General features: G+C 71.6%; 55 protein-coding genes and 1 pseudogene (2 of these 56 only partly in view). 27 read left to right on the top strand and 29 right to left on the bottom strand.

All coding sequences use genetic code 11. The features are described 5' to 3' along the window. Window positions 1-338, top strand: the 3' portion of a protein-coding gene (locus ACFW9Z_RS09140) for a hypothetical protein (protein ID WP_384636645.1). Its footprint begins 253 nt before the window's first position; only the last 338 of its 591 coding nucleotides appear in the window; the start codon falls outside the window, past its left edge; it ends in the stop codon at window positions 336-338. Window positions 339-420: 82 nt separating this feature from the next. Here the strand turns inward: ACFW9Z_RS09140 and ACFW9Z_RS09135 are convergent, their stop codons facing one another. The 3 genes from ACFW9Z_RS09135 to ACFW9Z_RS09125 are packed head-to-tail and all read right to left on the bottom strand — an operon-like array spanning window position 421 to window position 3,118. Then, entirely contained in the window at window positions 421-870 is a 450-nt protein-coding gene (locus ACFW9Z_RS09135) for an NUDIX hydrolase (protein WP_384636642.1), read from the bottom strand. Next, entirely contained in the window at window positions 867-2,129 is a 1,263-nt protein-coding gene (locus ACFW9Z_RS09130) for a DegT/DnrJ/EryC1/StrS family aminotransferase (protein ID WP_384636639.1), read from the bottom strand. The genes ACFW9Z_RS09135 and ACFW9Z_RS09130 overlap by 4 nt, the downstream gene beginning before the upstream one ends. Then, the gene (locus ACFW9Z_RS09125; protein WP_384636636.1) at window positions 2,126-3,118 is read right to left on the bottom strand and encodes a Gfo/Idh/MocA family protein; all 993 of its coding nucleotides are present in this window, start codon (window positions 3,116-3,118) and stop codon (window positions 2,126-2,128) included. The genes ACFW9Z_RS09130 and ACFW9Z_RS09125 overlap by 4 nt, the downstream gene beginning before the upstream one ends. 154 nt (window positions 3,119-3,272) lie before the next feature. Here ACFW9Z_RS09125 and ACFW9Z_RS09120 point away from each other — a divergent pair, with 154 nt between their 5' ends. Then, window positions 3,273-4,589 carry a helix-turn-helix transcriptional regulator gene (locus tag ACFW9Z_RS09120; RefSeq protein ID WP_384636633.1) on the top strand — a complete coding sequence of 439 codons (1,317 nt, stop codon included), beginning with the start codon at window positions 3,273-3,275 and terminating at the stop codon, window positions 4,587-4,589. A 56-nt stretch (window positions 4,590-4,645) separates the two neighbouring features. Here ACFW9Z_RS09120 and ACFW9Z_RS09115 read toward each other — a convergent pair whose 3' ends face one another. Continuing rightward, on the bottom strand, window positions 4,646-4,885 hold the full coding sequence (locus ACFW9Z_RS09115) for a DUF397 domain-containing protein (protein WP_384636630.1): 240 nt from the start codon (window positions 4,883-4,885) through the stop codon (window positions 4,646-4,648). Beyond that, on the bottom strand, window positions 4,882-5,709 hold the full coding sequence (locus ACFW9Z_RS09110) for a helix-turn-helix domain-containing protein (protein ID WP_384636627.1): 828 nt from the start codon (window positions 5,707-5,709) through the stop codon (window positions 4,882-4,884). Before ACFW9Z_RS09110 ends, ACFW9Z_RS09115 begins: the two co-directional genes overlap by 4 nt. Before the next feature lie 82 nt (window positions 5,710-5,791). On the opposite strand from ACFW9Z_RS09110, the gene ACFW9Z_RS09105 reads away from it, so the two are divergent. The 3 genes from ACFW9Z_RS09105 (at window position 5,792) to ACFW9Z_RS09095 (ending at window position 8,284) form a co-directional block, all read left to right on the top strand. Beyond that, a complete protein-coding gene (locus ACFW9Z_RS09105; RefSeq protein WP_384636624.1) occupies window positions 5,792-6,217 on the top strand; it encodes a hypothetical protein in 426 nt (141 codons plus the stop codon). A gap of 230 nt (window positions 6,218-6,447) precedes the next feature. Continuing rightward, window positions 6,448-7,614, top strand: a complete 1,167-nt coding sequence (locus ACFW9Z_RS09100) for a hypothetical protein (RefSeq protein WP_384636621.1) — start codon at window positions 6,448-6,450, stop codon at window positions 7,612-7,614. Window positions 7,615-7,624: 10 nt separating this feature from the next. Continuing rightward, on the top strand, window positions 7,625-8,284 hold the full coding sequence (locus ACFW9Z_RS09095) for an MSMEG_1061 family FMN-dependent PPOX-type flavoprotein (protein WP_384636618.1): 660 nt from the start codon (window positions 7,625-7,627) through the stop codon (window positions 8,282-8,284). 148 nt (window positions 8,285-8,432) lie between these two features. Here ACFW9Z_RS09095 and ACFW9Z_RS09090 read toward each other — a convergent pair whose 3' ends face one another. Next, complete coding sequence (locus tag ACFW9Z_RS09090; RefSeq protein WP_384636615.1) at window positions 8,433-10,364, bottom strand: HtaA domain-containing protein; 1,932 nt, start codon at window positions 10,362-10,364, stop codon at window positions 8,433-8,435. Window positions 10,365-10,732: 368 nt separating this feature from the next. Here ACFW9Z_RS09090 and ACFW9Z_RS09085 point away from each other — a divergent pair, with 368 nt between their 5' ends. Then, the gene (locus ACFW9Z_RS09085) at window positions 10,733-11,047 is read left to right on the top strand and encodes a hypothetical protein (protein ID WP_384636612.1); all 315 of its coding nucleotides are present in this window, start codon (window positions 10,733-10,735) and stop codon (window positions 11,045-11,047) included. An 84-nt stretch (window positions 11,048-11,131) separates the two neighbouring features. Continuing rightward, window positions 11,132-12,256 carry a CPBP family intramembrane glutamic endopeptidase gene (locus ACFW9Z_RS09080; protein ID WP_384636609.1) on the top strand — a complete coding sequence of 375 codons (1,125 nt, stop codon included), beginning with the start codon at window positions 11,132-11,134 and terminating at the stop codon, window positions 12,254-12,256. Between the two features lie 12 nt (window positions 12,257-12,268). On the opposite strand, the gene ACFW9Z_RS09075 is transcribed toward ACFW9Z_RS09080, so the two are convergent. From ACFW9Z_RS09075 to ACFW9Z_RS09060, 4 genes are all read right to left on the bottom strand, one after another. Further along, window positions 12,269-13,477 (bottom strand): ABC transporter permease, encoded by a 1,209-nt coding sequence (locus ACFW9Z_RS09075; RefSeq protein WP_384636606.1) that lies wholly within the window; start codon window positions 13,475-13,477, stop codon window positions 12,269-12,271. Continuing rightward, window positions 13,474-14,274, bottom strand: coding sequence for an ABC transporter ATP-binding protein (locus tag ACFW9Z_RS09070; protein WP_384636837.1), 801 nt, complete (start codon window positions 14,272-14,274; stop codon window positions 13,474-13,476). Before ACFW9Z_RS09070 ends, ACFW9Z_RS09075 begins: the two co-directional genes overlap by 4 nt. Before the next feature lie 80 nt (window positions 14,275-14,354). Beyond that, window positions 14,355-15,431, bottom strand: a complete 1,077-nt coding sequence (locus tag ACFW9Z_RS09065; protein WP_384636603.1) for a peptidoglycan-binding protein — start codon at window positions 15,429-15,431, stop codon at window positions 14,355-14,357. After that, window positions 15,428-16,090, bottom strand: a complete 663-nt coding sequence (locus ACFW9Z_RS09060; RefSeq protein WP_384636600.1) for a hypothetical protein — start codon at window positions 16,088-16,090, stop codon at window positions 15,428-15,430. Before ACFW9Z_RS09060 ends, ACFW9Z_RS09065 begins: the two co-directional genes overlap by 4 nt. Before the next feature lie 134 nt (window positions 16,091-16,224). Between ACFW9Z_RS09060 and ACFW9Z_RS09055 the strand changes: the two genes are divergently transcribed. From ACFW9Z_RS09055 to ACFW9Z_RS09040, 4 genes are all read left to right on the top strand, one after another. Further along, complete coding sequence (locus tag ACFW9Z_RS09055; protein ID WP_384636597.1) at window positions 16,225-16,917, top strand: response regulator transcription factor; 693 nt, start codon at window positions 16,225-16,227, stop codon at window positions 16,915-16,917. Window positions 16,918-17,042: 125 nt separating this feature from the next. Then, window positions 17,043-18,506, top strand: coding sequence for an ATP-binding protein (locus ACFW9Z_RS09050; protein ID WP_384636835.1), 1,464 nt, complete (start codon window positions 17,043-17,045; stop codon window positions 18,504-18,506). Continuing rightward, window positions 18,503-19,006: a GerMN domain-containing protein gene (locus tag ACFW9Z_RS09045; RefSeq protein ID WP_384636594.1), complete on the top strand. Its 504-nt coding sequence runs from the start codon at window positions 18,503-18,505 to the stop codon at window positions 19,004-19,006. The genes ACFW9Z_RS09050 and ACFW9Z_RS09045 overlap by 4 nt, the downstream gene beginning before the upstream one ends. Window positions 19,007-19,121: 115 nt before the next feature. After that, a complete protein-coding gene (locus ACFW9Z_RS09040) occupies window positions 19,122-19,685 on the top strand; it encodes a hypothetical protein (protein WP_384636591.1) in 564 nt (187 codons plus the stop codon). A gap of 183 nt (window positions 19,686-19,868) precedes the next feature. Here the strand turns inward: ACFW9Z_RS09040 and ACFW9Z_RS09035 are convergent, their stop codons facing one another. Beyond that, the gene (locus tag ACFW9Z_RS09035) at window positions 19,869-20,468 is read right to left on the bottom strand and encodes a TetR/AcrR family transcriptional regulator (protein ID WP_384636588.1); all 600 of its coding nucleotides are present in this window, start codon (window positions 20,466-20,468) and stop codon (window positions 19,869-19,871) included. A 127-nt stretch (window positions 20,469-20,595) separates the two neighbouring features. Here ACFW9Z_RS09035 and ACFW9Z_RS09030 point away from each other — a divergent pair, with 127 nt between their 5' ends. Further along, window positions 20,596-22,890 carry a glycoside hydrolase family 3 N-terminal domain-containing protein gene (locus ACFW9Z_RS09030; RefSeq protein WP_384636833.1) on the top strand — a complete coding sequence of 765 codons (2,295 nt, stop codon included), beginning with the start codon at window positions 20,596-20,598 and terminating at the stop codon, window positions 22,888-22,890. Here ACFW9Z_RS09030 and ACFW9Z_RS09025 read toward each other — a convergent pair. Then, entirely contained in the window at window positions 22,868-23,941 is a 1,074-nt protein-coding gene (locus tag ACFW9Z_RS09025; RefSeq protein WP_384636585.1) for a DMT family transporter, read from the bottom strand. The genes ACFW9Z_RS09030 and ACFW9Z_RS09025 overlap by 23 nt on opposite strands. Before the next feature lie 19 nt (window positions 23,942-23,960). Between ACFW9Z_RS09025 and ACFW9Z_RS09020 the strand changes: the two genes are divergently transcribed. Next, entirely contained in the window at window positions 23,961-24,515 is a 555-nt protein-coding gene (locus ACFW9Z_RS09020) for a MarR family winged helix-turn-helix transcriptional regulator (RefSeq protein WP_384636582.1), read from the top strand. 47 nt (window positions 24,516-24,562) lie between these two features. Beyond that, window positions 24,563-25,693: a VOC family protein gene (locus tag ACFW9Z_RS09015; RefSeq protein WP_384636579.1), complete on the top strand. Its 1,131-nt coding sequence runs from the start codon at window positions 24,563-24,565 to the stop codon at window positions 25,691-25,693. Between the two features lie 30 nt (window positions 25,694-25,723). Here the strand turns inward: ACFW9Z_RS09015 and ACFW9Z_RS09010 are convergent, their stop codons facing one another. Then, entirely contained in the window at window positions 25,724-26,599 is an 876-nt protein-coding gene (locus ACFW9Z_RS09010) for a hypothetical protein (RefSeq protein ID WP_384636576.1), read from the bottom strand. A gap of 294 nt (window positions 26,600-26,893) precedes the next feature. On the opposite strand from ACFW9Z_RS09010, the gene ACFW9Z_RS09005 reads away from it, so the two are divergent. Next, window positions 26,894-27,535 carry a TetR/AcrR family transcriptional regulator gene (locus ACFW9Z_RS09005; RefSeq protein ID WP_384636574.1) on the top strand — a complete coding sequence of 214 codons (642 nt, stop codon included), beginning with the start codon at window positions 26,894-26,896 and terminating at the stop codon, window positions 27,533-27,535. Between the two features lie 56 nt (window positions 27,536-27,591). Here ACFW9Z_RS09005 and ACFW9Z_RS09000 read toward each other — a convergent pair whose 3' ends face one another. Beyond that, on the bottom strand, window positions 27,592-28,452 hold the full coding sequence (locus tag ACFW9Z_RS09000; RefSeq protein ID WP_384636571.1) for a hypothetical protein: 861 nt from the start codon (window positions 28,450-28,452) through the stop codon (window positions 27,592-27,594). A gap of 125 nt (window positions 28,453-28,577) precedes the next feature. Between ACFW9Z_RS09000 and ACFW9Z_RS08995 the strand changes: the two genes are divergently transcribed. Together ACFW9Z_RS08995 and ACFW9Z_RS08990 are read left to right on the top strand one after the other, a co-directional pair. After that, entirely contained in the window at window positions 28,578-28,970 is a 393-nt protein-coding gene (locus ACFW9Z_RS08995) for a tetratricopeptide repeat protein (RefSeq protein WP_384636568.1), read from the top strand. A gap of 25 nt (window positions 28,971-28,995) precedes the next feature. After that, window positions 28,996-29,208 carry a hypothetical protein gene (locus tag ACFW9Z_RS08990; protein WP_384636564.1) on the top strand — a complete coding sequence of 71 codons (213 nt, stop codon included), beginning with the start codon at window positions 28,996-28,998 and terminating at the stop codon, window positions 29,206-29,208. A 177-nt stretch (window positions 29,209-29,385) separates the two neighbouring features. Here the strand turns inward: ACFW9Z_RS08990 and ACFW9Z_RS08985 are convergent, their stop codons facing one another. Continuing rightward, window positions 29,386-30,111 carry a GDSL-type esterase/lipase family protein gene (locus ACFW9Z_RS08985; RefSeq protein WP_384636561.1) on the bottom strand — a complete coding sequence of 242 codons (726 nt, stop codon included), beginning with the start codon at window positions 30,109-30,111 and terminating at the stop codon, window positions 29,386-29,388. A 113-nt stretch (window positions 30,112-30,224) separates the two neighbouring features. Here ACFW9Z_RS08985 and ACFW9Z_RS08980 point away from each other — a divergent pair, with 113 nt between their 5' ends. Further along, window positions 30,225-31,259, top strand: a complete 1,035-nt coding sequence (locus tag ACFW9Z_RS08980; RefSeq protein ID WP_384636558.1) for a WD40 repeat domain-containing protein — start codon at window positions 30,225-30,227, stop codon at window positions 31,257-31,259. A 64-nt stretch (window positions 31,260-31,323) separates the two neighbouring features. On the opposite strand, the gene ACFW9Z_RS08975 is transcribed toward ACFW9Z_RS08980, so the two are convergent. Both ACFW9Z_RS08975 and ACFW9Z_RS08970 read right to left on the bottom strand, forming a co-directional pair. Further along, window positions 31,324-31,725 carry a PPOX class F420-dependent oxidoreductase gene (locus ACFW9Z_RS08975; protein WP_384636555.1) on the bottom strand — a complete coding sequence of 134 codons (402 nt, stop codon included), beginning with the start codon at window positions 31,723-31,725 and terminating at the stop codon, window positions 31,324-31,326. A 40-nt stretch (window positions 31,726-31,765) separates the two neighbouring features. Next, on the bottom strand, window positions 31,766-32,602 hold the full coding sequence (locus ACFW9Z_RS08970) for a TetR/AcrR family transcriptional regulator (protein ID WP_384636552.1): 837 nt from the start codon (window positions 32,600-32,602) through the stop codon (window positions 31,766-31,768). Window positions 32,603-32,742: 140 nt separating this feature from the next. Here ACFW9Z_RS08970 and ACFW9Z_RS08965 point away from each other — a divergent pair, with 140 nt between their 5' ends. The 5 genes from ACFW9Z_RS08965 (at window position 32,743) to ACFW9Z_RS08945 (ending at window position 36,522) form a co-directional block, all read left to right on the top strand. Further along, the gene (locus ACFW9Z_RS08965; RefSeq protein ID WP_384636549.1) at window positions 32,743-33,795 is read left to right on the top strand and encodes an ATP-binding cassette domain-containing protein; all 1,053 of its coding nucleotides are present in this window, start codon (window positions 32,743-32,745) and stop codon (window positions 33,793-33,795) included. Then, window positions 33,792-34,652 (top strand): ABC transporter permease, encoded by an 861-nt coding sequence (locus tag ACFW9Z_RS08960; RefSeq protein ID WP_384636546.1) that lies wholly within the window; start codon window positions 33,792-33,794, stop codon window positions 34,650-34,652. The genes ACFW9Z_RS08965 and ACFW9Z_RS08960 overlap by 4 nt, the downstream gene beginning before the upstream one ends. Before the next feature lie 70 nt (window positions 34,653-34,722). Beyond that, window positions 34,723-35,265 (top strand): GNAT family N-acetyltransferase, encoded by a 543-nt coding sequence (locus ACFW9Z_RS08955; protein ID WP_384636542.1) that lies wholly within the window; start codon window positions 34,723-34,725, stop codon window positions 35,263-35,265. A 112-nt stretch (window positions 35,266-35,377) separates the two neighbouring features. Continuing rightward, on the top strand, window positions 35,378-36,040 hold the full coding sequence (locus ACFW9Z_RS08950; RefSeq protein ID WP_384636830.1) for a class I SAM-dependent methyltransferase: 663 nt from the start codon (window positions 35,378-35,380) through the stop codon (window positions 36,038-36,040). 68 nt (window positions 36,041-36,108) lie between these two features. Next, the gene (locus ACFW9Z_RS08945) at window positions 36,109-36,522 is read left to right on the top strand and encodes a DUF4259 domain-containing protein (protein ID WP_384636539.1); all 414 of its coding nucleotides are present in this window, start codon (window positions 36,109-36,111) and stop codon (window positions 36,520-36,522) included. Between the two features lie 14 nt (window positions 36,523-36,536). Here ACFW9Z_RS08945 and ACFW9Z_RS08940 read toward each other — a convergent pair. From ACFW9Z_RS08940 to ACFW9Z_RS08900, 9 genes and pseudogenes are all read right to left on the bottom strand, one after another. Continuing rightward, window positions 36,537-36,689: pseudogene (locus ACFW9Z_RS08940) on the bottom strand (DUF664 domain-containing protein); the annotation flags it as partial. An 87-nt stretch (window positions 36,690-36,776) separates the two neighbouring features. After that, complete coding sequence (locus ACFW9Z_RS08935; protein ID WP_384636536.1) at window positions 36,777-37,388, bottom strand: Uma2 family endonuclease; 612 nt, start codon at window positions 37,386-37,388, stop codon at window positions 36,777-36,779. Window positions 37,389-37,481: 93 nt separating this feature from the next. Continuing rightward, window positions 37,482-38,600 carry a phosphoserine transaminase gene (serC, locus tag ACFW9Z_RS08930; protein ID WP_384636533.1) on the bottom strand — a complete coding sequence of 373 codons (1,119 nt, stop codon included), beginning with the start codon at window positions 38,598-38,600 and terminating at the stop codon, window positions 37,482-37,484. Window positions 38,601-38,695: 95 nt separating this feature from the next. Next, window positions 38,696-39,925 (bottom strand): cytochrome P450, encoded by a 1,230-nt coding sequence (locus ACFW9Z_RS08925; RefSeq protein WP_384636530.1) that lies wholly within the window; start codon window positions 39,923-39,925, stop codon window positions 38,696-38,698. After that, window positions 39,922-41,223: a cytochrome P450 gene (locus tag ACFW9Z_RS08920; protein ID WP_384636827.1), complete on the bottom strand. Its 1,302-nt coding sequence runs from the start codon at window positions 41,221-41,223 to the stop codon at window positions 39,922-39,924. The genes ACFW9Z_RS08925 and ACFW9Z_RS08920 overlap by 4 nt, the downstream gene beginning before the upstream one ends. Before the next feature lie 134 nt (window positions 41,224-41,357). After that, window positions 41,358-42,002 carry an ATP/GTP-binding protein gene (locus tag ACFW9Z_RS08915; RefSeq protein WP_384636527.1) on the bottom strand — a complete coding sequence of 215 codons (645 nt, stop codon included), beginning with the start codon at window positions 42,000-42,002 and terminating at the stop codon, window positions 41,358-41,360. Further along, window positions 41,983-42,354 (bottom strand): DUF742 domain-containing protein, encoded by a 372-nt coding sequence (locus ACFW9Z_RS08910; protein ID WP_311596502.1) that lies wholly within the window; start codon window positions 42,352-42,354, stop codon window positions 41,983-41,985. The genes ACFW9Z_RS08915 and ACFW9Z_RS08910 overlap by 20 nt, the downstream gene beginning before the upstream one ends. Then, a complete protein-coding gene (locus ACFW9Z_RS08905) occupies window positions 42,351-42,773 on the bottom strand; it encodes a roadblock/LC7 domain-containing protein (protein ID WP_384636523.1) in 423 nt (140 codons plus the stop codon). The genes ACFW9Z_RS08910 and ACFW9Z_RS08905 overlap by 4 nt, the downstream gene beginning before the upstream one ends. Further along, window positions 42,770-44,434: an ATP-binding protein gene (locus tag ACFW9Z_RS08900; protein ID WP_384636520.1), complete on the bottom strand. Its 1,665-nt coding sequence runs from the start codon at window positions 44,432-44,434 to the stop codon at window positions 42,770-42,772. The genes ACFW9Z_RS08905 and ACFW9Z_RS08900 overlap by 4 nt, the downstream gene beginning before the upstream one ends. 312 nt (window positions 44,435-44,746) lie before the next feature. Between ACFW9Z_RS08900 and ACFW9Z_RS08895 the strand changes: the two genes are divergently transcribed. The 4 genes from ACFW9Z_RS08895 (at window position 44,747) to ACFW9Z_RS08880 (ending at window position 50,755) form a co-directional block, all read left to right on the top strand. Further along, window positions 44,747-47,650: an FAD-binding and (Fe-S)-binding domain-containing protein gene (locus tag ACFW9Z_RS08895; protein ID WP_384636517.1), complete on the top strand. Its 2,904-nt coding sequence runs from the start codon at window positions 44,747-44,749 to the stop codon at window positions 47,648-47,650. Window positions 47,651-47,692: 42 nt separating this feature from the next. Further along, window positions 47,693-48,226, top strand: a complete 534-nt coding sequence (cpt, locus tag ACFW9Z_RS08890) for a chloramphenicol phosphotransferase CPT (protein WP_384636514.1) — start codon at window positions 47,693-47,695, stop codon at window positions 48,224-48,226. Window positions 48,227-48,302: 76 nt separating this feature from the next. After that, the gene (locus ACFW9Z_RS08885) at window positions 48,303-49,421 is read left to right on the top strand and encodes a hypothetical protein (protein WP_384636511.1); all 1,119 of its coding nucleotides are present in this window, start codon (window positions 48,303-48,305) and stop codon (window positions 49,419-49,421) included. Then, on the top strand, window positions 49,418-50,755 hold the full coding sequence (locus ACFW9Z_RS08880) for a hypothetical protein (protein ID WP_384636508.1): 1,338 nt from the start codon (window positions 49,418-49,420) through the stop codon (window positions 50,753-50,755). Before ACFW9Z_RS08885 ends, ACFW9Z_RS08880 begins: the two co-directional genes overlap by 4 nt. 63 nt (window positions 50,756-50,818) lie before the next feature. Here the strand turns inward: ACFW9Z_RS08880 and ACFW9Z_RS08875 are convergent, their stop codons facing one another. The 3 genes in view from ACFW9Z_RS08875 to ACFW9Z_RS08865 are tightly spaced (each overlapping or abutting the next) and all read right to left on the bottom strand, a layout consistent with a single transcriptional unit that may run on beyond the window. Beyond that, a complete protein-coding gene (locus ACFW9Z_RS08875) occupies window positions 50,819-51,811 on the bottom strand; it encodes a thiopeptide-type bacteriocin biosynthesis protein (RefSeq protein ID WP_384636505.1) in 993 nt (330 codons plus the stop codon). Continuing rightward, window positions 51,793-53,025, bottom strand: coding sequence for a lanthionine synthetase C family protein (locus tag ACFW9Z_RS08870; RefSeq protein ID WP_384636502.1), 1,233 nt, complete (start codon window positions 53,023-53,025; stop codon window positions 51,793-51,795). The genes ACFW9Z_RS08875 and ACFW9Z_RS08870 overlap by 19 nt, the downstream gene beginning before the upstream one ends. Then, window positions 53,022-54,258, bottom strand: the final stretch of a protein-coding gene (locus ACFW9Z_RS08865; RefSeq protein WP_384636499.1) for a lantibiotic dehydratase. Its footprint extends 1,829 nt past the window's final position; the window shows 1,237 of its 3,066 coding nt (coding positions 1,830-3,066); its start codon lies beyond the right edge, outside the window; the stop codon is at window positions 53,022-53,024. The genes ACFW9Z_RS08870 and ACFW9Z_RS08865 overlap by 4 nt, the downstream gene beginning before the upstream one ends.

Genomic DNA, 54,258 nt, shown 5'->3' with positions numbered 1-54,258 from the left:
TGACGGTTGTCTCCGAACAGCGCCGGGGCAACTTCCTCGGCGTGGTTGAGCGTTTCTGGAAGGCGAGCGGATACCGGATCGACACGGTGAATCCGAGCAAGGACCTGCCAGCGATCTACGCTACGTCCAAGGACGGCTTTGGTATCACCGTCCTCTTCGGCTACAAGGGACAGGCGTTCTTCGAAGTCACCAGCCCCTGCGTGGACAAGTCCAAGGTGGCCGAGCCCACGAAGGTGGCGAACGGTCGGACGTACCAAAGTGAGATCCCCACTCCCAACGTCCGCTCCGACTTCTGGTCGGCCGAGACCTCGGTGCCTGGCCCCACCCCCTCGCCCTGACCTGTGGCGGGCCGACGGTGCGACGGCGGCACGTGGCCCGCAGCCGGGGTCGGAGGCGGGACCACCACCGTCGGGCGCCCGGCTATCCCTGTCCCGTCAGCAGGGCGCGTGTCTCGTCGCTTACGGCCGGCAGCTCGTTGTTCCGGTCGGCCCAGGTGAAGTCGTCGTGCTCGGTCAGGGCGACCGGCGAGGTGGCCTCCACGGTGACGGTGAAGGTGAACTGCCGGGTCCTGCGGCCGCTCCGGGAGGCGTAGTCGAAGCTGCCCGCATGCCCGGTGACGCCCGTGACGGTGAGCCCGGTCTCCTCCAGAACCTCCCGGCGCAAGGCATCCTCAAGCCGCTCACCGGGCTCGACCCCACCGCTCGGCAGCTCCCACAGGCCCCCGAGGAAGTCATCGGCCCGCCGCTTGAGCAGCAGTACCCGGCCCTTCTCATCGGTGACCAGCGCGCCGACGACGTACTTCCCGATGGCGTCCCTGCGGGCGTCGGCGAGAAGGGTCTCGGCGAGGAGGACGGGAAGGAGGGAGGTCACGTCAGCAGCTCCTTGTGGTGGGCACTCACTTTGGCGGCCGCGCGAACGTAACCAGCGGCCAGAGGAAGATCCTGCTCACGATGCCAGACCGGAAGCTTGATCGTATGGGCGTGGGCCAGCTCGGCGACAGGGAAGTCCCCTGTCTGGTAGTGGCTCCGGCCGTACGAGTTGCCAGGAAAGAGCAGGGTCGGATTCTGGTACAGGGGAAGCAGGTTCATGGGGCAGGTGGAGCCGGGCCGGTCGAACTCGGTTGCGCCTTCGGCCAGGAGCGCCTGGTGGAAGCGTTCGATGTTCAGGCCACCGAGCTCGTCCGGGCGGTAGGCGAGCGTCAATCCGTACCAGGAAGGAATCACTCCATCGGGCATCGGTATGACATCGAGGCCCGGAATGTCGGCGAACTCGGCCATCAGGTACCTGGCGATCTCGGCACGGCCCGCAAGGCGCGCGTCGAGGTGCCCGAGCTGGTCGTGGGCGAGGGCGGCGGCGAGGGGGTGAATGCGGAGTTTGAGGCCTGCGCCGGTGGTCGTGTAGAGGGCGAGCGGATGGCTCTCGGGGATCTCCGACTTCGCCCGCCTGTTGTAGTGGGCGAAAGTCAGCAGCCGGTAGTACGTGGTGTCGTCATCGGTCAGTACGAAGCCGCCCTCACCCCCGGACAGCGGCTTGGGACCGTTGAGGGAGAAGGCCCCCGCGAGACCGAACGTGCCGACTTTCCTCCCGCTGTGGGTCGCACCGTGGGCGTGGGAGCCGTCCTCCAGCAGCGCCATGCCATGTGTGTCGGTGATACGCCGCAGCGTGGGCATGGCCGCCGGTCTGCCCCACAGGTGGGTCACCATCAGGGCCCGTGTGCGCGGGGTGATCAGCTCCTCGACCCGGGCCGGGTCGATGTTGCCGTCCGGGCCCGTCTCGCAGAGCACCGGTACCGCGCCCAGGTGGAACATGGGGGAGGCGGTGGCGTGGAACGTCCAGGCGGGGACGATCACTTCATCACCGGGCACGATGCCCGCGCCGAAGTAGGCGGCATGCAGGGCCGAGGTGCCGGAGCTGAAGGTGACGGCGTGCCGAACGTGGAAGTAGTCCTGCAGGGCGTCCTCGAACTCGGCGACGATGCCCGAGCGGTCCGGGACGGAGATTGCGGTACGAAGCTGGGCGAGGACCTTCTGCTCGGTGGCGTCGTCCATCGGGGGCCACTCGAAGTGCGGTCCGTCGGCGGTGACGGTCGGCTCGCCGCCGAGCAGGGCAAGGGTGGTCGTGGTCGTCACAGCAGCTCCTTGGGGTCGATGTAGCACCCGGCCTTCTTCGACTCGTAGCAGGCGGCGACGAAGGCAGCGTGCGCGAGATGCTGGGCGGGGCCGGAAGCGTTGGTGCGCTCGCCGTCCAGGACACGGCAGAAGTGGTCGATCTGGGCGGCGGCCGCACTGACGGGTGCCTGCGAGCGGGTCAGCTCCTCCACCACGCTGCCGTCCAGGGCGATCCGCCGGACCTGCCCCCTCGTCAGCAGGACGGAGCCCTTGGTGCCGACCACGGACAGCTCTTCGGTCTTCGGCGCGATCCAGCGGGACAGAAGGACCGACCCGTAGAGGCCGGAGTCGTAGCCGATCTGGATGACTGCGGTGTCCTCCGCGTCATATCCCGCCTCGGGCAGAGCGGCGGTGGAGAACTCGGCGATGATCCGGCTGGGCATCCCGAAGTACCACAGCAGCAGGTCGACCACGTGGTAGCCCATGTCGATGATGCAACCGCCGCCGGCCTGGCTGACGTTTCCCCGCCAGCCGGCACCGGGGTCGTCGGTGTGAAACGTGTACTGGCCGTCGAGCAGGAACGGCGTGCCGATCTGGTCCAGGAACTGGCCCACAGACGTGTAGATCGGGTTGAAGCGCCGTTGGAGGGTGACCATCAGCTCCACCCGGCCCGCCGCGCAGATCGCAGCGAGTTCGCGGGCCTCGGAGAGGGAGGTGGCGAACGGCTTCTCCTTGAGGATGTGGATGCCTCTGGCCGCGCACTCCTCGACCACGGCCCGGCCCGCGTGGTGGGGGACGGCGACGATCACGAAGTCCGGAGCGATCGAGTCCAGTAGCTCTGTGGTGTCCGTGAAGCCTGGTACCCGGTGGACGTCCTGTTGGGCGCCCAGGGCGACCGGGTCGCTGTCGCAGAGCGCGACCAGCTCGGCTCGTCCGGCGGCGAGCAGGCCCGGCAGGTGGTCCTCGCGTGCTTGGTGGCCCAGGCCGATGACTGCGGCTCGTCTCTTCATGGACAGGCTCCTTCCGCTTCATGGGGGAACGCGTCGATGCATGACGAGTACAGCTCAACGAGCAGTGCGCAGACAGGTTTTGCCTGTAGTCCCGGGGTTGTCCCGCTGTCGCTCGCAGTACGCTCATGGTCACTGTCGATGATGGAATCAGTACGTGGACGACCTGATCCGGCACCTCCTCGCCTACGCCCGTGAACAGCGCGGCTGGTCACAGAGCGACCTGGTCGCGCACCTCGACCGGGCCGCCCGCAGGCACGGGCTGCGTTCCGGTGCCGACAAGTCGGCCGTCAGCCGGTGGGAGAACGGGCGCAAGCAGCCGAGCCTCGACTCCCAGATCCTGATCGCCGAGGCGTTCGACATCCCCGTCACCGAACTGGAGTCGCACGGCTGGCCCGATTGGCTGCCCGGCCGGGACCTCCCGATGCCTCTGGGGTCGGCGTACACCGTTCACGCACTCCGAGACGCACAGAAAGCCGCCATGGACCGTCGCAGCTTCATGACCTACAGCGCGTCCGCGCTGGCAGGCCTCGCCGCCCAGTGGGCCACGACCGAGCCGGACCGGCTCACCTCCGCGCTCAGCGGGCGGACAGCCGTCGACGCCGAACTCGTCGACTGGCTGGAGGAGACCAGCGCGAGACTGACGGCCCTGCCGACCGAGCAGCGCCAGCACACCATCAAGCTGATGGACGCCCACCTTGCCACGGTCACCGACCTGATCGACGGCGGTGAGCACAGCGAGCGGACCGGCAGGCGCCTGCACACTCTGGCCGCCTCACTGTCCACCACCTGCGGCTGGTACCGCTTCGATCAGGGGAGGCACTATGCGGCGGGCAAACTCTGGACCGCGGCGCTGCACTCCTCCCATGCCGCAGGTGACCGGGACTTCGGTGCCGGAGTGCTCTCCGACTTCGCGTACCAGTCGAACTGGCTCGGCAAGCCGGACGCCTCCGTGCACCAACTCGGTCACGCCATCTCGGGCACCGAACACCCCACCGCCCGATCCCTGCTGCTGCTCCGCAGGGCCAGGGCCCACGCGGCCCTCGGTGAGCGCTCCGCCTGCTACCAGGACCTGTCCGAGGCCGAAGCCGCCCTGTCGGCCCGGGCAGTCGATCCCGCGCCGAGTTGGTGCGTGTGGATGAGCCCGGCGGATCTGGCGGTGGATTCCGGGCAGTGCCTGCTCGACCTGGGCCGGGTTCGTGAGGCGCACGCCGAGATGGCCGAGGGGCTGGCCCTGTTGCCCAAGTCCAGGGACAAGACGCGCGGGATCTTCCTGACCTATCAGGCCAAGGGGTTCCTGCAGGCCAAGGACGTAGAACAGGCCGTCGCAGTCACCACCGAATCCCTGGACCTGGCCACCCGCATCGGCGCCGAGCGGTGTGTCACCCTGGTCCGTGAACTCGCCCCGGCTTTCCAGCACTATCGCGAGGTCGACGGCGTCGCTGATCTGATGGACCGCCTACGGGTGGCGTGACCACGCGGGTTCGGCGGCCTGCGGATCCGCCCGGAGAGAGTTGCCGGGCCCTCACTTCAGGAGGCGGCGAACTCCACGAAGGACGTCCAGGTGGTGGGGGAGACGGCGAGGGCGGGGGTGGTGAGGTCCTTGGAGTCGCGGATGTGGACGGTGTGGGGGCAGGTGGCGACCTCGATGCAGTCGCCGCCCTGGCTGCCGCTGTAACTGGACTTGGACCAGGTGAGCGCGACCTCTACGCAGTTGCCGCCCTGGTTGCCGCTGTAGCTGGACTTGAACCAGTGGAGGTCGGTGCTCATAGTTCCTCTGCCATCTTTTCGATCGTTTCCAGCGTCCTCTCCGGAGTGTATGCCTGGGCCCGGGTGACGCCATACTTGCCGAACAGGTTCCCCAGCTCCGGATGTTCGGTGATGAAGAAGCTGCCGCCCTGCCCCTCGATATAGGCGAGCTGCTGGCGTTTGTCGGTCTCCAGCAGGACGAAGGGGCCGTCCAGCGCCGCATGATCCTCGCGGTACGGGTCCATCAGCTGGATACGTACGTGCCGGAGTCGCGCCACCTCGGCGAGGTGGTGGAGCTGGGCCTTCATCACGCGGCTCCCACCGATAGGCCGGGTCAGCACGACCATCTCCAGCACGAAGCTGATGTCGGGCAGCGGCCTGCGGGACAGCAGCTTCTGCCGTTCGAGCCGTGCGGCGACCTTCGCCTCGATCTCGTCGTCGTCGAAGGTTGGGTACTGCCCCGTAAGGACGGCCCGTGCGTACGCCTCCGTCTGGAGTAGTCCAGGCATGACGTGGTTCTCGTACTCATGCCGAGCCCACGCCTTCTCCTCCTCGTCCGCGAACGGCGTGAACCAGTCCGGAAGCGGCCTGCGCTGCTCCGTCTGCTTCGGCGGCTTCGGTGCCGCGACGATCAGTGCACCTTGTGCACCCAGCACCTCATCCGCCCGCTGCACGAAGACGCCCTTCGGCGGTCGCGCGCCCCGTTCCACCATCGCCACTTGGGACTTGGAGTAGCCGATCCGCTTGCCCAGTTGCTCCTGCGACAGGCCCGCCCGCTCGCGGAAGTGTCTGAGCAGCAGGCCGAACATCTCGGCGGCGGTCTCGGCCTGATCACTGGAGTGCACGGGGTCACCTCGTCTGTACACCACTGTTCACAACCTGCTTGTGACCCTGGTCACGGTACGTGCGCGCCGCGACGCTTAGCGCATGGAACCCCGAAATTCACTTGATCCGGTGCCGTCCTGGATTCCCGCCTCCGGTCACGCCCTCCGGCACGTGGGCGTCCACTTCGACGCCGTACGGGCCATCGGCATGCTCGGCGAGGAAATCGCGTACGAGGTCATGCAGTTCACCGACTTCCGGGCCGGGCCCATCGTTCGTTCCGGCATCGGTGAACGCAGCATGTACTTCCTGCTGATGCCCGGAATCGCCGCCGCGTTGCACTGGCCGCCCGGGGTGGAGGTGATGAGCGGGGGTGCGCGGGGCGCCGCGTTCGTGGGGGTGCCTGCGTTGGACGGGCTGACCTGGCCGCTGGACTGGCGGTCGCGGCCGACTGCGGAGAGTCCGTTCGTGGATGCCGTGCTGCTTCAGGAGATGGCCTGGCTGCGGACGGGGTGTGCGGTGGAGGAGTGATCGGTGCGGTGCGTGCCGACGTGTGTCAGGGGGGTGCGGTAGGAGGTCGCGTCGTGCGTGGGGCGTGAGCTGTTCGGCGAAGGGCTTGCCGTCTTCTGCGGTACCGTAATCGTGACATCACGCTTCGTGTGCGCAGGTTGTACGTGTGTGCATGTGGAGCGGTCCCCGGAGGTGTTGTCGCACCGGCCCGGGGACCTTCACCACTAGTGGATACAAGGAGTCCACCTGCGATGCTTGCGCATGTTATCCCGCCCCCCTGGGGCTATACGAAGAGTGCCCATGACCTGGTGCGCCACAAGCGCCTCGACAGTGACGCGAAGATCCTGGTCATCTACATTCAAGGGCTGCCCGAAGGCGATCGCGACAAGGCTCTGAGCGAGCACGCTCGTGCTCTTCGGATCACCGGGCGCCGGTACCAGAAGGCCAAAGCCGAGTTGGTGGCGTGCGGGTACGTGCACGAGAAGCGCGAGACCATCGCCGGTGGGCGGTGGCGGACCGTACAGGTCTTCTCCAACTGCCCGCTGACGGATGATCAGGCCGCGCGGCTGCGGGCCGGGGTTCCGGCTGATGGGTACGAGGTGCTGAGCGGGCTGGGCGGGCAGAGCGGGCTGGGCGGGCTGAGTGCTGGGGCCGTTCCGAGTGTGCACTTTCCGACGGTCGGTGGTCCGAGTGGTCGGGTGGCCGGTGGTCAATTACCCGCAGACGAAGAACAGGGGGAGAACTATTCCCACCCACCCACCGAAGGCGACGGTGGTGGCGACAGCGATCTTGGCTGCGGTGGTGATGGTGATGGTGATGTGGGGGGTGAATCTGGCGGTGGGCCTGAAGTCGATCTTGCCGAGCGGGTGTTGCTCTCGTTGCGGCATGAGCGGCGTGATCTTCACCTTGGTGTGTCCGAAGCCCGCTCCATCGCCGGGCTCGCTGCCGAGTGGTTGCGGCGGGGTGTCGCCGTCGGTGATCTGCGGAAGGTTCTGAGCAGCGGGTTGCCGTCGGGCGGGGTGCGGTCTGCGGTGCACTTCCTGGGGCACCGGCTCCGGGAGAAGCTGCCCGCCTCCCTTGAGCGTGCACCGGAGCTGGAGCCGGAGCCGGAGCCCGTACCGCCGCCTCCCGCGCTGATCACCTGTGCCGGTCCGGGTGAGGAGCATGTGTTCCGGCCCAACGTTCCCTGGGCCACCACCTGTGGGCCCTGTCATCAGGAGGAGCAGCGTGCCTACTGGGCCGATGTGCAGGCCCGGGGTGAGGCGGCGCCCCCGACCCCGCCGTGGCGTGAGCGCTTCGCCGCCTTCGCGGAGGGCGTGGAGGGCGTGGAGGGCGCCGGAGGCGCGGGGGGTGGGGGAGGTTCGGGAGGTTTGGGAGACGGGGGCTTAACCGAGGTTGATTGCAGGTCGGCGCCATAGGGTCGGAGTCATGACTACATCCCTGGACAGCAGTGCCTTCGACTCGCTCCGTCTCGACGCCGTCTCCGACCTGGAGGGGCTGCGCCGCGCCTACGGGCTTCCCAGCGATGCGGCCGTGCGCAAGCAGATGACCGAACTCACCGACCGTACGCGCCAGTTGATCGGCTGCTCCTCGCTCGTCCTGATCGCCAGCGTGGACGCCGAAGGCAACTGTGACGTCTCCCCGCGCGGCGGCCCCGCCGGGTTCGTCGCTGTCCTGGACGCGCGGACGGTGGTGATACCGGACGCGACCGGTAACAAGCGGCTGGACACCTGGCAGAACGTCATCGCCACCGGACGGGCCGGGCTGCTGTTCGTCATCCCGGGGCGCACCACGACGCTCAGGGTGAACGGCCGGGCCTGCGTCTCCACCCGGCCGGAGCTGTTGTCTCAGCTGACCGCCGTGGGAAAGCCGCCTGCCAGTGCGCTGGTGGTGGGGATCGAGGAGGTCTACCCGCACTGCCCCAAGTCCCTGCTGCGCAGCTCGGCCTGGAAGCCGGAGCAGTGGCTGCCGGTGGACGCCCAGCCGACCTCGGCCGAGGTCACGCTGGCCCAGCTGCGGAGGCCGGAGCTGACGATCGCCGACATCGAGCGGCTGGAGGCCGATTCGCTGAAGTACCGGTACGAGTGACGGGGCGGAGCGGATGAACCGTCAAGCGCCGAACGGCCGGGCACCTGCGGGCGGAGTGCCTGCGGTGACCGGCCGGTCGGGGAGAGCTACGGGCTACGGGTTACCTGGCCTGGGCGGCTTCGGAGTCCGTACGGGGCAGTGTCAGCGGTCAGCGTACGTCGACGTAGTCGCCGACGCTCGTGCTGCCCAGGCGGGCCGACGTGGCCTTGAACTGGGCCTTCCAGGTGCCGTCCTTCTTGGCGGTGAAGCCCTTGGTGAAGACGCCCTTGCTGTTCGTGCGCACGGTGGCCAGCTTGGTCCACTTCTTGGAGCCCTTGGCCTGGAACAGGATGTTCACGGACTGGCCGGAGGTCTTCTTCCACTTGCCGTCCAGGCTGTTCAGCGTGCCCTTGACCGTGATGGTGCGGCCCTTGCGGACCGGCTCCGGGGAGGCGTTGAAGCCGGAGATGGAGGTCTTGAGCTTGACGTCCACGTAGTCCGTGGAGCTGGTGGCCGCGGCGCGGTCGGCGGTGCCCGCGTAACGGGCGCGCCAGGTGCCGTCCTTCTTGACCGTGATCTTGGGTGCGAAGGCGCCCTTGGCGTTGGTCTTGACCGTGGCGGCCCGGCTCCAGGTCTTGCTGCCCTTCGCCTGGAACTCGATCAGGACCGACGTCTTGGCCAGCGGGGCCCAGGTGTTGTTCGTGGCGCCTGCGGTCTGGAGCGTACCGGCCGTCTTCAGCTTGCCGCCCTTGGCGACCGGCTCGGGGGAGGCGTTGAAGGAGATGATCCGGGCGGGGACGGCGGTCACCGTGAGGGTGGCGGCCGAGGTGATCGTCGGCTCTCCGTCCGCGTTGAGGAACACCGCGCGGTAGCGGTTGGTGTTGAGCGCGGCGCTCGCCTTCACCGTCAGGGTGGTGGAGGTGGCCCCGGCGACGGGAGTCCAGTTCTTGCCGGCGTCGGTGCTGCGCTCCCAGCTGACCGACTCGTAGCCGGTCGCGGCGGCGGTGAAGACGGCGTTGGCGCCCGAGCGGGCACTGCGCGACGTGGGCTGCTGCGTCACCTCGGCGGCGGGGGCGGCCGGGCCGAACTTGAGCGGCTGGGCGACGTCCTGGGCGCGCGAGGGCATCCAGGTCGGGTCGGTGCCGTCGTGCGAGTTGAAGGTGGTGAGGAAGCAGGCGGTCGTACGGCAGTCGACGGTGGTGCCGCTGGACGTGAACGTCTCGGTGAGCTTCGCCGTCACGGTGAAGGTGCCGTCGGCGCCGACCTGGCGGATCCAGGCGGCGTTGCCGTAGACGCTGGGGTACGTGGTGCCGTTCAGGGCGACGGACTGGGCCAGGTAGACGCCGCGGCCGGGCTGGTAGCCCTTGCCCTCGACCGTGACCTGGGTCTCCTCGCCGAGTCCCTTGACCTGGCTGACGGTCAGGGTGGGGACGCTGGTGGTACCGGCGATGGCGACGGGGTCCAGCGCGGTGCCGGGCTCGTACATGGGACGGCCCTGGTAGGCGAAGACCTCCGCGCCCTTGGCGGTGAGCTTCGACGTGATCCCGGTCCAGTTGATCGCGGCACCGTTCAGGGCGCCGGCCGACGCCTGAAGCGTGGCGAGCTCCACTCCGGCCGTGGTGACCGGGGCCTTGCCCTCCTCCAGGTCCGTGGTCAGGTCCACGAAGAGCGAGCCCACGCCGTTCTTGAGGACGACCCGGGGGTTGGCGAGGGTGATGGCGGTGATGCCGTGGCTGGGTACCGCGTAGGTGACCGAGCCGCCGAAGCGGACGTCGGCGTTGCGCTTGGCGGGGTCCACCGCACCGTGCTTGACGGGGTAGGCGATCAGCCCGGCACCGCTCTTGGTGGCGCCGCCGGCCACCTGCACCGAGCCGCCCATGTTGGTCACGTAGCTGACCCAGGACGCCTTGAAGTTCCAGGACGTCGTGCCGGACACGAGGATCGGGGCGGCGGCCGTGGTGGTTCCGGAGGCGTTCTCGGCCTGTGCGGCGGCTATGGAGACCGGGGCGGCGACGGCCGGGACGGCGAGGACGCCGGCGCCCACGGAGACGACGGTCAGTGCGGCGAGTGCGGCCAGGTGGCTGCGGCGGGGCGTGGACATGCGCTGCATGTCTCCTTCGGGGAAGGGGGCATGGCACACCCGCTGGGCGGAACCGTGCCCTGGACGAACGGAGAACAGGGGGTACCGGCTTCTTGGAGTGTGGGGACCCGAAGACGACGTCGTCATATTAGGTGAGGCTTACCTAAAATGTCACCGTGGGGGGTGGATTTCTGGTACGGGGGTGCCGTCGCTCGGCTGGGGTGGGGATTTTCGGCCGTGCTCGATCTGGCCTGAAATCGCTGTGACCTGCGGGTCCAGGCAACCCGGATCGGGATTTCGCGGTCTTGACGGGGTGGGTGTGGGGGCGGATGTGGAAGCGGCCACATCTCCTTCGAACATGACCAGGTCCGAAAGGCAGGGGAACCCCCATGAACTCTTCTCAGCCCGTCCATCGCGACGCGGCGGGCGGGCCGTCACCCGGGAACCGCACCGAGACCGTGATCGGCCTGTCCCTTCTCGTGACCGTGGTCGGCCGCCTGCTTCTGCTCGTCGCGGACTTCCGTGATGACGACTCCCTGGCCGAAATCGGTCGTGTCCTGCACTGGGCGGGGGGAGTAGGCATCGCCGCCACCATCGTCATCACCCGGACTGTGCTGCGCCGCTGGGCGTCCGGCTTCGACTGGATCTTCGCGGTGATGTGGATCGGTGTCACGTTCCTGGCATCGATCAACGGGAACCTTTGACGTGGCGGGGCAGGTGTGAAGGATGAGGAGAGGCGTGACCGGACGGAACCGGCATGCTGATGTTTTCGACCGAAGGCGACCGCTGTGAATCCTGACGTGCCCCCGCCGTGGGCCCCTCCTGGCGACACGAATGAACCGGCCCGGCAGAGCGGGGAGTCGTCTCCGCCGGGGTACGGTGCGCCCCCGCCCGGTCCGTACGGGTACGCCCCTCCCTCCGATCCCTCCGGCCCTCAGGGATACGGCACCGCGCCGGGACCCCAGGGCTACGGCACCCCTCCCCCCGGCTACGGCCCCCCGCCCGGTCCCGTACGGGCCGAAGCCGGGGCCCGTTACGACGAGCAGGGGCGCAACGGGCAGGGCGGCAGGTTCGGGTGGCTCGGGGAGCTCTCGCTCGTCCTGCTCCTGATCGTGGTGAGCATCGTCGTCGTCTCCGTCATCGCGGGCATCCTCGCGGCGGTGCTGGACGCGGGGCCCGCATCGGCGGACAGCGAGGTGTTCTTCGAGAACCCGGTCGCCGACATGGCTTTCCAGCTCGCAGGCATCGCGGTCTGCATACCCGTCGTCCTGTGGGGCGCCCGCTATCTGGGCAAGCGCCCGGCAGGCACCGTCTCCTCGGTCCTCGGCCGGTTGCGCTGGCGCTGGCTCGGCCTGTGCGCCGCCGTGGCCGTACCTCTCATCATTCTTCAGTTCGGGGCGCTGCTCGCGTGGACCTGGGGGGACGAGGGGGGCGGACCGGCAGGGGACGGCTTCCCCGGCTGGACCTCCTTCCTTCTGACCCTCGCCCTGCTGGGGGCGCTGGTCCCGTTCCAGGCGGCGGCGGAGGAGTACGTGTTCCGGGGCTGGCTGGTCCAGGTGATCGGGCGGGTCGTCCGGTCCCCGTGGCCCGCCGTCGTGCTCGCGTCGCTCCTGTTCGCCCTGGCCCACGGGTTCGGTGAACTCTCCGGGTTCATCCTGCTGTTCTACTCGGCGCTGTGGTGGGGCTGGCTGGTGATCCGTACCGGAGGACTGGAGGCCGTGATCACCCTGCACGTCGCCAACAACCTGCTGGCCCTCGGGCTCGCGGCGGGCTTCGGCGAACTCGCCTCCACCGAGACGGCGGCCGACGCGCCCTGGCAGGCCATGGTTCTCGAATTCGTCTTCGCTCCGCTCTACTGCCTGGTCATCGCCCGGCTCGCGGACCGGCGGGGCGTCGAGCGGGTGAGCCTCTGAACACGGGGTGATTCACGGTGCGTTGAGTGCCACCGTCGGGTGCAGGCGGGACGCGCGGATCGCCGGGTAGAGCCCCGCCACCACGCCGATCAGCAGCGTGGCGGCCATCCCGCCCGCCAGAGACCAGGGCGGGACGACCGCCGTCCACCCCTGCACCCGCGCGAAGCCGTACGTCGCGCCCGCCCCCAGCAGCGCCCCCACCGCCCCGCCCAGCGCGGACAGCAGCAGCGACTCGGTCAGGAACTGGAGCCGGATCGCGTTGCGGGTCGCGCCCAGGGAGCGGCGCAGGCCGATCTCCGGGCGGCGCTCCAGTACGGAGATGACCATCGTGTTGGCCACCCCCACCCCGCCGACCAGCAGCGCCACCGCCCCCAGGCCGAGCATCAGGGTCGTCAGCCCCTCGTCGGTTGCGGCCTTGGCGGCCAGGGCGTCCGAGGGGCGGGAGACCTTCACGCTCGCCTCGTCGCCGGGGCTGATCGTGCGGGCCAGGACCGCCCGTACGTCCTCCACCGAGGCGTCCGTGGAGCGCTCGAAGATGGTGGTGGGGTGGCCGTCGAACCCGAAGTACCGTTCGGCCGCCGGGAATCCGACCATGGCCACCCGGTCCAGGGTCGGGACGAGCTCGATCGGCCTGAGGATGCCGACGACGACCACGCGGGTGTCGTTCATCATGATCGTCTCGCCGGTACGGGTGATGCCGAGGCGGTCCGCCGCCACCGCCCCGAGGACGGCCGTCGGCAGGTGCTCCCCGGCCGGGGTCAGCCAGGTGCCTTGGGCGACCTCGCCGCCGAGCGCGGAGAGCAGGTCGGTGCGGGCCGCCTGGGTGGTGACCCCGGCCGTGCGCTCCTCGGGGACCAGGTCGCTGCGGCGGATGCGGGCGTCCACGTCGGCCGTCGCCGTGGCGTGCTGGACCGGGCCGACCCGCTCGACCATCGCGACCGCGTTCTTCGGCAGCTTGACCGGCCGGCCCGTGGCGTCCTCGCCCGCCTCGGCGGTGAGGAGGTTGGTGCCGAGGCGGTCGAGCCGGGCCATGAGGTCGGCCCGGCTCGACTCGGAGAGGCCGACGACCGCCACCATGGTCGCGATCCCGATGGCGATCCCGAGCGCGGAGAGCACGACCCGGGCCCGGCGGGCCCGCAGGCCGACCGCGCCGACGCGGAGGATGTCCCGGGGGGAGAGGCGGGCGGGTTTGAGGCCCCGCCTCTTGAGGTCCTGCTTCATGCGGTGACCTCTTCCGTGGGTGCGGTGGGCGCGATGGGCGTCGCGGGTGTGGTGGGCGTGGTCGGCGTCGTGGGCGTGGTGGCGCGCGTGTCCGACACGATCTCGCCGTCCTTGAAGCGGACCCGGCGCGGCAGCGCGTCCGCGATCTCGTTGTCGTGGGTGATCACACAGACGGTGGTGCCGGAGGCGTTCAGCTCGTGCAGCAGCTCCATGACGATCGCGCCGGACGCGGTGTCCAGGGCCCCGGTCGGCTCGTCCGCCAGGAGGAGGCGGGGGGCGCCGACCAGGGCGCGGGCGATGGCGACGCGTTGTTTCTCGCCGCCGGAGAGCTGGTTGGGGGTGTGGGACGCACGGTGGTCCAGGCGCACCTGGGCCAGCGCCTCCCGCGCCCGCTTCCGGCGCTCCTTCAGGGGGACGCCCGCGTACAGCAGCCCGTCGGCCACGTTGTCCACCGCGTCGCGGCCCGCCGCCAGGTGGAAGTGCTGGAAGACGAAGCCGATGTGGCGGGCGCGCAGGGCGGAGAGCCGGGAGTCGGAGAGCGCGGACACGTCGTACCCGGCGACCCGGACGGTGCCGGTCGTGGGCTTGTCCAGGGTGCCCATCACGTTGAGCATCGTGGACTTGCCGGAGCCGGACGGGCCTACGACGGCGAGGAGTTCGCCCTCACGGACGGTGAGGCTCACGGCGCGGAGGGCGTGGACTCCGCCGGGGTAGGACTTGGTGGCGTCGCGGAGTTCGATGACAGGGGGTGATGCTGTGGAGTGCGGCTTCAGGGCTTCACCGGGACCGAGGGGCATGGCTTCGCCGGGGCCGGGGCCGGGGCCGGGGCCTGTGCCTCCGCCGGGTCCGGAGCCCGTACCTTCACCGGGTCCGGAACTCATGGCTTCGCCACCCCCACCCTCATGCCCTCCCGCAGCTCCGCCCCGCTGACCTCGATCTGCCCGTCCGCCGTCATGCCCGTCTCCACCCGGACCATCGTCGACGCGGAGCCCCGTACGATCTGGAGCCCGTAACCCCCGTCCTCGCCGCGCAGTGCGACCACCGCCTCCACCGGCACCGCGAGGACCCCCTCGCGGGCCTCGCTGACGAACGTCACGCTCGCCGTCTCCTTGGCGTCCTCGCCGGACGCGGCGCCGGGGCCGCCGTCGAGGACGACCTCCACGGTGATGCCGTCCTGGCCGCCGCCCTCGGTGCCGGTCTCCTCGGGGCGGACCGTCCCGGCGACCTTCCCCTTCGCCGTCTTCCCGCTGGGCAGGGCGACTTCGACCTCGGTGCCGGGTGCGGTGAGGGCGCCGTCGGTCTGGTCGAGGTCGGCCCGTACGACGGGTTTCGTCGAGGCGATCGTCAGGACCGGGCCGTCCGGGCCGACCTGGTCGGCGAGGGCCGCTTCTGCGGAGACCACCTTGACCTCAGCGGGCTGGAAGACCACATCGCCCTTGCCGACCCTGCCGGTGGGCTCGCGGTTCAGGTGCTTCTGCCACTGCTTGACCGCCGCCTCGGTGTCCCTGCCGTACTCCGTGTCGACGTACAGCCCGGCCCCGTAACCCAAGTCCCTCAGATTCCGCTCCAGTTGGAGTACGTCGCTGCCCCGGTCGCCCGCCTTCATCTCGCGGAACATCGGAACCGGCCCGTAGAGGAGGGTGACCGGCTTGTCGTTCAGCTCGTACAGCGCCTGCCCCCTGGTCACGGTCTCGCCCTCGGGGGCCGCGACCGTGACCGTGCCCTCGACCGCCGCCTTGACGACGCGGCGCTGGGCGAAGTCGAGTCTGCCGTCCACGGTCCTGGACTGGACGAGATCGGTGCGTACGACGGTGGCGGTGGCGGGTGGAAGGCCGGTCCCGCCCTCCTTGCCCGAGGCCCCCGCCCCGCCTCCGGCACCGAGGAACAGGACGCCCCCGGTGGCGGCGGCGGTCACCGCGCCCAGCGTGAGGAGGGCGGTGGTGGAACGCTTCACTGCATGCCGTCCAGACCGTCGAGCAGCTTCGACTTGCAGGCCTCGCGGGCCTTCTTGTACGCGGGCGAGGACGGGTCGAAGGAGGGGGAGCCCGGGTTCGGGTCGCCGCCGGGCGTCACGTTGCCGCCGGACATCACCGGGTTGGTGAACCCGGTGAGGCCGTTGTCCCGCATGCACTGGGCGTGCGCGAGCATCGACTCGTACGCCTTCTGCTGGTCGCGCTTGGGCTCGGCCGCCATGACCGCCTGGAGCTCATCGGCGCAGACGTTGTCCTTTCCGGCCTTGATGCCCTCGTTGCGGCCGGGCTGGGAGCCGATCTCGCTGACCTTCGTCCAGTCGATGTGGCCGCTGAGCTTGGGGTCCGGGTAGTCCTTGTAGCCGCCCTTGGCGCGCATGCACCGGACGAAGGTCATCTGGGCGTCGTAGAAGGCGCTCTTGCCGGGCCCGGTGCTGGGGGTGCCCTTGGTGCTCTCGGAGGCGGCGGGCGCGGCGGATGTGTCCTTCGTGGCCGGTACGTCGGCGATCGCCTCGTGGCCCTTGGTCCCGGACGTGCCGTCGCCCCCGGCACAGGCGACGGAGAGGGCGAGTACGGGCACGGCCACGAAGGCGGCCAGGCGGAGCCGGGTGGCGGTGGCGGAAGAAGAGGAGTGGAAGCTCATGGGCTCACGCTCGGCGCCCCACATGATGGCCCGTCCATGGCCACATGATGGGAACGTAACAATGCCCCGACCTGCACCTCCGCGCCGCTCGGCGAGTAGGCGCACGCGGCCCGCCCATGCCCATAATCGGCCCCATGCCGCATGTGCTGCTCATCGAGGACGACACGTCCGTACGGGACGGGATGGAGCTCGTGCTGCGCCGGCACGGGTACGGAGTCGACACCGCCGCCACGGGTGAGCAGGCCCTCGCGCTGCTGGCCGGGGAGCACGGCGCGCGCGTCGAGCTGGCCGTGCTGGACCTCATGCTGCCCGGCATGGACGGCTTCGAGGTGTGCCGCCGCATCCGGGCCCGCTCGGCGGCCCTGCCCGTCATCATGCTGACCGCGCGCGGCGACGACCACGACATCGTGACCGGGCTGGAGGCGGGCGCCGACGACTACGTGGTCAAACCGGTGACCGCGCCCGTCCTGGAGGCCCGCATCCGCGCCGCGCTGCGGCGCGCGGAGCCGGCCCTGCGACGGGCGGCCGACGCGGATCTCGCCGGGCTGGCGATCGACCGGGCCGGGCTGACCGTGACCAGGGACGGTACGCCGGTCCCGCTGCCGCCTACCGAACTGCGGCTGCTCCTGGAGCTGTCGGCCTCGCCGGGGCGGGTCTTCACCCGGGAGCAGCTCCTCGCCTCGGTGTGGGACCACACGTTCCTGGGGGACTCGCGGCTGGTGGACGCGGCGGTGGGGCGGCTGCGGGCGAAGATCGAGGAGGTGCCGGCGCGGCCTCGGTATGTGCAGACGGTACGGGGCTTCGGGTATCGGTTCGGGCCGCTGTGACCCTCAAGGAGTCCGGTGGCCGCTCCCGGTGGCGTACCTCCAGCCGCGGCTCCCGGTCGCGCTCTCTCGGACACGGCTCCCGGTCGCGCTCTCTCGGGCACGGCTCCCGGCGGCTCGTCGGCGGGTTGCGCGTCCGGCTCGTCGTCACCTTCGTGGTCGTCGCCCTCCTCAGCGCGGTGACGGCCACCGCCCTCGCCTACCGGGACGCCCGCACCGCCGTCCTCCAGCGCACCCAGAACACCGCCGTGAACGACCTCCGCGAGCGGGTCGGCACGGTCGCCGCGGGCTTCGACATGCCGCCCGACCAGCGCGGCCTGGCCCGGTTCGCCTCGAAGGTCTCCGAGGGGATCGGCGCCCGGCTCGTCGTCGCCCGCTACCAGGACCTGTCGGCCACCTCCGACGTGCTCGCGGACACGGAGAGCCGGATCACCGCCGAGCTGCGGGCGGCCGTACGGGCCGGGGACGGGGCCCGGTTCCAGCGGGTGGAGTGGCGGGGTGAGCCGTACCTGGTCGTCGGCGTGCCCGTGGCGTACGCGGACGGGGACCGGCGCACCTCGGGCCTGGAGGTCTTCGCCATCACCGACCTGCGGGCCGAGCGCGACGACACCGCCGCTCTGCTCGACTCCGTACGGGAGGGGATCGTGCCGGTGGTGGTGCTGGCCGCCGCGCTCGCGCTGCTGGCGGCGGGGACGGTCCTGCGGCCGGTACGGAAGCTGGGGCGGGCCACCCGTGAGCTCGCCACCGGGGACCTCGGTAGCAGCCGGGTCGCCGTCCGCGGCCACGACGAACTCGCCGATCTGGCCCGTACGTTCAACGAGACGGCCGACGCACTCCAGGCGTCCGACGCGGAGTTGAGGGCGCAGGAGGCGAAGGCGCGCCGGTTCGTGGCGGACGTGTCGCACGAACTCCGTACGCCCCTCGCGGCGATGACGATGGTGGCGACCGTACTGGAGGAGGACGCCGACCAGTTGCCGCCGGACGCGGCGCGCGCCGCCCGTACCGTCGGCGCGGAGACGGCCCGGCTCTCCCGGCTCGTCGACGACCTGATGGAGATCTCCCGCTTCGACGCCGGGGCGGTCCGCCTCAACGCGTCCGTGACGGACCTCGCCGACACCGTACGGGCGTCGCTCGCCCTGCGCGGCTGGACGGACCGGGTGACGGCCGAACTCCCGGACGGCGTACGGGCGGTGGTCGACCGGCGGCGCGTCGACGTGATCGTCGCGAACCTGGTGGGCAACGCGCTGCGGCACGGGGCGCCGCCGGTGACGGTGACGGTGACGCTCGCGGTGGACGACGGGGTGGGGGAGTGGGTGGTGCTGGAGGTCGCGGATCGCGGTCCCGGGCTGGCGCCCGAGGCCCGGGAGCGGGTCTTCGACCGGTTCTACAAGGCGGACGCGGCCCGTACGCGGAGCAGCACCGTCACCGAGGACGGCAGTGGTCGGGGCAGCGGCCTCGGCATGGCCATCGCGCTGGAGAACGCGCGGCTGCACGGCGGCACGATCGAGGTGGGCCAACATCCCGAGGGCGGGGCGGTGTTCACGTTGCGGCTGCCTCTGCGGCGTACGGAGGAGGGGGAGGAGTCCGGATGAGGGTTCAGCGAGGGGCCGTGGCCGTTGTGCTGGGGGCCGTCCTCGTCGGGTGCGGGGTCGGGGTCCGGCCGACCGGGGTGATAGAAGCGGGCGAGCCCGCGTCGGGGCTGACGCGCGGGGCACGGCTGTACTTCGCGTCCGGCAGCGGGCTGCGCGCGGTCCCCCTGATCGACAAGGACGTCGACGATCTCGCCGCCGTGATGAAGCTGCTGGCCCAGGGGCCGTCGGCCGCCGAGCGGCGCGAGGGGCTGACCACGCTGATCCAGGGCGTCGGCGGTTACGCGGTGACCGGCGACGGGCCCCGCGTCACGGTGCGGCTGGAGGGCCCGTACTGGGCCTTGGAACGCGATCAGGCCACCGGGCAGCTGGTGTGCACGCTGGCGAGCTTCCAGTCCGTCCGCGAGGCGGCGGTCCGGGCGGACGACGTCGAGGTGACCGTACGGCCGGGGGAGGGGCCCGCGCTGGGGCCGCTGCGGTGTGCGGAGTTCCTGGGCGGATGAGGCCGTGGCCGCTGTCGGGGCCTTGGCCGGATGAGATTGGATGGGGGCGACACCATGAGCCATGAGCCATGAGCCATGAGCCATGAGCCCGGACTCGGGAGCGGAGGGGAATTCCATGACGGACAAGGGGCGGTTCCGGGCGAGCGGGTGGCGCGGGCGGGAGGTCGGGATACCGGATTCCGTCAGGGCCGCGGGGCCGGTTGTGCTGGAGCTCAAGGGCGGTCTGACCACGTCGTTCACCGTGCGGGCGATGCGTAGATCGGACACGCACAAGTCGTACGGTGAGCAGTTTCTGGGCTCGTACGGGCCCAGGGCCCGCAGGGCGATGCTGCCCGGCGGCTACAACCGCGTGGAGGTCGGCCGGGTCAGCCCGGGGTCGAACACCGGTTCGGGATTCGCCCGCTGGCGGCTGCGAAGCCTCGATGTGTCCGAGCTCTCCGTGCTGACGGACACTCTGTCCGGCCGGAACGACGATGTGGTGTTCTTCGACGGTCCCGCACGCTGCTCGTTCGTGTGGAGGGGCCGCTTCGAGAGCGGTCAGCTGCGATTCACCTCGGCGAGCGGGGGGACGGCCCGGGAGATCAGTGAGCAGGGCGCCATCCGAGGCGAGGTCGCCGTGCCGGGCAAGGGCTTCCTCGCCGTCTCGACCTGGGGGCGGTGGACGCTGGAGAGGCTGTAGAGGGCGAGCCTTCCGGGTGGGCCTCGCAGGTCACCTTCTGCTGGCCCCCGGGGCAGGTCACCTTCCTGGTAGCCCCCCGGGCAGGTCACCTTCCTGGTGCTCCCCCACAGGTCACCTTCCTGGTGCTCCCCCACAGGTCACCTTCCTGGTGCCCCCGCAGGTCACCTCTCGGGGGCCCGCAGCTCAGAACCGTACGGTCAACTGTGCCTGGACATGGGCCCGCAGGACGCCCGCCATGTCCGTCGTGCAGTCGCTGATCAGCCACTGGATCTGGAGGCCGTCCATGAGGGCGATCAACTGCTGGGCGGCGGCTGCCGGTTCGATGCCGTCGCGCAGTTCTCCCGTCTCCTGGGCCTGGTGGTAGGCCAGTTCGGTGTTGGCGACCGACGTACGGTAGCGGGCCTCGAAGTACGCGTGCGCCGGGTGGTCGGGGGCGGTGGCCTCCGCCGCGACCACCGAGAACAGCTCGACGATCCCGCGCCGCTTGGCGTTCAGCTCCGCGAGGTCCACCAGTCGGCGCAGATGGTCGACGCCCCGGGTGACGCCGAGCGCCAGCCACTCGTCGTCCACGTCGTCCCGCCGCTGGAGCACCGCGAGGAGCAGGGCCTCCTTCGTCGGGAAGTGGTGCAGGAGGCCCGGGTGGGAGATGCCGCAGCGGGTGGCGATGACCCGGAGCGAGGCGCCCCGGTAGCCCGCCTCGCCGAACAGGGCCATCGCCTGGTCGAGGATCTCGATCCGCTTGGCCCGGCCCTTGGCGTAGCCGCGCCGGGTCCCGGTGGTCACGCGCATTCACCCGCTGTCATCGGACGCCTCTCTCGTTTCGCCCCAGATTCTCGCAGGGGTGAATACTTACCAAGCGGTCGGTATTGAGCGTACGGTACTGCGGAGTGCCGTCGTGAAAGGAACTCCTGTGGGCCTCCTGCCGCCGTACCTCGACCCCGCGCTCCCCGTCGCGGACCGGGTCACCGACCTCCTGGGCCGTATGACGCTGCCCGAGAAGGTCGGCCAGATGCTCCAGCTCAACGCCAAGGAGGGGGTGCGGCACCTCGTGGAGGACCTGCACGCGGGGTCGATCCTGCACGCCTCGCCCGAGCGGGTGCTGGAGGCCGCCGCGCTCACCGCCGAGACCCGGCTGCGCATCCCGCTGCTCGTCGCGGAGGACTGCATCCACGGCCACTCCTTCTGGGAGGGCGCGACGATCTACCCGACGCAGCTCGGCATGGCGGCCACCTGGGACGCCGGGCTGGTGGAGCGGATCGCGCGGGCCACGGCGGTGGAGGTCGCGGCGACCGGCGTGCACTGGACGTTCTCGCCGGTCCTGTGCGTCACCCGGGATCTGCGGTGGGGCCGGGTGAGCGAGACGTTCGGCGAAGACCCGTACCTCATAGGTGAGTTGGCCTCAGCGATGGTGCGTGGCTACCAGGGCGACGGGCTCACCGACCCGACCGCGATCCTGGCCTGTGCCAAGCACTTCGCCGGGTACTCGGAGACCCAGGGCGGCCGGGACGCCAGCGAGGCGGACATCTCCCGGCGCAAGCTGCGCTCGTGGTTCCTGCCGCCGTTCGAGCGGGTCGCGAAGGAGGGGTGCCGGACGTTCATGCTCGGCTACCAGTCCATGGACGGCGTGCCGGTCACGGTCAACGACTGGCTGCTGGGCGAGGTGCTGCGCGGCGAGTGGGGCTACACCGGCACGTTGGTCACCGACTGGGACAACGTCGGCCGCATGGTGTGGGAGCAGAAGATCTACGCCGATTACGCGCAGGCGTCGGCGGCGGCGGTCCGCGCGGGCAACGACATGGTGATGACGACGTCGAAGTTCTTCGAGGGCGCCCAGGAGGCGGTGGCGGAGGGCGCGCTCACGGAGGCGGAGATCGACGCCGCCGTACGCCGCATCCTGACGCTCAAGTTCGAGCTCGGCCTGTTCGAGAACCCCCGCCACCCGGACACCGCCCTCCAGGCCGAGTTCATCGGCGGCACCGCGCACGCCGCCCTCAACCTGGAGGCGGCCCGCCGCTCCCTCGTCCTCCTGACCAACGACGGCACGCTGCCGCTGGCGGGCGGCCTGGAGGCGGCCGGGGACGGGGAAGGTCTGCCCACGGGGCCCGGCCCCCGTACGGTTGCCGTCGTCGGCCCCAACGCCGATGACGCACAGACCCAGTTGGGCGACTGGGCGGGCTCCTCCGGCCAGGCGGACTGGCTCCCGGACGGGCAGCCGCGCGCGATGATCCGTACCGTGCTCGACGGCTTCCGCGACCGCGTCCCCGCCGACTGGACCGTGACGTACGCGCCCGGCGCCCGCATCCTGGACGTCGGGCCCGACCCGGAGGGTGCGTTCTTCCCGGACGGGCAGCCCCGCCCCGAGGTCGTCGTCCCGGCCGCGCCCGACCCGGCGCTGATCGGTGAGGCGGTCGCCGCCGCCGAGGGAGCCGACTACGCGGTCGCCGTCGTCGGGGACCGGATCGAGCTGATCGGTGAGGGCAAGTCGACGGCCACCCTTGAACTCGTCGGCGACCAGGTGGCGTTGCTGGACGCGCTGGCGGCGACGGGCACGCCGCTGGTCGTCGTGGTCATCAGCTCCAAGCCGCTGGTGCTGCCGCCGTCCGCGCTCGGTGCGGCGGCGATCGTGTACGCGGCCAACCCGGGGATGCTCGGCGGTACGGCGGTGGCGGAGCTGCTCCTCGGCCTGATCGAGCCGACCGGCCGGCTCCCGCTCTCCTTCGCCCGGCACGCGGGACAGCAGCCGACGTACTACAACCAGGTGCGTGGCCAGCACGGTTCGCGGTACGCGGACCTCACGCAGAGCCCGGCGTTCGCGTTCGGGGAGGGGCTGAGCTACACGACGGTCACGTACGCGGACCTGGAACTGCTGACGGCCGTCGTCGAACCGCATGAGACCGTACGGGCCCGGGTGACGCTCACCAACACCGGTTCCCGGCCCGCGCTGGAGACCCTTCAGGTGTATGTGAGCGACACGGTGACGTCGGTGACCTGGGCGGAGAAGGAGCTGAAGGCGTACGAGCAGGTGGCGCTGGAGCCGGGCGATTCGCGGCAGGTGGTGATCGAACTCCCGGTCTCGGACTGCACGTTGGTGGACGCGCGGGGGCGGCGTGTGGTGGAGCCGGGGCGCTTCGAGCTGCTGGTGGGGCCGTCGTCGCGCGACGAGGCGCTGTTGCGGGGGGAGTTCACGGTGAAGGTGGAGGGTTGATCCGGGACGGTCGCTCGGCGGGCTCGGCTGAGCCGGAGGGTTTGGAGCGCTCGGAGGGTTTGGAGAGCTCGGAAAGGTTGGACGGCTCGGAGGGCTCGGCTGACCTGGAGGGCTCGGAGCGCTCGGAGGGCTCGGCTGAGCCGGAGGGTTCGGGGCGCTCGGGCGGCTCGGAGGGTTCGGGGACCTCGGGCGGTGGTGCGGGTGTCCGCGAGGCGCGCTGCCCCAGCACCACCCCGCACAACGTGAGCACGAGGCCGACGACCTGCCGCCCCGAAAGGCTCTCCCCCGCGAGCAGCAGCCCCAGCAGCACGCCCGTCACGGGGTTGAGCAGCCCCAGCAGCCCGACCGTCCCCGCAGGCAGGTGCTTCAGCCCGAGGAACCAGGCGGCGAAGGCGAGCGCCGTGGCCACCACGGCGAGGTAGCCGAACCCGATGAGCGCGGGGCCGTCGAGCGCGGGCGGCGCCCCCTCGACAAGGGCCGCGCACGGCAGGAGCAGCAGCCCGCCGCCGAGCAACTGCCAACTGGTGGCGGCGAGTACGTCAACCTCATCGCTCCACCGCTTGGCCAGCACATACCCGTACGAGGACATCGCCATGGCCCCGACGGAGGCGAGCACCCCGATCGTGTCCACGGCCCCGGTCGCCGTGAACACCATCAGGCAGACACCCGCGACGCCGGTCATGGCCCCGGTGAGGTGCTTCCACCCCGGCCGCTCGCCGACCAGCGGCCAGGCGATCATCATCATGAACAGGGGCGCGAGGGCCATGATGATCGACGCCAGGCTGGTGGGAAGGCGCTGGGCGGCCACGTAGACGAGGGCGAAGAAGCCGCTCATGTTCAGGGCGCCGAGCACCAGGGACTTCCACCACCAGCTTCCATGCGGCAGCTTCCGGCACACGGCCAGGAGGAGGAGCCCGGCGGGGACCGCGCGGAAGGCGGCGCCGTACAGGGGGTGGCTCTCGGGCAGATACTCCCGCGTGACGAAGTAGGTCGTGCCCCAGGCCACGGGGGCCACCGCCGTGACCAGCGACCATTTCAGGTTACCTTCCATGGAAGCTAGTATGCCTTCCATGGAAGGTAATTTCCCGGACGGCTCGCACGAGGGGCCGGAGCGTGTGGGTCCCGACCAGGTGGCCCGCATCCAGGCCGAGTGGGCGCGGGAGCGTCCGGACGTGGACGTGTCCCCGCAGGCGGTGATCGGCCGGCTGCACCGGCTGGGGCGCCTGCTGACCGCGCGCCTCGATGTCGTCTTCGCGGCCCACGGCCTCTCCGAGGGCGAGTTCGACGTCCTGGCCGCGCTGCGCCGGGCCGGTGCGCCCTTCGAGCGGGCGCCGGGCGAGCTGGCCGCGCACACCATGGTCACCACGGGGGCGATGACCAAGCGGATCGACCGGCTCCAGCGCGCCGGCCTGGTGGCGCGGCGCCGCTCGGCGGCGGACGGCCGGGGTCGGGTGGTCGCGCTGACCCCGGCGGGCCGGTCCCTGATCGACCGGGCGTTCACCGAGCACATGCGCAACGAGCGAAGCCTGCTGGACGCCCTGGAGCCGCAGGAGGCGGAGGAGTTGGAGCGGCTGCTGACGGCGTGGCTGGCGAAGGTGGAGCCGCCGCAGGGCGGGGGTGCGTGACCGAAAGCGGCCTGTTGGGTGGGGAGTTGATCGATACGGTTGCGGTCATGGGGAACGGGAGCGGGAGCGGGAGCGCGTACGTGAACGGGGCGGCCGGGCGGGACGGCGTTTCCGGCGAGACGGCGGGGCGGGACGGCGTTTCCGGCGAGACGGCAGGGCAGGGCGGTGTCTCCGGCGAGGCGGCTGGTCGGGGCGGTGTCTCCGGGCTGCATCACGTGGGGCATGTCGTGGCGGACCTGGGGCGGGCGCTGGAGCTGTACCGGCGGCTCGGCTTCACGCTGCCGCCGCCGGGTGTGCCCGCGCTGGCTCGCCGGGAGGGCGAGGCCCCCGAGCCGTTCGGGGCGGCGAACACGCACGCCGACTTCGCGCGGGGATTCGTGGAGCTGGCGACGGTCGTGCGCCCCGGTGGCGGCTCACTGCCGCCCGACGCCCGCCTCGTACCACTGGAGGCGCCGCCGGAGGTGCTGCCGCAACTGGTGCGGCGCATCGGTGAGACCAGTACGGCGCTGGGCGCGCTGCTGGACCGCTTCGAGGGGGTGCACATCCTCATGCTTGCGGCGCCCGACATCGACGCGGCCGCATCCCGGCTCACGGCGGGCGGCCAGTTCCACGGCGGGGTCAACACCGTGCGGCGCCCGGTGCGTACGGGGGAGGGCGGCACGGTCACGGAGACGGTCCGCTACCTGGAGCTGGACGGCGAGGGGCCCGGGGCGCGGGGCAGGGTCGCGGAGGGGCGGGTCGGCGTCGTCGCGGAGCTGGACCCGGAGATCCAGGCCACGCGGGTGCTCGGCCACCCGAACGGGGCGGTGGGGCTCGTCGACGCGGTGCTGTGCGTGGCGGACGAGGAGCTGGAAGCCTGGCAGCAGCGGTACGGGGCCCGCCTCGGCCGCCCGGACCGGGAGGTGGGCCCGGCCCGGGTCTTCGGCCTGGGGGCGGACGGCGGCAGCGTGACGCTCGTCCCCGCCTCGGGACTGCCCGCGGTGCTCCCGGGCGAACGGGCGCCCGTACTCCCGGCGTTGGTCGCGTACACCGTTGCCGTACGCGATCTGACGGCCACCCGTGAGCTGCTGGAGAAGAACGGCTTCGGCGTGCGCCGGGCGGCCTCCACGGCTTCCGGTGACGTTTTCGTACCGGCTGCGGAGGCGCTGGGGGCGGCGGTGGTTTTCCGCCAGGCGTAGGTGCTGGGTATCAGGTACAGGGCGAGGGTGTCAGGAGCCCCCGCCGGTCCGCCTCAGCTCGTACACCTCTCCGGCGTCCGGGTCGCCGACGTACTGGTAGAGGGTGAGCCTGCTCGCGGTGCCGCCGACGGTCCAGGGGGCGAACGGGCAGGCCTCCACGTGGACGTCCACCTCCTGCTTCCAGGTGTTCTCCCCGGGGGTGAACCGCCAGGTCCCCTGCCCCGTACAGCTGTCGCTGCGGCCGCCGTCACTGCCGTCGGCCTCGTCGCCGACGGCGGTCACCGTGGCCAGGCCGCCCGCCGTGAGGGTCAGCGTTCCGCCCTTGCCGTTGGACCAGCTGCCGAGGAGATCGGCCGGGGTGACCTCCGGTGGTTCGTACTGCCGGAGGACGCCCGTGGACAGGGCGACCCCGCCCAGGACGGCGGTGACGACCACGGCCGATGCCCCCCACAGCGTCACCGGCCCGAAGATCCGCTGCCGCCGCGACCGGGTGAGCCGGGCCGCGACCGCGAACGCGGCCGTGAGCAGCAGCCACCACCCGGCGACGGCAGCGGGCTGCCCACCACCGGACAGGGCGGTGGCCGCGCCGACGAGCACAAGGGCGGCGGCGGCCGCCACCGGCAGCACCCACCACCACGCCTCACGCCCGCCGAACCGGCGCCCCAGCACCCCGCTCAGCCACGCCGTGGGCAGCACGAAGGCCACCGACAGCGCGGCGGCCGCCGCAGCCGCGGCGGTGGCGAGCAGGGGGAAGACGATCACGAACAGGGCGACCCCGCCTTCTCCCGGCTTCGACGGCTGCGTCTGGCTGTAGATGACGGTCACGACGAGTGCGAGCGCGCCCTCCAGGGCCAGGACCAGCATCGAGAGCAGCAATGCCAGCCCGAAGTTCCGCTTTTTCTCCACCACTCAGTCCTCCTCGCGACAGGGCGACGCACGCGGCCGCCCTGCGGGGAGGTCGCTGAGGTCATCGTGTCAGAGTCATTTGAACGCGTTCAACATGGGGTCCCGGGAGAACTCGGGAGGAGGTAGAGGAGAAGGCATGGGAGAAGGTCGGGAGAAGAAGCGTTTCGGCGTGACGGCGATCCCCCATACGGGTGTGGCGCGGCCCTTCAGCGCCTCCGGGGCGAGCACAATGGGGCGGCGGTTCGTGCAGAGGTGCCGAGGCCCTCTCCCGCACCTTGCGCTGAAGGAGGACCGGTGGCGGACGGCTGGGCGGTTCAGCGGACGGGGCCCGGTGACCAGGCCCGTACACAGGCGAGGGAACAACTGCTGGACGCCGCACGGGAGCTGTACGGCGTCGTCGGCTACCGGGAGACCTCCGAGACGGACCTGTGCGAGGCGGCCGGGGTCACGCCCGAGGTGCTCCGGCAGGAGTACGGAACCCGCGAGGGGCTGCTCGTCGCCCTGCACAACCGGGTCACCACCATCGGCCTGCGGGCCATGGAAGCCGAACTGCTCACCGAGGGGATCGACGAGTGCTCGATCGCGGAGCGGGTCCGGCGCCTCTTCGACGCGTACGTGGGGGCCGTCACCCGCGATCCGCGCGAGGCCCGGGTGACCTTCGTCGAGGTGCTGGGCGTGAGCGCGGTGGTGGACGAGCACTGCAAGCTCTGGCGGGCCCTGTGGACGGAGTTCCTCACGGGGGAGGCCGAGCGGGCGGTGGAGCGGGGCGAGGCGGAGGACCGGGACCACCGGGTCGACGTCATGGTGATGGTCGGCACGGTCCACGAACTGATGGCCCACCACACCCGCCGCTGCCGCCGGGCCCGCCCGGAGGAGGTCTCCCGCGAGCTGACGGAACTGGCCCTGACGATGCTGGGGTCGCAGCGGGTGGGGTGAGGGGCCGCCGACGCCTGTGGGTCACGGCACGGCAGCAAAGCCTCACGCCGGGATCATCACAGATCCTGACCAGGAGTCTCCTCCGCCGGAAACACCGGGTTTCCGTCCTCGCCCGTGAACGGCGGGCGGGACGGCAGGTGCCCCAACGCTTGCCAGACGGCATGAGCGGCAGCGAACTTCACATCGCCCGGACCGGAATCCGCAGGCGCGACGGCGATCTCCGTGACCTCCACCAGCCAGCTGCGAACGTCGACGGGCAGTTCCCTCAACGCGTACCAAGCTCCGGCTCGTGCTTCCGCCAGAGCACCCGCATCCCCCGCACCGTCGACGGCGGCCGGGTGACCCCAGCGGAGTACGTCCGCACGAACCACGACCCCGGTACTCGCCGCCGGGACCACACGTACGCTGACCTCGGCGAAACGCGCCCAGCGGTCCGTCTGACGCCGCAGCCGAAAGATACCGTCCATGACCTGAGTCTCCCGTACCGCCAACCTGAGTCGTCCGTACCGCCCGAACGCCGACCGCCGCTGCATGGTGTGGTCGGCGAACAGGCAGCACCCCTCCTCGTCCGGCCCTGGCCCGGTCGCCGGGCAGTCGGGCAGCGCGATCAGGTCCGTTCCGGTTCCGCGCCGGCGGAGCCAGAGGGTGGTGCCGTACGTGGCGAGTTCGGCCAGGAGGCCGTAGTGCTCGTCGTCCTCGTGGGCGGACAACTGGCACTGCACGGCCCTGTCGACGCAGCCGCCCTGGGCCTTCTGCCGTGCCTCCTGCGCCACGTCCAGCGGCGAGGCATGGCTGCCGTCCTTCAAGTCAGCCTCGAAGAACTGGACGCGCTCCTCGGCCCACCGCGAAGCGCGGCCCGGGAAACCGGTGAGGACCAGTCCGGCGAGCCCCCGAACGCGGGAGACCCTGACAGCCATCTGTGGCAGGTCTACCAACTGTCCCGTTCCAAGGGAGCCGTCTATCCGGTCGTACGCGACCAACCGGCCACGCTCAATGATGCCTTGATGCCTTGGCTGGTCATCGTGGAAGCCATCGCCCGCTGTTGAACGCGGCGGCCGATCTGTTCCAGCCGGCCGGTGAGGTGGCGTTCGACGGGAATCGGTATGCCGATGCCTCGGCTTCGTACGCGCTCGCGGCCTCGGTCAGCAAGGATGCCCAGGCGTACGACCTGTGGGCATGCGCGCTTTTGGCGCCGGGACAGTCCTACCGCCGACGGGGTGCGGTGCTGACGGACCTGGCAGCGATCGGGGCGAAGCGGCGCGATGCAGAGCAGGTCGTCGTGTACGGCAAGGAGGCGATCAGCCTGGCTCGTGCCTCAGGATCGGGGTATGTCGCCCGTAGATTCCGAGGTCTGTGCGACGAGTTCGGACCCATGAGCCGTGACCACCGCGTGGCAGAGCTGGGGGCGGAGATCGCCACGCCGAGTACGCCGTGACGGGACGAGAAGGGAAGGGGATGACATGTCGCAGACCGAGATCGAGGGTGCACGACTGTTCCGGGAAGCCTGGATCGCGGGAGTTCGTCGGCACTTTCCCGGTGAGCCGAAGGCCGGTTACGTGACTCCGTGGGACGAGACCCCGCCGGGTTACGTGGCGGACTGGGCCGACCTGCCCGCCTGGCAGCAGGAGACCGACGTCGACATCTTCGACGCCATGGAGGCGGCGTTGAGCTGACCGGCGGGATCAGTCCCAAGGTTCTCGCCCACCTCGTCGAGTATGAGCGCGGGCGGCCTCTCTTCGATACGGGGATCGGGGCCGGGGACTCCGGGGCCGAGGCGCGCTATCGGCCCCGGCGCCGTCCGCTGGAGGCTGCGGGGACGACACGAAGGTCGTTCCTGCCGGGGAGGCGGGTCAGCCCGTCTCCGCGGTGACCGGGCCGCCGCCGATCAGCGCCGGCTGCCGTGCGTACGGGCCGCCCAGCCCCCACGCTTGGTGCATCGCGTCGGCGAAGGTGGCGGCGAGGAGGTGTTCGCCCGTCGGGCCGGGGTGGGTGCCGTCGTACGTGTCCGTGTGGATGTCGTAGCCCGGCGGGTGCGAGGCCAGGAGGAGCGGGGAGGGCGGGGTGTCCAGGTCGGCCACGGCCTTCGCGAGGAGTTCGTTGAAGCGGGCGCAGGAGGCGGCGAAGGGGGCGTCCGTCTCGGCCCGGATGTTGGGTATCACCGGGAGCAGCACCATCCGGATGTGCGGATTCGCTGTGCGGGCCGCCTTGACGAACGTGCGGGCGTTCGCCGCCGTCTGCTCGGCGTCCGTGTAGAACCCGAGGTCTATCAGGCCCAGCGAGACCAGCAGCACGTCCGCCTCCGCCTCGCGCACCGCGTTCGCGATCACCGGGGCCATGTGCAGCCACCCCTCGCCCCAGCCCGCCAGGTGCCTGCGCGCGGCGGGCGGGAAGGACGGGTCGGCGTACGCGTCGGAGAGCCCGGTGTCCGTTGCGGGGTCGTACAGCGTCGTGCGCGGGCCGACGATCTCGTACGGGGCCGGGCCGACCGCCTCCAGGTGCTGCCACAGGCGGTAGCGCCAGGTGAAGTCGCCGGTGGCGCCGATGGTCATGGAGTCGCCGACCGGGAGAAAACGCATGGCGTCATCATGGCCGATCACCGCTGGGGCCTGCGACGTGACGATGGACACGGTGGGGGTGGGCGGGGGCCGGTCCTGCGGTGGACGGGGGCGTAACCGTGGACACTTGGGCCATGCGTTCGTATCCGAGCCGTCCGGCAGGTCTCGCCGTTCCCGCCGCGGCCCTTCTGCTGCTTCTGGGGGCCGCCTGCCCCGCCGTCGCCGCCGACGGCGAACCCGACCGTGACTTCACGATCGAGGACCCCCGCATCACCGAGTCCAGCGGCCTCGCCGCCAGCCGCCTGCACCCGGGCATCTACTGGACGCACAACGACAGCGACGACGGCCCCTACGTCTTCGCCGTCGACTCCCGCACCGGGAAGACCGTCGCGACCGTCACCATGCGGGGGGTGGGGGAGCCGAGGGATGTCGAGGGCATCTCCATCGGGCCGGACGGTGATATTTACGTCGGTGACATCGGGGACAACCTGGATGGCACCTGGAGCCATGTCTGGATCTATCGCTTTCCCGAGCCCAAGGTGCTCCGGGACGCCACGGTCACGGCCACCCAGTACGACGTGAAGTACGCCGACGGGGCCCGCAACGCCGAATCGCTGATGGTCCACCCGAAGACCGGCCGTGTCTACATCGCCTCGAAGAACGAGGGCGGCGGCGGGCTCTACGAAGGCCCCGACAAGCTCACCACCGGGGCCGTGAACGTCTTCCGGCGGGTGGGGGAGGTGCCGTGGGTGACGGACGGGGCCTTCTCGCCCGACGGTGGCTCGCTGGTGCTGCGCTCGTACTTCAGCGCCCGTGTGTACGACTTCGAGGGCGGCCGCCTCGGGGAGAGCCGGGCGGTCGCCGCGCCGTTCCAGCGGCAGGCGGAGTCGGTGACGTACACGGCGGACGGCTCGGCCCTGATGTTCGGTACGGAAGGGGTGCGCAGTGGGGTGGTGCGCGTGGAGGTGGAGGGGGGCGCGGAGAGTGGGGAGAGTGCGGAGAAGGGGAAGCCCTCGGGGAGTGGTGGTTCCGCTGAGGGGGGCGGTGCCTCAGTGGGTGGTGAGGAGAAGGACGGGGACGGGGACGGCAAGGGCAGCGTGGGACTCGGGGCGGTGATCATCGTCGGTGTGGGGGCCCTCTGGTTCGCGCTGAAGCGGCGGCGGGGGTAGGGGAGCCCGTTCCCGGCGGTCCCGGGCAGGGGTGGGTCCGCCCTGCCTCGCCCCGGTGGTCCCGTCAGTTGCCGTTCGTCACCGGCCACACCACGTAATGCAGCGTCCTGTCCCGCTTGAGCCGGTGCAGCAGCGGCACGAGCACGCCCTGCACGATCGGGTACCTCCGTGACAGCATCCGCGCCGCGTGCGTGTTCTCCTTCGTGCCCGGGCGCAGCAGCCGCGCGTGGGCGCTGATCTCCGGGCCCGTTGGTCTGCCCCGGATCGTGCACGGGGCGAGCTCCACCCTGGGGTGGTTGCGCAGCCGGTCGACCTTCCAGGCGGAGGAGAACGTGCGGATGAACGCGTGATCGCCCTCGACGGCGATGTTGACCGGTGTGCCGACGGAGGTGCCGTCCTGGCGGTGGGTGCTCAGCAGGACGGCGTACTGCTTCACGAAAGGAGCGAGTTCCCGGCTGGCATCCATATATCCATTATGTCCATGGGGGCGCGGGCCGGGCGCGCTGTCATTTCCGGGTTGCGGTCCGCTCCTCGACCAGGGCCTCGAAACCGGCGATCAGCCGCTGGAGCCCGAACGTGAAGTGGTCGAACCTGTTGCTGAAGGCGTCCTCGGCCAGCCCCGCCATCGTCGGGTACGCGCCGCTGTGCATGGCCCGCTCCAGGTAGGGGTGCTGGCTCTCCCAGAACTGCTCGTCGCTCAGTCCGGTCTGCGCCCGCGCCTCCGCCGCGTCGCCCTGGGTGCGGGCGATGCCCTCCACGAAGCTGTTGACCGTGATGATCACGCTGATCAGCTCGGCGTCGCGCAGCCCCATGGACCGCAGCGCGGTGAGCGAGAGTTCCAGGCCCCGCAGGGCGCTGGGACCGAGCACCGTACGGGCCTGGTTGATCTTCAGCAGCCAGGGGTGGCGGCGCAGGGTCTCCCGGTAGGTGCGGGCCATGGTGTCGATCGCCACCCGCCAGTCCGCAGGAGCGCCGCTTCCACCCTCGTCGGGGCCGGTGGACGACAGGGGCTCGCCCAGCACCCGGTCGAGCATCAGGTCCAGGAGTTCGGCCTTGCCGGGGACGTACCGGTAGAGCGACATCGTGCCCGTGCCGAGCTCGGTGGAGATCCGGCGCATGGAGACGGCGGACAGCCCTTCCGCGTCCGCGACGGTGATGGCGGCCGTGACGATCCGGTCCAGCGTGAGGCCCGGTTTGGGGCCCCGGCTGGGGCGTTCCCCGGTGCCCCACAGGAGTTCCAGGCTGCGGGCCACGTCGCCGCTCCCGGCCGCCGTGCCGTCCGTCGCCGTGCCATCTGTCGCCGCCGCCGCTGGTGTCGCCGCTGTCGATCCGTCTTTTGCCATGGGGCCAGCGTAATGCGCCGGAGAGCGTTTGGGTACGGCGTACTCGTATTGGAGTACACCGTACTCATAATCAGGTACGGTGTACTCAATTCGCTTTCGGGTCGACCGGAGAAGCAGGGGGTTGTGCCATGCCTATGTCCATGCCCACATCCACGTTCATGTCCGAAACCGGGGCGAGGTCCGCGTCCGGGTACGCGGTGCTCGCCGAGGGGGTCGTCAAGCGGTACCGGGCGCGGGGGAAGGGCGGGGAGGAGAAGCGGGCGCTGGACGGGTTCGACCTCGCCGTCCGCCCCGGCACCGTCCACGGCCTGCTCGGCCCGAACGGGGCCGGGAAGACCACCGCCGTACGGGTCCTCGCGACCCTCCTGCGGTACGACGGGGGCCGGGCCGAGGTCGCCGGGCTCGACGTGGGGCGCGAACCCCGCCGCGTACGGAGCAGGATCGGGCTCGCCGGTCAGTACGCCGCCGTCGACGAAGGCCTCACCGGGCGGCAGAACCTGGAGATGTTCGGGCGCCTCTTCCACCTCGGCAACCGAGGGGCCCGGCAGCGCGCCGGGGAGCTGCTGGAGCAGTTCGACCTGGTCGAGGCGGCCGACAAGGGCGCCAAGGAGTACAGCGGCGGCATGCGGCGCCGGCTCGACCTCGCCTCCTCGATGATCCTCTCGCCCGACGTGCTCTTCCTGGACGAGCCGACGACCGGGCTCGATCCGCGCGGCCGGGGTGAGGTCTGGGACGCGGTCCGGGCGCTGGTCGCGGGCGGTACGACGGTGCTGCTCACCACGCAGTACCTGGACGAGGCGGACCGGCTCGCCTCGCACATCACCGTCATCGACCGGGGGCGGGCCATCGCCGACGACACCCCGGACGCGCTGAAGAACCGCGTCGGCGGCGACCGGATCGAGGTCGTCGCCGCGGACGAGGACGACCTGGCGGCGGTCGCGCGGGCCGTCGACCGGGTGGCCGGGGGCGGGCTCGTCGTCACCGACACCACCGGCCGCCGGGTGCACGCCCAGGTCGCGGACCGGGTGGCCGCGCTGACCGAGGTGGCCCGGAGCCTCCAGGACGACGGGATCGCGGTGGAGGACATCGGGCTGCGCCGGCCGAGCCTGGACGATGTGTTCCTGCGGCTGACGGGGCGCGACACCGCCCAAGACCCCGAGAACCACGACGCACGAGAGGCGGCGGCAGCATGACCACGCTCGAACAGAAGCCTGTGGCACAGGAGCCCGCGGCGACGCCCCGGGCGGGCCGGGACCACGGGCTCGCCTACTGGGCCGTCTCCGACTGCTGGAACCTCACCCGCCGCACCCTCACCCACTACCAGCGCCACCCCTCCGCCGTCGTCTGGCAGCTCGGCTTCCCGATCCTCTCCGTCCTGCTGTACGGGTACATCTTCGGCAGCGCCATGGAGGTGCCCGGAGGCGGCGACTACCGCCGGGAGTTCCTGATGCCCGGCATGTTCGCGATGACCATGACCATGGGGTTCATGAACACCGCCATTGCCGTCGCCACCGACGCCGGTCGGGGGGTGGTCGACCGGTTCCGGTCCATGCCGATGGCCCCCTCCGCCTTCGCCTCCGGGCGCGGAGTCGCCGACCTGGTGGTGGCCGCCGCCGAACTGGCCATCCTGGTCGCCACCGCGCTGCTGATCGGCTGGCGCGCGGGCGGCGGGGTGATGGCGGCCCTCGGGGCGTTCGGGCTGCTCCTGCTGCTGCGGTTCAGCCTGATCTGGGTGGGCATCTGGCTCGGCCTGCTGCTCCCCACCCCGGAGGCGGCGGGCGGGCTGTACGTGGTCGCCTTCCCCGTCACGATGGTCTCCAGCGCCTTCGTCGCCCCGTCCCTGATGCCGGGCTGGCTGGGCACGGTCGCCGCCTGGAACCCGGTCTCCTCGACCGCGACGGCCACCCGCGAACTGTTCGGCAACCCGGTTGCCGGCGGCGGTACCTGGGTGGAGGAGAACGCCCTGCTGATGGCCATGGTGTGGCCGGTGGTGATCACGCTGGTCTTCCTGCCGCTGGCGGTGCGGCGGTTCAGGCTGCTGAGCCGGTGAGCAGCTGCTGAGCCGGTGAGTAGCTGAGGGGCGGGCGGGGGTGGCGGCGGGGCGCGTAGGGTCGGGGACCGTGCCGACGACCGACGGGCCCCGCCCCTTCACCACTGCTCGCCTCGACGCGCTCCCCCTCGATCCGGCGTACGCCGACGAGATGGCCGCCGTACTCGCGGACCCGGCGCTGTACGTGTTCACCGGGGGCGGCCCGCCGGACCCGGACGCGCTGCGGGCCCGGTACGAACGCCAGGCCGCCGGTTCGCCGGACCCGGGGGAGCGGTGGTGGAACTGGGTGCTGCGGCTCCGCGCGGACGGCCGCCTCGCCGGGTACATCCAGGCGACCGTACGGGGCCCGAGCGCGGAGATCGCCTGGGTGGTCGGGGTGCCGTGGCAGGGCCGGGGTTACGCGGCCGAGGCGGCGAAGGGCCTTGTGGCGCACCTGGTGGCGGCCGGGGGCATCCGTACGCTCGTTGCCCACATCCACCCGGATCACGCCGCGTCGGCCGCGGTCGCGGTGGCGGCGGGCCTCGAACCGACCGGGGAGCGGCGGGAGGAGGACGGGGAGCTGCGGTGGACCGCCGACACGCACGCGCCGGGCGTTCCTCGGACCCTGCCGTAGGTTCTTGTCCATGACCGAACCCGACGCCGACTTCGACACCGAACCCGACACCGAACCCGACGCCGAACCCGACGCCGACTTCCTGCGCACCACCCGGACTTCGTACGACACCATGGCCGCCGGATACGCGGAATGGACCCGCGACGAGCTCGCGTCCAAACCCCTGGAACGCGCGCTCCTCGCCGCCTTTGCCGAACTCGCGGCAGCGGACGGCGGCGGGCTCCCGGTGGCCGACGTCGGCTGCGGAACGGGCCGGGTCACCGCCCATCTGCACGGACTCGGCCTCGGCCTCCACGTGTTCGGCATTGACCTTTCCCCGCAGATGCTGGCCGAGGCCCGGAAGGATCACCCCGGGCTGCGCTTCGAGGAGGGCTCCATGCTCGGCCTCAGCCTGCCGGACGCGTCGCTGGGCGGGATCCTCGCCTGGTACTCGACCATCCACGTACCGGACGAGGAACTGCCGCGCGTCTTCGCGGAGTTCCGCCGCGTGCTGGCCCCGGGAGCCCCCGTACAGCTCGGCTTCCAGGTCGGCGACGAGCCGTTGCGCCTGACGGAGGCGTGGGGCCGGGAGGTCTCGCTCGTCTTCCACCGCCGGCAGCCGGAGCGCGTGGCCGAACTGCTGCGGGCGGCGGGCCTGGAGGTCCGGTCCGTGGTGTGGCGGGAGCGGGAGACGGACGGGCCGTTCCCGGAGCGGACGCCGCAGGGGTTCGTCCTGGCGCGCAGGCCGATTGTCAGTGGTGGCTGTGAGGATGGGGACATCGGTACAGCGGATTGATCACAGCGGGCTGAGCGCAAGAACTGCTGAGACAAGAACCGCTGAGCACAAGAACTGAGGGGGACGCCATGGGCGCCTGGGACATCGGCCACTTCGACAACGACACCGCCGCCGACTTCGGCGGGGCGGTGGACGACGCGGCGCCGGAGAAGAAGGCGGATGTGCTCCGGGCGGTCCTGACGGCCGCCGCCGACACCGCCCCGCAGGACTATCTGGACGAGGGCGAGGAAGCGGTGGCGGCCGCCGCGCTGGTCGCCGCCCAGTGCCCCGGCGGTGAGCCCGTCACCACCGCGTACGGCCCCAAGGACCCGATCCCGCCGCTCCCCGCCGACCTGCGCCCCCTGGCCGTCCGCGCCCTGGACCGCCTCACCGCGAAGAACGCGGAGCCGCTGGACCTGTGGGCCGAGGCCGGGGCGGAGGCGGAGTGGCTGGCGGGGATAGCCGCCTTGCGCGCGGTGCTGGCGGCGGCCCCGGGGGAGTGAGGGCGGGGCTCGGGTCAGCCGGCGCCCGGGTAGCTGCCCACCGCGCCGTCGATCAGCTCCCGCACGATGTCCATGTGCCCGGCGTGCCGCACCGTGTCCTCCACCATGTGGATGAGCACCCACCGCATCGACATGACCCGGCCGTCCCACGCGGTGCCCGTCGCCTCCGGTGTACGGGACTTGGGGGACACGGGTCACAGAGGGCACGGGGGGACTCATGGGCGCACTCTGGTGGCCCGCCCCCGGTCCCGTCCTCAGCGTTTCGTGCGGCCCGCGCGCAGTAGTTCGGCGACGTCGAGGGAGACCTCGGCACCGATGGAGGCAGGCAGTGGGGCCTCCTGCCCGGGGGCGTACACCTCGTGGCGGTCGTAGCCGCCGGGAAGGGGTTCGGTCAGCACGTGGACCCGGCCGTGCTTGCGGTTGAGGATGACGTAGACGGGGACTTCGGCCTGGGCGTAGGCGGTGACCTTGTGACGCAGGTCGTTCCGGTAGTTCCCCGACGTGACCTCCAGGACCAGCCGGAAGCAGGCGGGGTCGTAGCAGTTGTTCCCGATCAGGTGTTCGTCGAGGTCGGCGTCGACGATCGACAGGTCGGGGATCGCGTAGTCCTCGGGGCCGCTGGGGAGCCAGAGGCCGATGCCCTGGAGGACTGCGGTCTCGCCGTCGTCGAGCCCGGCGGCAAAGAGGCGGACCATGGCCGTGGTCAGCGCTTCGGCATGGGGTCCGTCCCGGAGCGGTGCCACGGTGATCATGCTGTCGATGATCTCGACGCGATACCCGGGAAGCCGGTCCATGAGCCGATTCGCCGTTTCGAGCAGCGGTTCCGGCTCATCGCCACACAGGGGCTCTACTGCTGCTGGGGACATTGCGGGTCTCCTGCGGAGGGCTTGGTGCTGAAGACGGCCCGGCACACCACACCGGGTGCCGGGCCGTCTCCGTACAGCGGAAGAAGCCGACTGCTACAGCTTCTCGATCACGTAGTCGATGCACGCCGTCAGCGCCTGCACGTCCGCCGGGTCGATCGCCGGGAACATCGCCACGCGCAGCTGGTTGCGGCCCAGCTTGCGGTACGGCTCGGTGTCCACGATGCCGTTGGCGCGCAGCACCTTGGCGACGGCCGCCGCGTCGATCTCGTCCGCGAAGTCGATCGTGCCGATGACCTGCGAGCGCTTCGCCGGGTCCGTGACGAACGGGGTCGCGTACTTGGACTCGTCGGCCCAGGCGTAGAGGTGGCCCGAGGACGCGGCCGTGCGGCCCGTCGTGAAGTCCAGGCCACCCTGGGTGTTCATCCACTTCAGCTGCTCGTTCAGCAGGAAGAGGGTGGACAGCGCCGGGGTGTTGTACGTCTGGTTCTTCAGCGAGTTGTCGATCGCCGTCGGCAGCGAGAAGAACTCCGGGATGTGCCGGCCCGAGGCGTGGACGCGGGCCGCGCGCTCCAGGGCGGCCGGGGAGAAGACGCCGATCCACAGGCCGCCGTCGGAGGCGAAGGACTTCTGCGGGGCGAAGTAGTAGACGTCGGACTCGGTGATGTCGACCGGCAGGCCGCCCGCGCCGGAGGTGGCGTCCACCAGGACGAGCGCGCCCTCGTCGGCGCCCGCGACGCGCTTGACCGGGGCCGCGACACCCGTCGAGGTCTCGTTGTGGGTGAAGGCGTAGACGTCCACGCCCGCCTCGGCCCGCGGGTCCGGGTGGGTGCCCGGGTCGGAGGCGATGACGGTGGGGTCGGACAGCCAGGGCGCGAGCTTGGCGGCCTTGGCGAACTTGGAGGAGAACTCACCGAAGTTCAGGTGCTGGGACTTCGTCTCGATCAGACCGTGCGTCGCGATGTCCCAGAAGGCGGTGGAGCCGCCGTTGCCGAGGATGACCTCGTAACCCTCGGGGAGGGAGAAGAGGGCGCGCACGCCGTCCCGTACCTCGCCGACCAGGTTCTTGACCGGGGCCTGGCGGTGGGACGTACCGAGGAGAGAGGTGCCGGTGGCGGCCAGCGCGTCGAGCGCCTCCGTCCGCACCTTGGAAGGACCGGCGCCGAAGCGTCCGTCTGCGGGCTTGATGTCAGCGGGAATCTGGATGTCGGCCACGGGACGGAGCGTAGTCCCTCGGCGGCGCGGCTCCGTAACCGTGTCCGTTCGATGAGACGTGCGCTCCGGCCCGTGGACCCCGTACGGAAGGGGGGTTACGCGTCGTGGCCGAACGGGCAGCCCAGCTCCACCGGCAGCTCGTACAGGTCGTTCTGCGTCACGATCGGCTTGTTGCGCAGCTCGGCGGCCGGGACCGCCAGGTCCAGCTCCGGGAACCGCTCGTAGAGGGCGGGCAGGGCGATCCCCGCCTCCAGGCGGGACAGCGCCGCACCCGGGCAGACGTGCGGGCCGTGGCCGAAGGCGATGTGGCGGTTCGGGGTGCGGGTGGCGTCGAACTCGCCCGCCGTCGGCCCGTACTGCTCCTCGTCCCGGCCCAGCGCGCCGAACGAGATGATCAGGCCCTCGCCCTTGGGCAGGACCTTGTCGCCGACCTCGATGTCCTCCGTGGCGAACCGGATCAGGACGTGCGAGGTGGGGGTGTTCCAGCGCAGCGTCTCCTCGATCACGCCCTCCCACGGGATCTCCCCGTCGAGGACCTTCTTGCGCTGCTCGGGGTGGGTCTGGAGCGCCTCGACCACGTTGACGATCAGGCTGATGGTGGTCTCATGTCCGGCGGCGATGATGAGTTGCAGCGTGTTGACGATCTCCTCGTCGGTGAGGTGGTCACCGTCCTCGGAGGCCGCGATCAGGGCGCTGGTCAGGTCGTCGCCCGGGTTCGCCCGTTTGGAGTCGACGATCTTCGTGAAGAGGGCTCCGAGGTCCGCCATCATCTGCGGGACCTCCTCCGGCGGGGTCTGCGTCGAGAAGAACTTCTCGAACAGCTCCTTGAGGCGCGGGTGGTCCGCCGCGTCCACGCCCATCAGCTCGCTGATCACGTTCATGGGGAGGGGGTACGCGAACTCCGCCTTGAGGTCGACCGGCTGCCCGGCCGGGAGCGCGGCCAGCTTCTCCAGGCTCGCGTTCGTCAGCGCCTCGATGCCCGCCCGCAGCCGCTCCACCCGGCGCACGGTGAGCGCCTGCGCCACCAGCGTACGGAGACGGCGGTGGTCGGCCCCGTCGACCGTCAGCATCGAGCGGCCCGGGTTGGCCAGGCCGATCAGCGGCCAGTCCATCGGTATCTCGCCGCGCTGCCAGGCGCCCCACACGTTGATGTCCTTGACCACCCGGCTGTCGGTGAGCAGCGCGCGGGCCTCCGCGTGGCGGGTGACCGCGTACACGTGTACACCGCCCGGCAGCTCCACCTCCGCCAGCGGCCCGGCGGCCCGCAGCGCGGCGCTCTCGGCGTCCAGGTCGGTGACGAACGGGTCGAGCGCGATGCGGGTCATGCGGAGCCTCCGAAGCTTCCGGGTCTGCCGAGGGCGGGGGTGGGAGTGAAGAGCACCGGCAGGTCGGTGAGGCCGCGAAGCCATGGCGACGGGCGGCGGGTGAGCTGTGCGGCGGGGACGGCGAGGTCCACGTCCGGCAGCCGGTCGAGCAGGACCTCGATACCGGTACGGGCGATGACCTCGGCGGTCTCCTGGGCCGGGAACGGGCAGCGGTGCTCGCCGTGGCCGAAGGAGAGGAAGGCGTTGTTGCCGCCGGTCAGCGCCGAGCCGTGGGTCCGTACCTGCGGGTCCCCGTTGGCGGCGGCCAGGCCGAGCAGCAGCAGATCCCCGGCGCGGACGTGGCGGCCGCCGAGGTGGGTGTCCCGGGAGGCCCAGCGGCCCGCCACGTTCTGCGTCGGGGTGTCCTCCCAGAGGACCTCGTTCATGGCCTCCGCGACGCTGTGCCGGCCGCCCGAGAGCGAGGCGGCGAACCGGTCGTCGGTGAGCATCAGGCGCAGCGAGTTGCCCATCCAGTCGGCGGTCGGCTGGTGACCGGCCGCCATCATCACCATGAGGTCCTGGGCGACCTCCTCGTCGGTGAAGCCGCCCGCGTCCTCGATCATCCGGCTGGCCACGTCGTCACCGGGCGCGGCGTGCTTGTCGGCCAGCAGCCGGAACATCGAGGTGGCCAGGTGCTGCTGTCCGGCGAGCGCCCGCTCCCGGCCGTCGATCATGTCGTTGATCGCGCCGACCAGGGGGTACGCCTCCGCGTCGGAGAAGCCGTAGATCCTGGCCAGGACGAGGGCGGGGAGCAGCTTGGCGTACTCCGCGATGATGTCGACCGAGCCCTTGGTGCAGAACCGGTCGATCAACTCGTCCGCGAACTCCTCCGCGTACCGCTTCAGGGAGAACGGGTCGACGCCCTCCAGCGCGTTGCTGATCATCATCGCGCGGACGCTGTGGCGCTCGCCGACCGTGTAGAGGATCGAGGGCTGCCTGCGCCCGATCATCGGCAGCAGCGGCCAGTCGTCCGGGATGCGGTCCCACTGGTTCCACAGCTCGGAGTCCCGGCTGAAGAGGACCGGGTCGCCGGTGACCTGGTGCAGCTCGCGGTAGCCGAGGACGAGCCAGGCGGGCACGTCCCCGTCCAGGACGACCGGGGCGACGGCGCCGTGGTCGCGCCGCATGTCCCGGTAGAGCTGGACGGGGTCGCTCTGGAAGCGGGGGCCGGAGAGGGGGACGGAGCCGTGGGTGACGGGGCAGCCGGAGGTGGTGGTTCCGGTCGGCCCGGTCGGTCCGGTGGTGCCGGAGGGGCCGATGGTGCCGGAAGTGCCGGTGGTTCCGGAGAGGCCGGTGGCGCCGGAAGTGCCGGTGGTTCCGGAGAGGCCGACGGTGCCGGTGGTTCCAGAGAGGCCGGTGGTTCCAGTGGTTCCGGAGGGGCCGGAGGTGGTGGTCACGGGGCGGGCTCCGGGGTCGGGCCGGCCGCCGCCAGCGCCGCCTCGGGGGCGCGCAGACGGGCGGCGGAGAGCGCGGCGAGGTGCTCGACGAGCGTGATGAGCACGTACTTGCTGGAGGACCGGTCGCGGGCGTCGCACTCCACCAGCGGTACGTCCTCCGAGAGGTCCAGGGCCTCGCGGATCTGCTGCTCGCTGTGGAGCGGGCCGCCGAAGTCGTTGCACGCCACGATGAACGGCGTGCCGTGGTGCTCCAGGCGGTCGATGGCGTACCAGGAGTCGGCGAGTCGGCGGGTGTCGACGAGGACGACCGCGCCGAGCGTGCCGGAGAACAGCCGGTCCCACAGGAACCAGAACCGCTCCTGTCCGGGCGCGCCGAAGAGGTACAGCACCGAGCGTTCGTCGAGCGTGATGCGGCCGAAGTCGAACGCCACGGTGGTGGACGTCTTGGCCCGTACGCCGTCGAGGTGGTCGACGGCCTCGCCCGCGCGGGTCATCGTCTCCTCCGTGTTGAGCGGGCGGATCTCGCTCACGGATCGGACCATGGTGGTCTTGCCGACGCCGAAGCCGCCGACGACAACGATCTTGAGTCCGTTGTCGGCGGTGTCGCTCAGGGCGGCGCGGTCAGAGGTTGCGGAGTCCAACGAGCACCTGTTCCAGGATGTCGGGGTCGGGGAGCCGGTCCGCGACACGGGCGGTACGGGGGTGGCGGGCGCTGATCCGGCCGGTGTCCAGCAGGTCGCACAGCATGATGCGGACGATGCTGACCGGCAGGTTCAGGCTCGCGGCGATCTCGACGACGGCGGTCGGGCCCTGGCACATCCGCAGGATCGCGACGTGCTCCGACTGCATGCCGGGGGACGGGTCGCACTCGGCGACGACCAGGGTCACCAGGTCGAAGGCGGCCGAGTCGGAACGGCTGCGGCCCCCGGTGAGGGTGTACAGCCGGTCCGGGTCGTCGTCGCGGCCCGGCCGGGGGCGGGGCGCCGTCGTCATACGGCCGCGCTCTCGGCCGCGGGCGAGCGCGGCGGGGCGACCAGGTGTTCGCCGAGCTGCTCGACGAGCTCGCTCATGTTGTGGCCGACGAGGCCCACGTCGGAGTCCTCGTCGGCGACGACGGCGAGGTGGGCGCCCGCGCCCGCCTCGACGATGAACAGCACGCCGCCGTAGAACTCGGCCATCGCGGACCGTACGCCGCCGGTGCCGTCACCGAACTCGATGGACGCGCCGTGCGAGAGGCTCTGGATCCCGGCGGAGATCGCGGCCAGCTGGTCGGCCTGGTCGACGGAGAGCTCGGGGGTGCGGCACAGCTTGAGGCCGTCGCGGGACAGGACGAGGGCGTGGCGGGTACCGGGGGTGCGGTCGAGCAGCCCCTCCAGCAGCCAGTTGAGCTTCTCGTCGGTGGTCGCGGTCATCGGGTGTTGCCTTCCGGGTGCGGGGAGTTGGCACGTACCGCCCGGCTGAAGGTGCTGAAGCGCGCGGCCTGGACCTTCGGGTCGGTGGTGGTACGGGCCCGGGGGGTGTCGGCTCCGCCGGGGGTGGCGTGGCCGGTACGGGCTTCGGCGGCGGCCAGGGTCCGGCCGCGGCGGCGCTTGGGCAGGCCGCTCTCGCCGAACGCGGGCACGGTGCCGGTGGATTCCGACTCCGACTCCGCCGCCGGGGTGGCCGGGGCGGAGGCGTCTTCGGGGGCCGGGGCCGGGGCCGGGGCGGGGGCGGTCCGGGCCGTGGGGACGGTGCCGGACGGGTCCGTGTCCGCGTCCGCGCCTTCGGCGGAGGCGTGGGACGGCTCCGGCTCGACGGGGGCGGCGGAGGAGGAGGCCGGGGCGGCGGGGGTCGCGGCCGTGTCCGGGAGGGTGGCAGCGGTCGGGAGGGCAGCCGTGTCCGGGAGGCCGGAGGCGGCCGGCAGGGGTGCGGCGGTCGGCAGGGCGGAGGCCGGGCCCGGGGCCGGGGCGGTCGTACGGGAGATGAGGTCCTGCGGGAGCATCATCAGCGCACCGGTACCGCCCCGCGCGGAGGGCCGGAAGGAGACGGTCAGGCCGTGTTTACGGGCCAGCCGGCCGACGACGGCCAGACCGAGCCGGGTGCCGGAGAGGTTGGTCAGGTCCTGGTGATCGGCGGAGACGGCCCGCTCGGCGCGGCGCAGCTGCACCTCGCTCATGACCAGCCCGCTGTCCTCGACGGTGATGACGATGCCCGCCGGGACCTCCTCCACGTACACATGCACCTCGGCGGTGGGCGGCGAGAAGTTGGCCGCGTTGTCGAGGAGCTCGGCGAGCGCGTGCATGACGCCCTCGGCCGCGTGCCCGGCGATGGCGACATCGCTGGTGGAGTGGAGGCGGACGCGCTGGTAGCTGCCGATGCGGCCCATCGCGCCGCGCAGGATCGACTCCATGACGATCGGCTTCGCCCACCGCCGCCCGGAACGCGCCCCGGTCAGTACGGCGATGGAGTCCGCGAGCCGCCCCGCCTGGGCGGTGCGGTGGTCCAGGTGGAGCAGGTCCCCGAGCACGGACTCGTCCGTGTGCCGGTGCTCCATCTCCCGCAGGTCGGCCAGCATGCTGGTGGCCAGGGCCTGCATCCGCCCGGCCGCGTTGGCGCAGGCCGCGACGGCGGCGGAGCGCTCGGTCTCGGCGCGGGTGGCGCGTGCGGTGAGCCGCTCGATGGAGAGGTTGAGGCGCGACTGCTGGTCGGCGGCCTCCGCCACGATCCGCTCGTTCTCGGCGCGGGCCTCGGCGGCGACCCGGGCGGTCTCGGCGGAGGCGGCGGCCTTGGTCCGGGCGGTCTCCGCGGTGAAGCGCTGGGCCTCGGCGGCGGAGGCGGAGACCAGGCGCGAGGTCTCGGAGGTGAACCGCTGGCTGTCGGCGGCCCGCAGGGCGCGCAGCGTACGCGCGGTCCCCAGGGTGTGGACGGTGACGGCCACGCAGACGCTCAGCAGCACGGCGGCCGCTCCCGCGCCCCAGGCCAGCGGGGTCCGTACCGAATCGGGGGCCGCGGCCACGGCCCACAGAGTCAGCGTGCCGGTGACGGCTGCCGATATCAGCAGGGCGAGTGCGGTGGGCCGGTGTGAGGGGCGCAATCGGAGTCCTCGGTGGCGGACGGTGCGGGACGGCGGGACGGAACAAGCGGAGCAACGGATCAAACGGAGCAAGCAGATCAAACGGAACAACAGGGCGGAACAGGAGAAGGAACGACAGGTCGAATCCGGACAGTTCATCACGGGAATGGGTGTTCGTTACAACTGGAGCCGACAGTTCCTGCTCAAGTCTTGGTCACTATAGGAGAATTGACGTTCTGTTTGGGAAGTTCTTGTGGGCTTTTTTGTGCACCTTGTGGGCTTTCATCCGGCCGCATCCCAAGAGTTCATCTGGTTCGGCGGCATCCTGAAGCCATGGCCGAACAGCATCGCCCGCATACCGGGCCGTCCCCCGCTTTCGTCGCGGCCCTCCGTTCCGCCGTGCGCGGCGAGAGCGATTTCGGGGCCACCGCCCGGTCCCTGATGACGATGGACGCCTCCAACTACCGCCGCGTCCCGCTCGGGGTCCTCGCCCCGCGCGACGCCGACGACATCGCGGCGGCGCTGACGGTCTGCCAGGAGTACGGGGTCCCCGTCGTTCCGCGCGGCGGCGGCACGTCCATCGCGGGCCAGGCCACCGGCACCGGTCTGGTGCTCGACCTCACCCGCCATCTGCGCGCGATCGTCGACCTGGACCCGGCCGCCCGCACCGCCACCGTCCAGCCCGGCGTGATCCTGGACGACCTGCGGGCCGCCGCCGCCCCGCACGGCCTGACCTTCGGCCCCGACCCGTCCACGCACAGCCGCTGCACCCTCGGCGGCATGATCGGCAACAACTCCTGTGGCGCGCACTCGGTGGCCTGGGGCACGACGGCGGACAACGTGCGGGGGCTGTCGGTGGTGCGGTACGGGGGTGAGGCGCTGCGCCTGGAACAGGGGGCGGGCGCGAGTGCGGGACCCCATGGCGTACGCACAGGGAGGACCATCGGCCCCGAAGGCGTACGCGCGGGGAGGACCATCGGCCCCGAAGGCGTACGCGAACTCATCCGCGCCCACCTCGCCCTCCTCCGCACCGGCTACCCCGACCTCCCGCGCCGCATCTCCGGCTACGCGCTGGACGCCCTGCTCCCCGAGCACCCCGGCGGCCCCGACCCCGTACGGGCGTTCTGCGGCAGCGAAGGCACCCTCGCCGTGGTCACCGAGGCGACCGTCCGCCTGGTCGAGGCCCCGCGCGCCCGCGCCCTGGCCGTCCTCGGGTACGCCGACGAGGCGGCGGCCGCCGAAGCCGCCCCCGGCCTCCTCCCGTACCGCCCGCTCACCGTCGAGGGCATGGCCGCCGACCTCGTACGCGAACCGGCCGGGCTGCCGCGCGGGGCCGCCTGGCTCTTCGTCGAGACGGGAGGCGCCACCCCGGCCGAGGCGAAGGCGCACGCCGAGCGCATCCTGCGCGGAGCCGACGCGGTGGACGGGGCGGTGGTCACCGACCCGGCCGGGCAGCGGGCCCTGTGGCGCATCCGCGAGGACGCCGCCGGGACCGCGACGAGGATGCCCGACGGCAGCGAGGCCTGGCCCGGCTGGGAGGACTGCGCGGTGCCGCCCGCCCGGCTCGGCCCCTACCTCCGCGACTTCCGGGCCCTGCTCGCCCGGCACGGCCTGCGCGGAACCCCGTACGGCCACTTCGGCGACGGCTGCATCCACGTCCGCATCGACTTCGACCTGCTCACCCCGGCAGGCGTGTCGAGGTTCCGCCGCTTCTCGGAGGAGCTGGCCGACCTCGTCGTCGCGCACGGCGGCTCCCTCAGCGGCGAGCACGGCGACGGCCAGGCGCGCGCGGAGCTGCTGCCCCGGATGTACGGGGACGAACTCGTCAGCCTCTTCGGCGCGTTCAAGGACCTGTGGGACCCGGACGGCGGCCTGAACCCCGGCATCCTCGCCCGCCCGGCCCCCCTTGACGCACACCTCCGCTTCGAGGTGCTGCCCCGCCGCCCGGTGGACGTGGAGTTCGGCTACCCGCAGGACGGCGGCGACTTCGCGGGCGCGGTACGGCGGTGCGTCGGCGTCGCCAAGTGCCGTACGGAACAGGCTCCGGGCGCATCCGTCATGTGCCCGTCCTTCCGGGTGACCGGCGAGGAGGCGCACTCCACCCGGGGGAGGGCCCGGCTGCTGCACGAGATGCTGGCGGGGGAGGTGATCACGGACGGCTGGCGGAGTACGGAGGTACGGGACGCGCTCGACCTCTGCCTCTCCTGCAAGGGGTGCCGCAGCGACTGCCCGGTGGGTGTCGACATGGCCACGTACAAGGCGGAGTTCCTGCACCACCACTACCGGGGCCGCCTCCGCCCCGCCGCCCACTACGCGCTGGGCCGCCTCCCGCAGTGGCTGCGCCTGGTCGGGCCCCTCGCCCGCCCCCTCAACTCCCTCGCCCGGCTCGGCCCGTTGGCCGCGCTCGCGAAACGGCTGGCCGGGATCGCGCCCGAGCGGACGATCCCGGTGCTGGCGACGGAGACGTACAGCCGCTGGCTGCGCCGCCGCCACGGCACGGGGACGCACGTCCTCTCCTCCGGCAAGGTGGTGCACCTCTGGGCGGACACCTTCACCGAGTACCTGTCCCCGCAGGTGGGGCGGGCGGCGGTCCGGGTCCTGGAGGAGGCGACGGGGCGTACGGTGCTGCCGCCGCCCCCGGGCGGGGTGTGCTGCGGGCTCACGTACGTATCGACGGGCCAGCTCGACGCGGCCCGCCGCGTGATGCGCCGCACCCTGGACCGGGTCGGCCCGCTCTCCGGCCACCCGGTCGTCGTCCTCGAACCGAGCTGCGCCGCCACCCTCCGTACCGACCTGCCCGAACTCCTCCCCGACGACCCGCGCGCCGCCGAACTGGCCTCTTCCGTACGGACGTTCGCCCAGTACCTGGAGGAGTACGCCCCTGACTGGACCCCGCCCCGCCTGGACCGTCCGGTCGTCGGCCAGACCCACTGCCACCAACACGCGGTCCTCGGGGACGCGGCGGAGCGGCGGCTGCGGGAGCGGATGGGGCTGACCGGTGAACTGAGCGGCGGCTGCTGCGGACTGGCCGGAAACTTCGGCTTCGAGAAGGGGCACTGGGAGGTGTCCGTTGCGTGTGCGGAGGAGCAACTGCTGCCCTCCGTACGGGAATCGGAGCCGGACGCCGAACTCCTCGCCGACGGCTTCTCCTGCCGTACGCAACTGGACCAGCTCGCCGGGCGCCGGGCGCGGCATCTGGCAGAGGTGATCGCGGAGGGGCTGGACGGAGGCCGCTGAAATGCGTTTCCCGTGCTTTCGGGCGCTTGTACGGTGACGCGGGTGAAGACTCAAGTGATCGTCCTCAACGGTGGTTCCAGCTCCGGCAAGTCCGGGATCGTCCGGTGTCTCCAGGCGGTCCTGCCGGACCCCTGGCTCGCGTTGGGGACCGACACGATGGTCGACGCGATGCCCGCCGCCCTCCGGGCCTCGGACGCGGGGATCGCGTTCGGCCCGGACGGCGGGGTGAGCATCGGGCCGGAGTTCCGGGCGCTGGAGGACGCCTGGACCGAGGGGGTCGCCGCGATGGCCCGCGCGGGCGCCCGGATCATCGTCGACGAGGTGTTCCTCAGCGGGGCGGCGGGCCGGCAACGGTGGAGCGAACGGCTGGGCGGGCTGGGGGTGTTGTGGGTCGGCGTCCGGTGCGAGGGCGAGGTCGCGGCGGGGCGGGAGGTGGCCCGGGGCGACCGGGTCGTGGGGATGGCCGCGGCCCAGGCGGAGACCGTCCACCGGGGCGTGGTCTACGACCTGGAGGTCGACACCACCCGTACCGAGTCGCTGGTCTGCGCGCGGACGATCGCCGAGCACGTGAGGTGAGCGGCGGGGCTCGGCGGGGTGCGGGCTAGCATCGACGCGTTTGCAGTGGTCGTCGCGGTTCGCAAGGGGGAATGACGTGGAAGACGGTGGCAGGCGACGACGGAGGAGGTGGGCGGTCCTCGGCGCGGCGCTGGCGGGGACGGTGCTCATATCCGGCGTCGGACTCTGGGCTACGGACAGCTGGCCCCTCAAGGACAGCTACTGCTGGGGCGCCTGGAAGCAGGACAGCGGACCGCGCTTCCTCGGTGAGAAGGGGATCGCCCTCGCCGATGCCCGACGGGCCTCCGCCGAATCGGGAACACCCGGCTCCGACGGGGCGACGGCGACCTGCACGCTCACCGTGACGTCCGCCCTTTCCGACAGCCACTCCGAGGAGCCGACGCGCTTCGAGGACAAGGTGACGCTCAGCTACGGGCCGGTGCCCGAGGCCCCGGGCGAGCGGCGCGCGTGGATCGACCGCTACTTCAACGGTACGGCCTCGCCCCTGCCGGACGGGCTGGACGGGCTCGTCGCCGACGACCGGGGGATGCTGATCCTGCCCGAGGCGTGCGATGTGGACGGCCGGCCGTCGGCGGTGACCCTGTGGGCGGAGGGCTGGGGCGACGGCCATCTGGGCAAGGTCGCGATGTCGCTGTCCCTCGGCTCCGAGTCCGATGTCTCCACGATGCTGCTGGACGCGGCGGACACCGGGATGCGGAAGGCGGGCTGCGCCCCGGAGAAGCCGCTGCGGATGTCCTCGCCGCTGGTGCGGCTGGCCGAGCGCACGGGTTCGGGGGCCGGTCGCCCCATCTGCCGTATCCCCGGGGTGGAGTTCCCGCTGGAGAAGGGCGGCCGGAACAGCGACGTGCGGGTGGGGGTGGTCGGCGACCGGCTCCAGACCTGCTCGGTGGTCTGGACGAAGCGCGGCGCCCCGGACGAGCCGGCGGCCCAGTTCGTGATGGCCGGATCGCCTCGTACGGCCGCGGTGTTCGCCGGACTTCCCGAGGGCGCCGAACACGGTCTCGTACGCACCACCTGCGACGGGCGGAGCACGGTGTTCTACGCCCACATCGGCACCGGGCTCGGGGACGCCGGAGGGAAGAAGGACCGGCGCGTCTTCGAGGCCTTCACCGCAGCCGTGGGCCAGCGCATCGGATGCGAGCCCGCGAAGGGGACCGAAGAGACCGAGGGAACTACTGAGGGGGCGGCAGGATGACGGACAACACCAAGGCCGGGGACGGGGCTCAGGCGCGGGAGACGACGGGCGCTCGGGAGGCGACAGGTGCTCCGGTGACGACGGGCGCTCCGGAGACGGCAGGGGCTCTGGAGACGACGGGCGCTCCAGAGACGACAGGTGCTCCGGTGACGGCAGGGCCTCCGGCCCCCGTGGCGTACACCCCGCGCGAGCGGGCCTCGTTGCTCCTGCGGCGGCTGGTCCGCAGCCGGGTCGCCCAGGCCGTCACGGCGGCCGGGCTCGTCGGCGTACTGCTCGGCGCCGGTACGGTCGCCTGGCGTACGGACACCCTCCCGCTGCTCTCCCCCGACCCCTGCTGGGACACCTTCGACAGCGACCTGGTCACGCGGGTGTTCGGCGACCGCGAAACCGTCGCCGAGACCCAGCGGCTCCGGACCGACCCCAACAGCCGGGTCGCCTCGTACGGGCAGTGCCGTATCACCGGCTACGAGGACGGGGAGAAGGGGCGGGCCGCACGTCAGCTCACCGTCCAGGTCCACACGCTCTCCCGGCACGGGGCCAGGGACAGCAGGGTGTGGCCCGGCGAGTTCCTGGCGTCGGACATGGTTCCGCTCGGAGAGGGGCTGCCCGGCATGGTGTCGCCGTCCCGGGCCTGGCTGGCGCTGCCGGAGAGCTGCACCGGAGAACCGGACATCCTGTCGACGCGGACCGTGGTGGACCTGGCCATGGGCGATGTGACCGACGGCGACATCGCCCCGCGGCGCGCCCCCAAGGACCGGGCCGCCCTCTCCGACGCGGTGGTGGCGGTGACCAACGGTGTCCTGCGGGAGCTGGGCTGCTCCGGTACGTACACGGCTCCCGCTCCGGAGAAGCTCGGCGACCTCGTCGGCTGGCAGGACACGGATCCGGACGCCTTCTGCGGGATCAAGGGGCTCCGCCTGCCTGCCGCCTACCGCGACGCGCTGAACCGCGTACGGGCGGGCGGTGGCAGCGGCCCCGCCCGTACCTGCGAGGCCACCCGCAACTCCCCGTCGGGCGACCTGCGCCTGACGACCGTCGTGGAACCGGGTGTGGCCCGGGTGTTCGCCGAGGACGCGACCCACGACGGCACGTCATTGCGCGGCCCGAAGGGCGGCACCCCCGGGTGGGGCTCGGTCAACGTGATGCGCGGGGTGTACATGGCGCAGTGCCAGAGCGGTGACGTGGCCTTCGTGGTCGAGGAGGTGAAGTCCGTCATCAGCAAGGGCGAGGACAAGGGCAAGGAGCCGAACCTGGTCCGGGCGCTGCTGCCCGCGTACGTGGAGGCGGAGGCGGAACGCATCGGCTGCGGCCCGATCCGGCTGAAGCTGCCCTGAGGGGCGGAGGGAGCCTTCCTCTGTAGGCGTCCAGTCGGCATCTTCACGTGCCCTGCCCTGCCTCTACTGGGGCTCCTCCCCCTGCAGAATTGCCGCTCGGGCTGCCCAGGCCAGGATGCTCTGCCCACGCATGGACAGTCCGAGCCGGTTCCAGTGGAAGATCACGTGGTAGCTGAGCACCTGCCGCAGCCCGCGGTCGAGTGTTCCGTCCTGCACGCCGTAGGCGAGCGCGTGGCCGGTGCTGCGGAAGGCGTCGGCCCACTCGGCGATGGGCTCCAGCGGACCTCCGGGACGCAGCAGTGCGTCGATGTCGGCGAGAAGCAGGGGGCGGATCTCCTGGGCTCGGGCGTTGAGCCGTTCCGGCGGCACGTCGCTGACGGCCGAGCGGTGCTCCGTCGTGATGACGCGGTCCCAGACGTCCCCCTGCTCGTACCACTCCAACCGTGCGGCGCGCATCATGATGGTGCACAGCAGGACGGACAACTCCCTGGGCCCGATGGTGAGATCGTCGCGCAGGCGCAGCTGCTGGATCTCTCGGCTGTCGGTGACGAACAGGGCGTGTGCGGCCGTCATGCTGGTCTTTCCGCCGAACGCTGTCGTCTCCGGCTCGTAGATGCCGGGCCACCAGCGCTGAAGGTGTCCGTCGGAGACGAGGCGGTCGAAGCCGTCCCGGACCGTCAGCTTGGCACCGCTCACGGGCTGGACCCGGAGACGCAGCCGCCAGCAGGGGTGCTTTCTGGTGTACCACCAGCCGTCGATCGCGTCGGCGGCGTCCGCCTCGCGCAGGATGGGCAGGACATGCGCGGCGAAGGTGCTGTCGGCGTTGGACCGGCCCGTGAAGTGGAGGTACGCCTGCCACCAGTCGGTGGTGGCCTCGTGGTGGACCAGGGCTTCCCGGCCGGCCTGGTCGTAGACCGCGACTGCGTCGGAGAGGACCACGGGGTCCATCCGGTACTGCCGCGCCGCGTCGGCGAGCGGCAGGCCGGCCAGGACGGCGAGGACGGCGTGCTGCGTCGGACTCGGCTTGGGTTGCTGAGTCAGTTGATCAAGAGACATGCGTCCCATCCAGTGCTCGGTGCCTGCTGCGAGGCGAATGTGGTGAGGGCGAGTGCGGTGCCGGCCGCGCCGTTGATCAGGCCGGGAGCCGATGAGGAGCAGGGCTGGCCGGATGTGATGAGGGCATCACCAAGGCGTTCCGCGAGGGTGTGCAGCCCCGGATCGAGCGCGTCTACGGCTGCGCGGTGAGCGGTCTGGTAGATGCCTGCCCATCCGTGGCAGAGGCCGCTGTCTGTGACCAGGGCGAGTTGCGCGGGATCGGACAAGGCCCGGTACAGGGCGTCCTCGTAGAAGTTCTGGAGTGTGGGTGAGCGCAGGGCGATCCCCGCGAGTTGCCCTGCCCGTGCGATGCCCGTTGTGCCGTAGCACCAGCTCGGACGGGCGGGGGCGTCGTGATGAGGTTGGCCGCGGTCGTGGTCGCGCCGGGAGATGTGCTCCGGCCACCACGGGCCGGAATCGCCGTGCTGGCACCAGGCGTCGAGGTGGGCGCAGATGGTGAACATGGCGTCCTGGTGACCACGGACGGTGATGCCGCGCCGCAGGGCCTGGGCCAGGAGGAGGAGCGGGCCGGTGATGCCGTGGGCTGCCCCGAAGTTGCTGTGCCCGCCCGGGAAGTGAGGCGACTCGCCGCGCGCCGGGTCATGGCGGACCCACCAGCCGGGCAGCCCGCGCCCGTCAACGGTGAGCGGCCGGGTCAGGGCGACGAGGTACTGCAAGATTCTCTCCAGGGCTGGGCCCTCGGGCTCGGCGCGCAGGAGGTAGGCGCCGATCCCCGTGAGGCCGTAGAAGAGGTCGTACTCCGCGAAGGTCGGCAGTTCTCCCCTGCCGATGCGGGCGAGCGCGGCGTCCACGCGGCGGTGGGCGAGGTCGGTGATGTGCTGGTGCAGGGTCGTGCGCGCCGAGGCGTACAGATGCTGGTAGGCCGGAGGAACGGTGGCGAGGACGAAGCCGACGGCCGGGGCGCCGAGGAACAGCCCCGTCTGGTCGGCCGCGCTGATGGGTCCTGAGGCCGCACTCGTGATCCATCGGTGGGCGGAACGCCAGGAGCCGTCGTACCGGCTGGCCATCTCGATGTGCAGCAGACTGATTCCGGCAGCGCCGTCGGCGAGCGACTGCACCGCCCAGGGCTCCTCCGGGGGCGGGGGAGCCGGTTCAGCCAGATCGGCGGTGTACTGCTTCAAGATCGTCTCGGCGGTGGTTTTCAGTGTGGTCATCGGGCCGTCATCCGGTGCTGGAGGGCCGCTGTACGCACGAGTCGGATCGTGGTCTCCTCGGTGCGCGGATCGACGCCGAGAGCTCGGACGTGGTGTTGGTGCAGCAGCGACCGGGCGACGTCGAGCGGATCACGCTCACCGACCAAGGCCGTCCGGTAGGCGTCCACGGAGGCGGCGCGGGCCCGCCACGCTTCGGTGACCTGCGGGCCCCTGGGGAGGGTCGCGAGCGCAGAGGCACCGTTCGGCCTGGTGAGTTCGAGCACTTGGCTGCGTAGGGTTCGGTCCAACCGTCCTGTGCCTTGGGGGAGGTTGCCCACCAGCCACTCTTCGGCCGCCACAGTGTCCGGTGCCAGGCGCGTGACGAGGTGCAGGGCGCTGGCGGATGCGAGGGCTTGCGGTGCGAAGGCATCGGTGTGCTCGGCGAGCTGGATCTGTGCAAGGGCGGCGGCAGAGTCCGCGGCGAACACCTGGTGCGCGGCGTCCATGGCCGGCCCGTGGCCGAAGCGTCCGGTCTGCGGCTGGTATGGGGCCAGGGCGAGTCCGGACGCGAGCCCCATCGTGTGCAGGCTGTCGGCCCACGCGCGGACGTGCCGTGCGCCGACTTCGTACGAGTCCGGCGACAGGAGCAGGGTGAAGTCGAGGTGCTGGTCGGCGTCCGGCCGGGCCATCTCCCGGTGGCGGGTGAACCACCAAGTCGGCGGCTCCTCCCCGAATGCGGCGAGCAGGTGGGGGAGGTGGTGGCTCAGGATCTCGTCGTAGCGGCGCGGATGGGCGTGGAGCTGTGCGTGAAGAGCGTCGCCGCCGCCCGGCAGATGCCGCTCGGCGCCCGGCGACGTAGTGGGGTGCGGCCGGGGCACGTACGGGGTGTCCGGCTCGGAACGGCCCAGCGAGAGCCAGATCTCGTGTGCCCGTCCGATCCAGCCGTGGGCGTCTGCGTCCGGTACCTCGCGCAGCTCCACGCGCCGGGCGTTGTCGAGGTGGGCGCGCAGGACCCGGAGGTGGACCGGGTGGGACAGGTCGAGCGGGAGGCGCTGGTCGTACTCGATGACGGCGACCTGCATCGGGACCCGCTGCCGGTCCCGCCAGGCGGCGAAGGCGTCCGCCCACTCCTGCCTCGGGGCTTTGCGGCCGGGCAGGTCTGCCGCCATCAGCAGCCATCGGGCCTGCGTGAGGATGGTACGGCGGTAGCGGACCCGGGGGAGGTACGGGAGCCGAGAACCGGCGCCGAAGTCG

It is taken from the genome of Streptomyces sp. NPDC059452 (assembly GCF_042750035.1).
In the GTDB taxonomy this organism is placed as follows: domain Bacteria; phylum Actinomycetota; class Actinomycetes; order Streptomycetales; family Streptomycetaceae; genus Streptomyces.
This window is presented reverse-complemented; position numbering and strand designations above follow the sequence as displayed.

Excerpts from the sequence above, each read along its gene's own strand:
- ACFW9Z_RS09125 (WP_384636636.1), bottom strand. The coding sequence starts at position 3,118 with ATGAAGAGACGAGCCGCAGTCATCGGCCTGGGCCACCAAGCACGCGAG.
- ACFW9Z_RS09115 (WP_384636630.1), bottom strand. The coding sequence starts at position 4,885 with ATGAGCACCGACCTCCACTGGTTCAAGTCCAGCTACAGCGGCAACCAG.
- ACFW9Z_RS09105 (WP_384636624.1), top strand. The coding sequence starts at position 5,792 with ATGGAACCCCGAAATTCACTTGATCCGGTGCCGTCCTGGATTCCCGCC.
- ACFW9Z_RS09100 (WP_384636621.1), top strand. The coding sequence starts at position 6,448 with ATGCTTGCGCATGTTATCCCGCCCCCCTGGGGCTATACGAAGAGTGCC.
- ACFW9Z_RS09095 (WP_384636618.1), top strand. The coding sequence starts at position 7,625 with ATGACTACATCCCTGGACAGCAGTGCCTTCGACTCGCTCCGTCTCGAC.
- ACFW9Z_RS09090 (WP_384636615.1), bottom strand. The coding sequence starts at position 10,364 with ATGTCCACGCCCCGCCGCAGCCACCTGGCCGCACTCGCCGCACTGACC.
- ACFW9Z_RS09085 (WP_384636612.1), top strand. The coding sequence starts at position 10,733 with ATGAACTCTTCTCAGCCCGTCCATCGCGACGCGGCGGGCGGGCCGTCA.
- ACFW9Z_RS09075 (WP_384636606.1), bottom strand. The coding sequence starts at position 13,477 with ATGAAGCAGGACCTCAAGAGGCGGGGCCTCAAACCCGCCCGCCTCTCC.
- ACFW9Z_RS09070 (WP_384636837.1), bottom strand. The coding sequence starts at position 14,274 with ATGCCCCTCGGTCCCGGTGAAGCCCTGAAGCCGCACTCCACAGCATCA.
- ACFW9Z_RS09060 (WP_384636600.1), bottom strand. The coding sequence starts at position 16,090 with ATGAGCTTCCACTCCTCTTCTTCCGCCACCGCCACCCGGCTCCGCCTG.
- ACFW9Z_RS09055 (WP_384636597.1), top strand. The coding sequence starts at position 16,225 with ATGCCGCATGTGCTGCTCATCGAGGACGACACGTCCGTACGGGACGGG.
- ACFW9Z_RS09045 (WP_384636594.1), top strand. The coding sequence starts at position 18,503 with ATGAGGGTTCAGCGAGGGGCCGTGGCCGTTGTGCTGGGGGCCGTCCTC.
- ACFW9Z_RS09040 (WP_384636591.1), top strand. The coding sequence starts at position 19,122 with ATGACGGACAAGGGGCGGTTCCGGGCGAGCGGGTGGCGCGGGCGGGAG.
- ACFW9Z_RS09025 (WP_384636585.1), bottom strand. The coding sequence starts at position 23,941 with ATGGAAGGTAACCTGAAATGGTCGCTGGTCACGGCGGTGGCCCCCGTG.
- ACFW9Z_RS09020 (WP_384636582.1), top strand. The coding sequence starts at position 23,961 with ATGGAAGGTAATTTCCCGGACGGCTCGCACGAGGGGCCGGAGCGTGTG.
- ACFW9Z_RS09015 (WP_384636579.1), top strand. The coding sequence starts at position 24,563 with ATGGGGAACGGGAGCGGGAGCGGGAGCGCGTACGTGAACGGGGCGGCC.
- ACFW9Z_RS09000 (WP_384636571.1), bottom strand. The coding sequence starts at position 28,452 with ATGGCTGTCAGGGTCTCCCGCGTTCGGGGGCTCGCCGGACTGGTCCTC.
- ACFW9Z_RS08990 (WP_384636564.1), top strand. The coding sequence starts at position 28,996 with ATGTCGCAGACCGAGATCGAGGGTGCACGACTGTTCCGGGAAGCCTGG.
- ACFW9Z_RS08985 (WP_384636561.1), bottom strand. The coding sequence starts at position 30,111 with ATGCGTTTTCTCCCGGTCGGCGACTCCATGACCATCGGCGCCACCGGC.
- ACFW9Z_RS08980 (WP_384636558.1), top strand. The coding sequence starts at position 30,225 with ATGCGTTCGTATCCGAGCCGTCCGGCAGGTCTCGCCGTTCCCGCCGCG.
- ACFW9Z_RS08975 (WP_384636555.1), bottom strand. The coding sequence starts at position 31,725 with ATGGATGCCAGCCGGGAACTCGCTCCTTTCGTGAAGCAGTACGCCGTC.
- ACFW9Z_RS08970 (WP_384636552.1), bottom strand. The coding sequence starts at position 32,602 with ATGGCAAAAGACGGATCGACAGCGGCGACACCAGCGGCGGCGGCGACA.
- ACFW9Z_RS08965 (WP_384636549.1), top strand. The coding sequence starts at position 32,743 with ATGCCCACATCCACGTTCATGTCCGAAACCGGGGCGAGGTCCGCGTCC.
- ACFW9Z_RS08960 (WP_384636546.1), top strand. The coding sequence starts at position 33,792 with ATGACCACGCTCGAACAGAAGCCTGTGGCACAGGAGCCCGCGGCGACG.
- ACFW9Z_RS08950 (WP_384636830.1), top strand. The coding sequence starts at position 35,378 with ATGGCCGCCGGATACGCGGAATGGACCCGCGACGAGCTCGCGTCCAAA.
- ACFW9Z_RS08945 (WP_384636539.1), top strand. The coding sequence starts at position 36,109 with ATGGGCGCCTGGGACATCGGCCACTTCGACAACGACACCGCCGCCGAC.
- ACFW9Z_RS08935 (WP_384636536.1), bottom strand. The coding sequence starts at position 37,388 with ATGTCCCCAGCAGCAGTAGAGCCCCTGTGTGGCGATGAGCCGGAACCG.
- ACFW9Z_RS08925 (WP_384636530.1), bottom strand. The coding sequence starts at position 39,925 with ATGACCCGCATCGCGCTCGACCCGTTCGTCACCGACCTGGACGCCGAG.
- ACFW9Z_RS08910 (WP_311596502.1), bottom strand. The coding sequence starts at position 42,354 with ATGACGACGGCGCCCCGCCCCCGGCCGGGCCGCGACGACGACCCGGAC.
- ACFW9Z_RS08905 (WP_384636523.1), bottom strand. The coding sequence starts at position 42,773 with ATGACCGCGACCACCGACGAGAAGCTCAACTGGCTGCTGGAGGGGCTG.
- ACFW9Z_RS08895 (WP_384636517.1), top strand. The coding sequence starts at position 44,747 with ATGGCCGAACAGCATCGCCCGCATACCGGGCCGTCCCCCGCTTTCGTC.
- ACFW9Z_RS08880 (WP_384636508.1), top strand. The coding sequence starts at position 49,418 with ATGACGGACAACACCAAGGCCGGGGACGGGGCTCAGGCGCGGGAGACG.
- ACFW9Z_RS08875 (WP_384636505.1), bottom strand. The coding sequence starts at position 51,811 with ATGTCTCTTGATCAACTGACTCAGCAACCCAAGCCGAGTCCGACGCAG.
- ACFW9Z_RS08870 (WP_384636502.1), bottom strand. The coding sequence starts at position 53,025 with ATGACCACACTGAAAACCACCGCCGAGACGATCTTGAAGCAGTACACC.